We start from the raw sequence: 57,671 nt of genomic DNA on the forward strand, positions 1-57,671 counted from the left end.
GGGTCATGGGTAATCAGGTTAGGATATGCGCTCTTATCAATAGAGAGATAGCGAAGAGAATAAATTTTGCAATAACCGATGACCAAATAACATTGGTAGAGTCAGCAGAAATAGATGGATTTAAAGAGCGTAATTTAGTTAGTTGTTTGACCAATCGCTTCGAAGGTTTCTTAGATAAAATAGGGTCTAAAAGGGAAATAATAAAAAATCACATAGAAATTTTAAAGCGAAATAATAATATTTCTGTTTTTTTATTAATTGACGATCTAGATGCAACATTTCAAAATACAGATGCAGAATGTTTATCCCTAAGCACATTTTTCTCTGCTTGCAGATATCTAACACAAGACGTTGAAGGCGTTTGTTTTAGAGTATCAATGCGCAGTGATGTCTGGCCGACGATACGCAGATATGATGAGTCTCTTGATAAACTAGAGCAGTATGTCACCGAGTTAGAATGGTCTGCTGATGAGTTTCAAACATTACTGTATAAACGGATTATTGCTCAATCGAAAGAAAATGGTTTTAACATCCCACCTAGATATGAAAATGAAATCCAGAATGACTATGAAAATAGAGTGCTTAGTATATTGTTTGTTGATAAAATTCAATGGGGGCATAAAAACGTTCATTCCTATAAAGTAATACATACCCTGTCTTATCAAAGGCCACGCTGGGCTGTTCAACTATGTAAACTTGCACAAAATAGTGCTTTAAATAGACGTAGAAACATTATTTCAAAGGATGATATTGATATTATATGGGGAGACTATGGCTCAAAGAGAATAGCCGATTTAATCGCAGAGCATAAGCATCAATGCAAGCAAATCCAGGAGTTAATCAGTGCTTTCCGTGGAGCAGAAAGACTCCTATCCAGAGATGAACTATTACTTTTCATAAAAAATAAGATTCTAAACCATATAACACCTTATATTGACTCAAAAAAAGTTAGCACTCAACTCGAAGTAGCTAACTTCTTATATAGAATAGGATTTCTTGTTGCTCGTTCTGATGAGCCTAGTGGGGATTATGAGCATTACACTGTAAGAGTAATGCCTGATTTGCTTAACTCTAGAACAAACAATGACTTCAACATGAAGTGGGAAATACATCCGTGCTATAGAGAAGCACTCAACATTAAAAAGATTAATGCAGCACAAAGGGCAAAAAGAGGCCTTTAAACCACATTAAAAATAGTGAAAGCAAAACTATGATATTTATAGAGATCACTTCTCACAAAAATCCCCCATTTCGGGGGATTTTTTTTGGCTTTGCCTTAATCCATCAGGAAAGCCCGCAACCGGGCAAACTCTGCCGGCAGGGTGTGGGAGAGCAGCGGCAGCTCGGCGTGCTTGGCCAGCGGCCCCGGCAGCGGTACGTCGAGGCCGAGGATCTCGTCCACGCTCTCTTTGAACTTGGCCGGGTGGGCGGTGCACAGGAACACCCCCACTTCGTCGGCGGCCAGCTCGCTTTGCAGCGCATCCCAGGCGATCGCCCCGTGCGGCTCGCACAGATACCCCTCGGCGTAGAGGCGCTTGAGGGCATCGACCGTCTGCTCGTCGCTGCGCATGGCCGAGCCCAGGGTCTCCAGTGCCCAGCCCATGCGGCGGCACAGCTCTTCCACCCGCGGCCAGTTGTTGGGGCGGCTCACGTCCATGGCATTCGACAACGTCGCCACCGTCTGGTGCGGCTCCCACACCCCGGTCTTGAGGTAACGGGGCACGGTGTCGTTGGCGTTGGTGGCGGCGATAAAGCGCTTCACCGGCAGCCCCAGCGCCTTGGCAATCAGGCCGGCGGTGAGGTTGCCGAAGTTGCCGGACGGCACGCTCACCACGGCGTTGGCGCGCTCGGCCTTGGGCAGCTGGGCGATGGCCTCGAAGTAGTAGCAGACCTGGGCCAGCAGGCGGCTGATGTTGATGGAGTTGGCCGAGTTGAGGCCGATGGTGGTTTTCAGCTCTTCGTCGTCAAAGGCCTGCTTGACCAGGGCCTGACAGGCGTCGAAGTCCCCTTCGATGGCGATGGTGCGGATGTTGCCGCCGAGGGTGCAGAAGAGTTTTTCCTGCAAGGGGCTGATCTTGCCCTTGGGATAGAGGATCACAACCTCGATGCCTTCCAGCCCATAGAAGGCGTGGGCCACGGCGGCACCGGTGTCGCCCGAGGTGGCGGTGAGGATGGTGATCTTGTCGTTGGTTCTGAAGGCGGCCAGACATTGGGCCATGAAGCGGCCACCGAAGTCCTTGAACGCCAGGGTCGGGCCGTGGAACAGCTCGAGGGCGTGGATGCGCTCACTCACCTTGGCCAGCGGCGCCGGGAAGGTGAAGGCGGCCTCAATCATGGTGCGCAGGGTGGCTTCGCTCACCTCGCCCCCCAGCAGGTGGCCGAGCAGGCGGATGGAGCGCTCGCGCAGCGGCAGCTCGAGCAGGGCGTCGACATCCGGCAGCGGGTCGATCGTCTCGGGGAAGAACAGCCCTTGATCGCGTCCCAGCCCTTGGCGCACCGCCTGGGCAAAACTCACCTGTTCACTCTTGTCCTTGATATTGTAAAGATTCATAGCTCGCTTCCTGTGATCCGGGCCCCTTGCAGGTCGAGTTTGCAGACCCGGGCAAAACCATCTTCATTCTTGACGAAATTCGCTTCCAGCCACGCCTTGAGGCGTTCGGCCTGGGTGGCATCTTTGAGCACCGAAAATACGGTGGGGCCGGAGCCGGAGATGCCGGTCGCCAGCGCCCCGTTCTGGGCGGCGTGCTCACGCACCTCGTGAAACCCCTCGATGAGGGCGGCGCGATACGGCTCGGCAATCACGTCCTTGAGCACGCTGGCGGCCAAGGGCTCCTGGCCGGTGTAGCTGGCATGCACGAAGGCGGCCAGCCGGCGGCCATAAGTGAGGCACTCCTGGCGGCGATACTGGGCCGGCAAGATGGCGCGCGCCGCTGCGGTCGACACCACGGTGCCGGGGTAGCAGACCACCCAGTACCACTGCTCGAAGGTCGGGATCCCCTGACTGATGATGCCCGCCTCTTCCACGATAAGTTGCAGGCCACCGAGATAGCAGGGGGCCACGTTGTCGTAGTGCACTCCACCTGAGATGCGCCCCTCCATCTCCCCCATCAGCAGCAGCAAGTCGTGCTCATCGAGCGGGGCGCCGTGAAAGGCGTTGAGCCCCTCGAGCGCGGCCACTACGCTACAGGCGCTTGAGCCAAGCCCAGAGCCCACCGGCAGGTTCTTCTCCAGCACCATGCGCAGGGGCTTGAGGGTCAGGCCGCGCTTTTCCAGCGCCTCACCATAAGCCACCCAGCAGTCATAGAGAATGTTCTTTTTCGGATCATCCGGCAGTTTGTGGGCATAACGGCCCACGGCGGCGAGGGCAAACGGCTGCTCGGCGGCCTCCACCAGCACTCGATCGCCGAGCAGCGAGCCGTCGATGGGGGCGAGCGCCGCCCCCAACACGTCAAAACCGACGCTCAAATTGGCACTGGATGCCGGGGCATAGGCCACCACGCTGCCACCCTGGCACATGTCAGCACTCATGCTCATACCTCCTGTTGCCAGTTTTGGGTGCGCAGGATGTCGGCAAACACCCCGGCGGCGGTCACCTCGGTGCCGGCGCCATAGCCGCGCAGCACCAGGGGGATCGGCTGGTAGTAGCTGGAGAAGAAGGCGAGCGCGTTCTCCCCATCCTTGACCTTGAACAGCGGCTCATCCGGCCCGACCGCCTTGATGGCGACCTTGCACTTGCCACCCTCGATGGAGCCCACGTAGCGCAGCACCTTGCCCTCTTTTTGCGCCAGCGCGAACTGATCGCGGAACCAGGCGTCGGCCTCGGGCAGGCGGGCCATGAAGGCCTCGACGTCACCGCTGGCGTCAAAGCCGGGCGGCAGGGCCTGCTCGACCTCCACATCGGAGAGCTCCAGCGGCATGCCGGCCTCACGGGCCAGGATCAGCAGCTTGCGCGCCACGTCCATGCCGCTTAAGTCATCGCGCGGGTCCGGCTCGGTGAAGCCGTTGCCGCGGGCCACCTTGGTCGCCTCGCTAAAGGCCATCCCCTCGTCGAGCTTGCCGAAGATAAACGAGAGCGAGCCCGACAGGATGCCGTCGAAGGCGCGCAGGCGATCGCCGGCCTTGATGAGGTTTTGCAGGTTCTCGATGACCGGCAGGCCCGCGCCCACGTTGGTCTCGTAGAGGAACTTGCGGCGGGTCTGCAAGGCGGTGCGGCGCAGGGCGCGGTAGTAGCCCATCGAGCTGGTGTTGGCCTTCTTGTTCGGGGTCACCACGTGGAAACCGGCGGCCAGGAAGTCGGCGTATTGGGCCGCGATATCCTCACTGGAGGTGCAGTCGACGATCACCGGGTTGATGATGTGGCTCTCGGCCACCAGCCGCTTGACCGACTCCAGGGTGAAGCTCTCGCGCCCCTCGGCCAGCAGCGCCTTCCAGTTGTCGAGTTTCAGGCCGTCGGGGCAGCTCACCATCTGGCGGCTGTTGGCCAGCGCCACCACGCGCAGGCCGATGCCCTGCTCGGCCAGCACCGGCTGCTGACGGCGGATCTGCTCGACCAGCGCCTCGCCGACGCCGCCCACACCGACCATGAACAGATCGATGAACTGCTGGCTGCCGAAGAAGTTCTGGTGGCACGCCTTGATAGCCTCGGCCACCTTGCCGGCACGCACCACCGCCGAGATGGAGCGCTCGCTCGAGCCCTGGGCGATGGCGACGATGTTGATGGAGGCCTGAGCCAGGGAGGTGAAGAAGCGGGCCGCCATCCCCTTCGCCGTGCGCATGCCGTCACCGATCAGCGAGATGATGGCCAGATCGCTCACCACCTCGAGCGGGTCGAGCAGCTGGTTTTTGAACTCCAGCGCGAACTCGCGCTCGATCACCTTGCGGGTCTTCTGCTCGTCGTAGCTGTGGATACAGAAGCTGACGCTGTATTCGCTCGATGACTGGGTGATGAGCACAATGCTCACCCCGGCGCGCGAGACGGCGGTGAAGATACGCCCGGCCATCCCCACCATGCCCTTCATGCCGGGGCCGGAGACGTTGAACATGCACATGCCAGCCAGATCCGAGATGGCCTTGACCTTGAGATCGTCATCGCCGCTCTCGGGGCCGATCAGGGTGCCGGGGCCCTGCGGGTTGAAGGTGTTCTTGATGAGGCAGGGGATCTGGAACTGGGCCACCGGGGCGACGGTTTTCGGGTGCAGCACCTTGGCGCCGAAATAGGAGAGCTCCATCGCCTCCTTGTAGGAGAGGGTTTTGAGCAGATAGGCATCCGGCACCAGGCGCGGATCGCAGCTGTAGCAGCCATCCACGTCGGTCCAGATCTCGCAGCACTCGGCATCGACGCAGGCGGCCAGCACGGCGGCGGAGTAGTCAGAGCCGTTGCGCCCCAGCAGCACGGTTTCGCCCTTCTCGTTGCCACCGGTGAAGCCCGGCATCAGGTAGAAGCGCTGGTTATCGAGAGGGGCGGCGGCAAAGCGCTCGCGTGAGGCCTCGATATTGACGTGAGCCTCGAGGAAATTGCCGTCGGTCACCAGCATCTGCTCGGGGCAGATAAAGCCGGTTTCGATGCCGCGCGCCTGCAACAGGGCGGTCATGAAGGCGATGGAGAGGTTCTCGCCACGGCTTAAGATACGCGCCTGCACGTTATCGGGGCACTGACCGAGCTGGCTGATGCCGCCGGCCAGACGCTCGACGGTGCCGAGCTCCTCGTCCAGGCGCGCCTTGAGGGCGACCTCATCGAGGGCGGGGCAGGCCTCTTTCAAACCGCTCAACACCCGCTCGAAGATGGCGCGGATATCGGCGAGGGTCTGATGGCCATCCATGCCACGGCTGGTTTGCTCGACCAGCGCAACCAGATGATTAGTGACCTTGGCCGGGGCCGACAGCACCAGGGCAACCTGGGACTGTCGGTGGGTGTTCATGACGATCTCGGCGGCCCGCAGAAAACGCTCCGGATCCGCCAGACTGGATCCACCAAACTTCATCACACGCATCTGTTTCTCTCCCTGTAAATTGCTTAACAAAAAGGCCCGTACTGGGTGGTACGGGCCTTTTCGTGATTTGTGAACCTGTTTCGTTCGCGTATCAGCCGACCCCAGCGCCACCTGTGGTGGTACCGGTAGTAATGGTGGTAATGATACGCGGGAACGGGGACATGGACGAAATCTCTAAATTTGAACTGTATTTAGCAATACCTCGCCGTACCTGATACTGTCAACTCAATCTTTCGCCCCAAGCCGGCGCAGCAAGTCTTTGTACAGCAAATGCAGCATGTTCAGATCGCGCTGCGGCAGCATAGGCACCCGATCCATCACCCATTGATGCAGTTTTTCATCCTGCGAAACGCCAAGTTCACCGAGCAATTGCGCCGATTTGTCTTTTAGCACCCTGACCTGGGCCTCGCTCACCGCCATTTCTGCTGGCGCGGCCGGGGCATCGAGCAACGGACTCAGCTCCCAGGCGTACAGCATGATCGCCTGACCGAGGTTGAGCGAAGGGTAACTGACCCGCAGCGGCAGGTAGCTGATGAGGTCACAATGACCCAACTGCTCGTTGGAGAGCCCCGACTCCTCGCAGCCAAACACGATGGCCACCTTTTGCAGGTGCTTCGCGGCAATCTGCTCGCGCGCCTCGGCCGGGGTCAGGTAGTGCTGGTAGCGGCCGCGCTGACGCGCCGTGGTGGCGACGGCCAAGTCCACGTCGGCCAGCGCCGCCTCCAGGGTATCGAACGATTCGGCCGACGCCAGCAGCTCCTGGGCGCCGTGGGCGACCCAGCCGGCCTGCTCCTGCTGATGGGCCTGGCTTGCCACGATGCGCATGGCGTCGAACCCCATGGTCTTGATGGCGCGGGCGGCAGCGCCGACATTCTCGGGGCGGGCCGGCGACACCAGCACGAAATAGAGCTTCATGGACGATTCCTCTCGGGCAAACAGGGGGCGAAATCTACCGTTTTCGGGCCGAAAATGCCACTTGAACAGCCGTTTGAAGCTTGCCATAGTGGCCCGACATTCACAGGGAAGGTGAACCATGAAGACATCGCTGGAGCAGGCGCTGGCTCAGACCATATTGCAGCGCTTCGAGGCCTTCTACAGCCGGTTTCTCGAGATAACCCGCGGCGCCAAGAGCCGCTTTGAGCACAGCGACTGGCTCGGCGTGCAGATAGCCGGGCGCGAGCGTATCCGCCTCTACGATCACCACGTCGGCGCCACGGCCGCACGCGTGCGCACCATGATGGGCGAGCACCACGTCAGCCAGGAGCTGCTCAAACGGGTCAAGAGCGCCTTTAGCGATCTGCTGCCGCGCTGCGAGAATTTCGAGGTGGCCGAGTCCTTCTTCAACTCGGTCTACCGGCGCATCTTCCGCCACCGCAATATCCGCAGCGAAAACCTCTACATCCACCGTTTTCTCTCCCGCGGTGAGCAGCCGGATCTCACCCCCCTCATCCGCCACTACTCGGCCGATGCCGCCACCCTGCCCCATGCCCTCGAGCGGCTCCTCGCCGACTACGCCTTCACCCTCCCCTATGAGGATGCCCGGCGTGACATCGCCGACATCTGCCGCCACCTGGCCGAGAGCGGCCCGCCCGAGCTGCGCCAGGGTTCCTTCGTCCTGGAGATGCTCAAAGAGGTGTTCTATCGCAACAAGGCAGCCTATTTGGTGGGGCTGATCCGCTGCGGGGATAAGGTGTTCCCCTTCCTGCTGCCGCTACTCAACAGCGGCGAGGCGATCGTGGTCGACACGGTGATCTTCGAGCACGATCTCGCCTCGATTATCTTCGGCTTCGCCCGCGCCTACTTCATGGTCTATGCCCCGGCACCGGCGCTCTATGTGGCCTTCTTGCGCCAGATCCTCCCCAACAAGGCCGACTACGAGCTCTACAACGCCATCGGCTGCCAGAAGCACGGCAAGACCGAGCTCTATCGCCACTACCTGCACCATCTGGCCCAGAGCCGCGATCAGTTCGTCATCGCCCCCGGCATCAAGGGGATGGTGATGAGCGTGTTCACCCTCCCCTCCTACGACGTGGTGTTCAAGGTGATCAAAGACGAGTTCACCCCCCCTAAGGAGGTGAGCCACGAGCAGGTAAAGGAGAAGTACCGGCTGGTCAAACAGCACGATCGGGTCGGCCGCATGGCCGACACCCAGGAGTTCACCAATTTCGAGTTCCCCCTCGAGCGCATCAGCCAGGCGCTGCTGGAAGAGCTCCAGCGCGTCGCCCCCTCGGCGCTCACCCTCAGCGCCGACAAGCTGGTCATCAAGCACCTCTACACCGAGCGCAAGATGATCCCGCTCAACCTCTATCTGGAGCAGGCCGACGAGCAGCAGACCCGCCATGCGCTGGAGGAGTACGGCAACGCCATCAAGCAGCTGGCCGCCGCCAACATCTTCCCCGGCGACATGCTGTTTAAAAACTTCGGCGTGACCCGCCACGGCCGGGTGGTCTTCTACGACTACGACGAGATCTGCTACATGACCGAGTGCAACTTCCGCCAGATCCCGCCGCCGCGCTACCCGGAAGATGAGTGGAGCGCCGAGCCCTGGTACTCGGTCGCCCCGAACGACATCTTCCCCGAGGAGTTCGCCACCTTCCTGCTGCAAAAGCCCCTGGTGCGCGAGATCATGCTGTCGCAGCACCACGAGATGTTCGAGGCAAGCTTCTGGCAGGCGCAGCAGGCACGCATCCAAGACGGCCACATCGAGGATGTCTTCCCCTACCGGCGCAAGAAGCGATTCAAGTATCAGAGGATGGGTTAAGGCCCTGTTACACTCCCACCGGGAGCAACGCGGCTCCTGCCACTCTGCCGGGGGAGCCTCATGAACACGCAGCCAACGCGCGCGCGCCAGCCACGGCGCCTCTCGTTTCCTCTTTTCATCGCACTCGCCATGAGTCTGGTGGTGCTGGTGGTGGCACTGGTGCTGGCCGGCCAGACCTACCGCGAGGCGATGGCCCAGAGCCTGGCGGAGCAAGAGCGCCAGCTCGACAACCTGACCCGGATGCTGCGCCTGCGGGTCACCGCCAACCGAAACCTGGTGACCGCCCAACTGCGACTGATGGCGCAGTCAAAGTTGCAGGAGGCCGCCAGCTGGCCCGAGCGTGAGCGTTTCTTTCCGCAACTGATGGAGCTGCTCCCGCGCAGCGGGGCCAACAGCAGCGTCTTCGCCCGCTTTGACAATGGCGACCAGCTGATGCTGACCCGCCAACCCGGTGGCGACGCGCGCTGGCAGGTGCGCCAGTTTGATGCCGCCAGCCAGCAAGAGCAGCTCATATTGCTGGATGAAGATGGCGCCCCTCGGCAACGCAGTCGCCGCGACGTGGCGCTGCCGGCTCACCTGGGTCAGGCCCAATTCGAGCAGGCCCTGGCCAGTGACCGCACCGTGCAGTTACCCCTCATGTCCCTCTGGCCAGGAGAGCCCCCGGTGATCGCGACCTTGCAGGCCGCCAGTAATCACCGCAGCGTGTTCGGGGTCGCCGCCGCCCTCACCGATATCCGGGAGGCCATTGCGCAGCAGATAGGCGCGCTTGAGGGCTATCTGCTGGTCATCGACCGCCACAGCCGCCGCCTGATCCACGCCGATCCTGCGCTGCTCGGCGCCAACCAAGAGTCTGCCCCCCTGCTGACGGATCTGCCCCACCCGCTGCTGCGGGCGCTCGCCCAGACCCTCTCACCCGCCCCTGAGCGCCACGATCCCCATGGCGTTACGCTGACCCTGCCAAAGGGCGAGCAGTGGCAGATCCGCCACCTCGACGAGGGCACGCGGCCCGATGTCGAGCTGCTCTACGCCGTGCCGGCCGACCTGCTACACCAACGCGCAGTGGCCAAGGCGCGCCAGTTCACCTTGTCACTGCTGCTCTGCTTTGCGCCGGCTATTCCTCTCATCGGGTGGATGACCCGGCGCATGAGCCGCCCCCTGCACCAACTGACCCAAGAGATAGGGCGCATCGGCGCCTTTCAGCTCGACGAGCGGCCACTGCCCGAGGCGCCGGTGAGCGAGTTCCATGCGCTGGTGCAAGCCATCAGGAGGATGCGCGACGCCCTACGCAATTTCGTCAACATAGGTGAGAGCCTGGTGGCAAAGCAGGATCTGCTGCCCCTGCTGCAAGGGATGCTGGAAGAGACGAACCTGGCCCTGCAGGCCGAAGGGGGGGCGATATTACTCAGGGAGGGGGACGCCTTTACCCTGGCCGCCGCCTGCTGGCATGGCCGCGAGCTGCCGGCCATGGCGACGCCGCTCTCATTGGAGCACCACGCGCTGTTTGCCCGGCCGCTGCAAGGTCACCCGCACTGGAGTGATCTCGACGATGCCCTGTGGCGCCCCCTCGCTTTTTTCGGGCAGCGCCCGTCCGGTGCCGGGGTGGCCATCGAGCCGCTTAAGGATCACGGGGGGCGGCTGGAGGGATTCATGCTGTTCGTGCTGCCCGCCATGGCGCCGACGCGCCGTGACGGCCATCTGGCGCTGCTGCGCGCCTGCTCCGGCAGCGCCGCCTCGGCGGTACTGACCCAGCGCCTGCTGCACGAGCAGAAGGCGCTGCTCGATGCCATGGTCAGGCTGCTGGCCGACACCATCGATGCCAAGAGCCCCCACACCGGTGGCCACTGCCGCCGGGTGCCTGAGCTGGCCCTGCAACTGGCCCGCGCCGCCAGCGCCAGCCAGGAGGGGGAGCTGGCCGGCTTTACGCCCGGCCCGGATCAGTGGGAGGCCATTGAGCTCGCCAGCTGGCTGCATGACTGCGGCAAGATAACGACCCCTGAGTTTGTGGTGGACAAGGCGACCAAGCTCGAGACCCCCTACAACCGCATCCACGAGATCCGCACCCGCTTCGAGGTGCTAAAACGGGACGCGCTGATCGCCGCGCTCGATGCGCGCCTCCCCTCAGATGAGCAAGCCGCCGCCCGCACGGCGATCGCCCCCCAGTGGCGCGAGCTGGATGAGGAGTTTGCCTTCGTGGCGCGCTGCAACCAGGGCAACGAATTCATGCGCGATGAGGATCAGGCGAGGGTGCGAGCCATCGGTAAACGCACCTGGCTGCGCACCCTCAGCCTGCGCCTTGGCCTCTCTCACGAGGAGCTGGCCCGCCTGCCCGCAGGGGCGGAGCAGCTGCCCGCCTGCGAGCCACTGCTCAGCGATCGCCCCGAGCAGCGCATTCCCCATGCGGCGCCTCCCCCCACGGATCCGCGCTTTACCCTGCAATCGCCCGAGTGTCTGTACGATCAGGGGGAGCTGCACAACCTGACGGTGAGCCGTGGCACCCTGACCCACGAGGAGCGCTACAAGATCAACGAGCACATCATCCAGACCATCCGCATGCTGGAGGCACTCCCCTTCCCCCGCCATCTGGCCGAGGTGCCGCTGATGGCGGGGGGCCATCATGAGCGGGCCGACGGCCAAGGCTACCCTGCGGGGCTGACGGGTGAGCAGACCCACCTGTGCGCCCGCATCATCGCCATCGCCGATGTGTTCGAGGCGCTCACTGCCAGTGATCGCCCCTACAAGAGCCCCAAGCGGCTCGGCGAGGCGCTCGCCATCATGCGCAAGATGACCGATGGCGGCCATTTCGACCCGGCCCTGTTTGCCCTGTTCGTCAGCAGCGGCATATGGCGCGACTATGGCCAGCAGCACCTCGCTTCCGACCAGTGCGACGAGGTGGACGAAGTGGCCTTGTTAGCCGGATTGTGACGGTGTAGCGACAAAAATGGTCGGGAAGCGCAGCCAATTGGCGCATAAAAAAGCAGGGCCGCCCCGAAAGGCGGCCCTGCTGCACGACTGACGAACCCGGTGAAATCAGTTGGCCGGGCCCTTGTCGTCCAGGGTCATCAGCACGCTGCCGGCCCCATCCTTGAGCTGCAACTGCTGGCCGCTGATGGCGTAGCCGCGCACCTGATCGAGCTGGCGGAAGAACTCGCTCTCACGCTCGGCCAGATCCCCTTCCATGCACATCATGCGGGTGGCACCGATCGCTCCCAGGGTCAGCTCCTGCGCGTCCAGGCTCTTGATGGCACCGAAGTAGCGGTTGCAGCCGCCCTTGCCGGAGACCCGATCCCCATTGACCTGCAGGGTGAAGGTGTCACCCGCAGCGCCACTGAGTTGCCATTGCTGGGACTTGAACTGTTCCAGGCTGTTGTCTGCGTTCATTGCACATCCTCCCAGGGCCAGCGCGGCCAGCAGCATCAAACGGTTTTTCATCGCTTTCCTCACAGTGTGAACGGATTGATGGGGCCCATTTAGACCGCCAGTGGCACAGAAGTCAAACCGGCAGAAACGAGCAAAAAACAGCCAGATATAGAGATTAGACCAGTAAAGTGCTGTGATTTTTCACGAAATCAATATAATTGCGAAATCTGTGTGCCCGGGCACACTCGCTCGAACAAAAAATGACTAGATTGCATCTTCACCGCAATGAAGCACGAAGATAGCAGCAATATCGTCGAGGATGACCGCAATATGGCGCAACAACACCGAATCCTGGTGCTCAATGGCCCAAACCTAAACCTGCTGGGTCAGCGGGAGCCGGGTATCTATGGCAGCCAGACCCTGGCCGACATCGTCGCCCGTCTTGAGCAACAGGCGGATGAGTTGGGGGTTGCGCTGGATCATCTGCAATCCAATGTCGAAGGCGAGCTCATCAAGCGCATCCATCAGGCCATGGGTCAGGTGGATTTCATCATCATCAACCCGGCCGCCTTCACCCACACCAGCGTCGCCATCCGTGATGCGCTGCTGGGGGTCGCCATTCCCTTTATCGAGGTGCACCTGTCCAACGTTCATGCACGGGAGCCCTTTCGCCACCACTCCTATCTCAGTGATGTCGCCAAGGGCGTCATCTGCGGGCTGGGAGCCGATGGCTACCACTTTGCCTTAACCGCGGCCGTGCGTCATTTGCGCGCCGCATAATCTTCACGCACAGACAAAAGAAGAAAGAGAATGCTAATGGATATCCGCAAGATCAAGAAACTGATTGAACTGGTTGAAGAGTCCGGCATCGCTGAACTGGAGATCTCCGAAGGTGAGGAGTCCGTGCGCATCAGCCGCAACTTCGCCGGTCAGGTGAGCGCCGCGCCGCAGATGGTCATGCCGCAGATAGCCGCGCCGGTCGCCGCCGCACCGGCTGCCGCCAGCACCGCAGCCGCGCCGGCCGCTGACGCCGTACCGAGTGGCCACCTGGTTCGCTCCCCCATGGTCGGCACCTTCTACCGCTCCTCCAGCCCGGAATCCAAGTCGTTCGTGGAAGTGGGCCAGCAGGTCAACGTCGGTGACACCCTGTGCATCGTCGAAGCCATGAAGATGATGAACCAGATCGAATCCGACAAGTCCGGCGTGATCAAGGCCATCTTGATCGAAAACGGCCAAGCCGTGGAGTTTGACGAACCGCTGTTCATCATCGAGTAAGGGGCGTCACATGCTGGATAAAGTAGTCATCGCCAACCGGGGTGAAATCGCCCTGCGCATCCTGCGCGCCTGCAAGGAGCTCGGTATCAAGACCGTGGCCGTCCACTCCACGGCCGACCGCGAGCTCAAGCACGTGCTGCTGGCGGACGAGTCGATCTGTATCGGCAAGCCGGCCAGTACCGACTCCTACCTGAACATTCCGGCCATCATCGCCGCCGCCGAAGTGACCGGCGCCGTGGCCATCCACCCCGGTTATGGCTTCCTCTCCGAGAACGCCGACTTTGCCGAGATGGTGGAGCAATCGGGTTTCATCTTCATCGGCCCGCGCGCCGAGACCATCCGCCTGATGGGCGACAAGGTCTCTGCCATCGAAGCGATGAAGAAGGCGGGCGTGCCCTGCGTACCGGGCTCCGACGGCCCGGTCGACAACGACGCCAAGCGTAACGCCGCCATCGCCAAGCGCATCGGCTATCCGGTGATCATCAAGGCCGCCGGTGGCGGTGGTGGTCGCGGCATGCGCGTGGTGCGCAGTGAAGCTGAGCTGGCAGGCGCCATCGCCCTGACCAAATCCGAGGCAGGCCAGTTCTTCAAAAACGACATGGTCTACATGGAGAAGTACCTGGAGAACCCGCGCCACATCGAGATCCAGGTGCTGGCTGACGGCCAGGGCAACGCCCTCTATCTGGGTGAGCGCGACTGCTCCATGCAGCGTCGCCACCAGAAGGTGGTCGAAGAGGCACCGGCCCCCGGCATCACCGAAGAGATGCGCCGCAACATCGGCGAGCGCTGCGTGCGCGCCTGTATCGAGATCGGCTACCGCGGCGCCGGTACCTTCGAGTTCCTCTATGAGAACGGCGAGTTCTACTTCATCGAGATGAACACCCGGATCCAGGTCGAGCACCCGGTGACCGAGCAGATCACCGGTGTCGATCTCATCAAGGAGCAGCTGCGCATCGCCGCCGGCCAGCCCCTTTCGATCACTCAGCAGGACATCCGCATCCGTGGCCACGCCATCGAGTGCCGGATCAACGCCGAAGATCCGGCCACCTTCCTGCCCTCACCGGGCCTCATCCAGCGCTTCCACGCGCCGGGCGGCCTGGGCGTGCGCTGGGACTCCCACATCTATGCGGGATACAAGGTGCCCCCCTACTACGATTCGATGATCGGCAAGCTGATTTGCTTTGGCGAGAACCGTGACGTCGCCATCTCCCGCATGCGCCAGGCGCTCGACGAGCTGGTGGTCGAGGGGATCAAGACCAACGTGCCGCTGCAAAAAGAGATCATGAAGGACGAGAACTTCCAGCACGGTGGCACCAACATCCACTACCTGCACAAGAAGCTCGGACTCTAAGCGATCCTTGCACCAAAAAAAGGGCCATGGCGACATGGCCCTTTTTTGTTATCCTTCTTCGCCTCGTTTTTCATGGAGGCCAAGGTGAACCGCTTTACCCTTGCCCGCAGGGAGGCCGTGCTCTGTCTCGCCCTGGCCCTGCTCTACTTCATCGCCTGGTACGCCAGCGCCTACTTCATCCCGCCCGAGGCCGAATGGGAGGGTATCCCCCTGTGGTTTCTGCAAAGCTGCATGGTGATGCCGCTGCTGTTTATCGTTCTGTGCGCCGCCATGCTGCGCTTCCTGTTCGTGCCTGTGCCGCTCGATGAGCGGGAGCCCCCCCATGAATCCTGAGCTGCTCATTCCCCTCTTCATCTATCTGGTGCTGGTGCTGGCGGTCGGCTTTTGGGCCAGTCGCCACCGCAGCGGCGGCGACTTCATGAACGAGTACTTCATCGGTAACCGCAGCATGGGCGGACTGGTGCTGGCCATGACCCTGGTGGCCACCTACACCTCGGCCTCGTCGTTCATCGGCGGCCCCGGCGCCGCCTACAAGGTGGGGCTCGGCTGGGTGCTGCTGGCGATGATCCAGCTGCCCACTGTCTGGCTGACCCTGGGGGTGCTTGGCAAGAAGTTCGCCATCATCGCCCGCCGGGTCAACGCGGTGACCATCAACGACATGCTGTGGGCCCGCTATCGCTCGCGTGGCGTGGTGATCGTCGGCTCGCTCACCATAGTGCTCGCCTTCATCGCCACCATGGTGGTGCAGTTCATCGGCGGGGCGCGCCTGCTCGAGACCGCCACCGGCCTTTCTTACCAGCAGGGCCTGTTCCTGTTTGCCGGCTGCGTGCTGCTCTACACGGTGATCGGCGGCTTTCGCGCCGTGGTGATGACCGATGCCTTGCAGGGGGTGATCATGGTGATCGGCACCGCCGCCCTGCTCGGCGGCATTCTGGTGGCCGGCGACGGCCTGCCCCAGCTCATCCACGAGCTGCGCGAGATCGATCCCAAGCTGGTCACCCCGAGCGGCGCCGGCGACATGCTGAGTCAGCCCTTCATGTTGAGCTTCTGGGTGCTGGTCTGCCTCGGGGTCATCGGCCTGCCCCACTCGGCGGTGCGCTGCTTCGGTTATCGTGACAGCAGGGCGCTGCACCGTGCCATCCTCATCGGCACCGTGGTCAGCGCGTTTCTCATGTTTGGCATGCACCTGGCCGGCGCCTTGGGGCGCGCCATCCTGCCCGGCATGGACAGTCCGGACAAGATCATGCCGGCCCTGATGATGCAGGTGCTGCCCCCCTGGCTCGCCGGCGTCTTCCTCGCCGCCCCCATGGCCGCCATCATGTCGACCATCGACTCCCAGCTCATTCAGGCCTCGGCCACCCTGGTCAAGGATCTGTGGCTCAACTATGTGCGTCCGAGCGAAGAGAAGATGGTGGTGCAGGTGCCGCGCCTGTCGCTCCTGTGCACCCTGATCCTCGGGACTTTGGTGCTCATCGCCGCCCTCAAGCCCCCCGAGATGATCATCTGGCTCAACCTGCTCGCCTTCGGCGGGTTGCAGGCGGTGTTCCTCTGGCCGCTGGTGCTCGGCCTCTACTGGCCGCGGGCCAACGGCGCCGGGGCGTTGGTCAGCATGGTGGGCGGCGCGCTCTGCTATGGCCTGCTCAGCCAGTTCAAGCTGTCACTGTGGGGAACCCATGCCATCGTGCCCAGCCTGCTGCTGGGACTGGTCTGTTTCGTGCTGACCAGCCTGTTGACCCCGCCACCCAGTGCAGAGGTGGCACGGCTGTTTGAGCAGGATTGATCTCCGTTCAGGAAAGGTTATCCCCAAATGGGCACCTATACGGTAAACTGTGCGCCAAATCACAGTTTCGATGTACCTATGCCCACGCCTTCCCTCACCAAGAGCCTGCAGCGGCTCGGTTATGCCCTGCTGCTGCCGGTCTCGCTGCTGCCGCTGGCCGCCCTGCTGAGCCGTCTTGGCGATCTCTATCTGCCTGCGCTGACCCTGATCGGCCAGGCCCTGTTCGGTCAGATGCCGCTGGTCTATGCGGCCGCCATCGCCTTTGGCCTGAGCCGGCGTGGTCATGGCTCCCAGGCGCTGGCGGGCGCCGTCGGTTATCTGCTGCTCTCGAGTGCCATCGCCACCTTGCAGCCCACCCTGCACGCCGACATGCTCTGCGGCCTGCTGGCCGGTATCACCACCGCCTACTGCTGGCCGCGCATCGGGGCGCTGCCGCTACCACGCTGGCTGCAACACCAGCCGCGTGAGGCGATCGCCACCCTGATGACCCCACTGCTCTGCCTGTTGCTGGTGCTGCCGCTGGCCGGTATCTGGCCCCTCATCGAGCAGGGCTTCGACCTGCTGCTTGACGAAGTGCTGACCAACCCGCTCGGCGCCTTTGCCTATGGCATGCTCAATCGCCTGCTGATCCCGCTTGGCCTGCATCAGGTGCTGGGCAGCCTGATTGGCATCGGCAGCGGCGATCTCGAGGAGCTGAGCCACACCCTGCCGCTCTACTCCGGATTCGTGGCGGGCCTCTATCCGGTCATCATGTTCGGCCTGCCCGGGGCCGCCTTCGCCATCTGGCTGCACCGTCTGCGCCGGGGCGAGCCGCGTCAAGGTGGCGCGCTGCTCGCCCTCTCGCTCACCTCGGCGCTGCTCGGCATCACTGAGCCCATCGAGTTCCTGTTTGCCTTCACCGCACCGCGCCTGTTCCTGGCCCACGCGCTGCTGGCCGGGACCTCGTTTGCCCTGTGCAACCAGATAGGCATCAAGCTCGGTAGCTACTTCTCAGCCGGCCTGCTCGATCTGCTGCTGTGCGCCCCGAGCGGCCTGCACGCCTTCTGGATCATCCCCATCGGCATCCTGTTCTTCGTCGCCTACGCCCTGGTCTTCACCCTGCTGCTGGGAGACCATACCCAGCTCTGCCAACGCAGTGGACTCGGCCATGCCACGGCGGCGTGCAGCCCGGCGGCCGACCCCCAGATGCTGGCCATCCAGTACCTCAAGGCCCTCGGGGGACTCGACAACTTGCAGGCCATCAGCGTCTGCCTGACCCGCCTCAGCCTGCGTGTCACCAGCATGTCGCTGGTGGATCAGCTGCAACTGCCCAAGCTCGGCTGCCTCTCCTGGATGGTGCTAAGCGAGCAGCAGCTGGTGCTGGTACTCGGCCCCAACGCCGGCCCGGTGGAGGCGCAGATCCGCATGCTGGCCGAGCGCCAATCTGTGCCCCTCGGCCAACCGGCCGAATCGGGCCTTGGCAGTTAAACCGAAGAAGAGACAAGCTGGTGCAAACCGGTAAACGAGCACGGTCACTGCACGAGGGGAGCGCAGCGCTGATCGGGCAAGGTGCAGTGGTCACGCACCACAGGGGGGCAAACAGGCACCACTTTGCACCACTAAAGGAGTAGCCCGTTCGCGCGAGCATAAAAAAACCGCCCCGAAGGGCGGTTGAAACAGAAGAAGGCGCCAAGATACGCCTCCCAAAATCGGGGCGTCATGCAGACGAGGGTTCCGCCCCAGGGAAAAAGAGAGGCTGGCTCATCCCGAGCCGGCCTCATACCTGAAACCTGGGTCAAGAACACACACATCCTGTAAACAGGACGAACAAGCTATTGCATCTGGCGTGCCAATTTCGCCAGAACCAGCCCTTTTTCATAAAAAAAGAGGCCACCTGTCGGTGGCCTGGAAAATGACGGAGCTTTACGAAAGACCCTGGAGGGGGTGCCTTCGCTGAAGAGCAAAGGAACGGATGGAGCGTGGTAGATAGCCCCCACCGTCGCCTTTTAAGCTATTCAGAATACGTGCCAACTTTTTTAGCCTCCCCACTACACCGGTAACCGGGGACGTAAGGCACAAGACTTGAGTTTTTCGCACAGGGGCGCAGAATGCCCCCCATCCGTTTCCAGACCGAATCGCCATGCAGACTCCCTACGTCGGCCGCTTCGCCCCCTCACCGTCCGGCCCGCTCCATTTCGGCTCGCTTATCGCCGCCCTCGGCAGTTACCTGCAAGCCCGCGCCCATGGCGGGCGCTGGCTGGTGCGCATCGAAGACATAGACCCGCCGCGCGAGATGGCGGGGGCGAGTGATCTCATCTTGCGCACCCTGGAGCACTATGGGCTGGAGTGGGATGGGGAGGTGATGTTCCAAAGCCGCCGCCACGCCCGCTACGACGAGGTGATCGACCAGCTCTACCGAAGCGGCGATCTCTACTGGTGCCGCTGCACCCGGCGCGACATCGCCGCTGCCGGTGGCTTCTATCCCGGCACTTGCCGTGAGCGGGGGCTGGGGCCGGCGGGCTGCGCCGCCCGTCTGCGCCAGCATCACGCCGTCTATCACTTCGACGATGCCCTGCAAGGGCGCATCGAGGTGGCACCGGCGCTGGCCGAAGAGGATTTTATCGTGCGCCGCCGTGACGGCCTGTATGCCTACAACCTGGCGGTGGTGGTGGACGATCTGGACAGCGGCGTGACCGAGGTGGTGCGCGGCGCCGATCTGCTGGAGCCGACGGTGCGCCAGATTGCCCTCTATCAGCGCCTCGGCGCGCCGGTGCCCGGCTGGGTGCACCTGCCGCTGGCGGTGCAGCCAGATGGCAGCAAGTTATCGAAGCAGAACCATGCCCGCGCCCTGCCCGGCGAGGTGCAGGCCCCGCTCTTGGCCGCACTGGCCTTTCTCGGCCATCCGGCCCCTGCCGAGCTGCACCAGGCCTCCCCGCAAGCGCTGCTGGCCTGGGCCATCTCGGCCTGGCAGCTGGCCCGGGTGCCTCACCGAGTGAGCCAGCCGTCACCGGTCGCAGACTAGATGGTTTTTCATTTGGCCGGCCCTGAGCTATCATAGGCCGCTATTTTTTTGGCCTCCCGTCAACCGAGTTATCGAGGTGTACCATTTTTTCCCAGATCGCAAACTTTTGCCGCAAGGTGCTAGGCAAGGAAGAGGGCGGCGTGCAGATGGATTCTGAACCACAAGCCCCCGTCATCCACGAACGCCGCATCCTCTCCCGCGACGAGCACTCCATCTCGCGCAAGGAGATCAGCGAGAATGCGCTCAAGGTGCTCTACCGCCTGAACAAGGCCGGCTACGAGGCCTATCTGGTCGGTGGTGGCGTCCGTGACCTGCTGCTCGGACAGACCCCGAAAGATTTCGATATCGCCACCGAAGCGACCCCGGAGCAGATCAAGGCGCTGTTCGGTAACTGCCGCCTGATCGGCCGCCGCTTCCGTCTGGCCCATATCGTGTTTGGCCGTGACGTCATCGAAGTGGCCACCTTCCGCGGTCACCACCATCAGGTCAACAACAGCCGCCATATCTCCGCCCAGAGCGAAGAGGGGATGCTGCTGCGCGACAACGTCTACGGCACCATCGAAGAGGATGCCGAGCGTCGCGACTTCACCGTCAACGCCCTCTACTACAGCGCCAAGGACTTCACCCTGCACGACTTTGCCGGTGGCCTTGAGGATCTGCACGCCCGCCGTCTCGAGCTCATCGGTGATCCCGAGACCCGCTATCGGGAAGATCCGGTGCGCATGCTGCGTGCCGTGCGCTTCGCGGTGAAGCTCGACATGAGCATCAGCCCGCGCACCGCCATGCCGATCCACGAACTGGCCCCCCTGTTGCAGGACATTCCGGCAGCCCGCCTGTTCGAGGAGACCCTCAAGCTGTTCCTGGCCGGCCACGCCCTCGGCACCTATCGCATGTTGCGCGAGTACAACCTGTTCCAGCAGTTGTTCCCGCAGCTCACCGCGCTGCTCACCCCGAACGGAGACTCGGTATACGAGCGCTTCATCGAGCAGGCGCTGATCGATACCGACGCCAGGGTGCACGACGACAAGCGCGTCACGCCCGCCTTCCTCTACGCCGCCCTGCTGTGGGGCTGCGTCGAACGCCGCGCCCGCGAGCTGGAAAACGAGAGCGGCCTGCCCTGGCACGACGCCTTCATGATGGCGGTCAACGAGGTGCTGGATAACCAGACCCGCGTCATCGCCGTGCCGCGCCGCTTCACTACCGACATCCGCGACATCTGGGCCCTGCAACTGCGCATGACCCGTCGCCAGGGGCGTCACCCCGAGCGCGCCATGGAGCACCCCAAGTTCCGCGCCGCCTACGACTTCCTGCTGCTGCGCAGCCGGGTCGAGCGCGGCATCGGCGAACTCTCGAGCTGGTGGGAGCGCTACGTGGAGTCCGCGCCCGAGTCGCGCATGCAGCTGCAAAAGAGCACCAGTCGCGATGAGCCGCGCGGCGAGAAGAAGCCGCGCAACAATCGTCGCCGCCGTCCGCGCCGGCGCAAACCCAGCGGCGCCCAGAACGCATGATCCGGGCTTTCGTCGCCATCGGCTCCAACCTGGGCGATCCCCTCGCCCAGGCTCGCCACGCCGTGACGGCCCTCGCCGCCCTGCCGGACTCCCGGCTGGTGCTCGCCTCCTCTTTCTATGCCAGCCGCCCCATGGGGCCACAGGATCAGCCCGACTACGTCAACGCCGTGGTGGCGCTCGATACCGGGCTGCCGCCCTTGGGGCTGCTGGATCATCTGCAACATATCGAACTGGAACAGGGACGTGTCCGCAAGGAAGAGCGCTGGGGGCCCCGCACCCTGGATCTCGACCTGCTGCTCTACGGTGATGCCGTCATCGAGCACGAACGCCTGACCGTGCCCCACTACGGCATGAAGTGCCGCGAGTTCGTGCTGCTGCCGCTGCACGAGATCGCCCCGGCACTGCAACTGCCGGATGGGGATACCCTGTCCGACCTGGTCGCCCGCTGTCCGCACAATGGCCTGTGCGCCATCGCGCCGGCCACGTTCCCGTAGGAGCCAAGCAATGAGCAAGACAACCATCTCGACCCTGCTGAAGATGAAGCAGGATGGACAGAAGTTCACCGCCATCACCGCCTATGACGCCAGCTTCGCCAAGCTGTTCGACGACGAGGGCGCCCAGGTGCTGCTGATCGGTGATTCCCTCGGCATGGTGCTGCAAGGGGGGGATGACACCCTCGCCGTCACCATGGACGACATGGTCTACCACACCCGCTGTGTGGCCCGTGGTGCCAGCCAGGCGCTGGTCATCGCCGATCTCCCCTTCATGAGCTACGCCACCCCAGATCAGGCCTGCCAGAACGCCGCGCGCCTGATGGCCGCCGGTGCCCGCATGGTCAAGCTCGAGGGGGGGGACTGGCTGTGCGACACGGTGCGCCAGTTGACCCGTAACGGCGTGCCGGTGTGCGGCCACATGGGGCTTACCCCCCAGTCGGTGCACGTCTTCGGCGGCTTCAAGGTGCAGGGACGCGACGAGTTCCAAGCCCAGGAGATCTACCGTCAGGCGCTGGCACTGCAAGAGGCTGGCATCCAGCTGCTGGTGCTCGAGTGCGTGCCGGTGGCCCTGGCTGAGCGCATCAGCAAGGCGCTGCGCATCCCGGTCATCGGCATCGGTGCCGGCCCGGTCACCGACGGTCAGGTGCTGGTGATGCACGACGCCTTCGGCATCACCTCCGGTTACACCCCCAAGTTCACCAAGAACTTCCTGGCCGAGACCGGCGAGCTGCGCGCCGCCATCCGCCTCTATATCAAGGAAGTGGCCGAGGGTACCTTCCCCGGCCCGGAGCACTGCTTCAACTGACCATCAGGGGGCCTTCGGCCCCCTTGCCTTAAGGAGTCATCATGCTGGTCGCCCAATCGATCCCGGAACTTCGTACCGCCATCACCGCCTGGCGCCGCGCCGGTGAGCGCATCGCCTTCGTGCCCACCATGGGCAACCTGCACCAGGGCCACCTGACCCTGGTCGCCGAGGCCCGAGCCCGCGCCGAGCGGGTGGTGGTGAGCATCTTCGTCAACCCGATGCAGTTCGACCGCGCCGAGGATCTGGCCAACTACCCGCGCACCCTGGAGCAGGACTGCGACGCCCTGCGCGCCGCCGGCGCCGATCTGGTGTTCACCCCGACCCCGGAGATCATCTATCCGCAGGGGGTGGCCAGCCACACCTTCGTCGAGGTGCCCGGCCTCTCCGAGCTGCTCGAGGGGGCCCTGCGCCCCGGTCACTTCCGCGGCGTCACCACTGTGGTGAGCAAGCTGTTTAATCTGGTGCAGCCCGATGTGGCCTGCTTCGGCCAGAAGGATTTCCAGCAGCTTGCCATCATCCGCAAGATGGTCGAGGACATGGCCATGCCCATCGAGATCGTGCCGGTGGCCACGGTTCGCGCCGCAGACGGGCTGGCCCTCTCATCGCGCAACGGCTACCTCAACGAGGCCGAGCGCGCCATCGCCCCGACCCTGGCCCGGGTGATGAATACCCTGGCCGGGCGCTTGGCGGGTGGAGAGCGGGATCTCTCCTTGCTGGTGCGTGAAGGCGCCGCTGAGCTGGATGGGGCGGGATTTAAGACCGATGCCATCGACATCGTCGATGCCCGCACCCTGCAACCGCTCGCGACCGAGAGCCGTGAGGCGGTGATCCTGATGGCCGCCTACCTCGGCAAGGCGCGCCTCATCGACAATCAGGTGGTGAGCCTGGCCTGAGCCCGGCTCAGATAAGAAAAGGCGCCCGTGGGCGCCTTTTTCGTCTCTTGCGTGGGCTTAGTGCCGCAGCCCGGTGCCCCGGGAGATGAGCCACCAGGCCAACCCATAGAGGGCCAGGATGAAGAGCCCGATGATGGCGTAGGCGGTGCCGAGCGACACGTCGGAGATGCCGAGAAAGCCGTAACGGAACGCGTTCACCATGTAGATGATGGGGTTCACCTGGGAGACCCCCTGCCAGAACGGCGGCAGCAGGCTGATGGAGTAGAAGACGCCACCCAGGTAGGTGAGCGGGGTCAGCACGAAGGTCGGGATGATGCTGATGTCATCGAAGCTCTTGGCGAACACTGCGTTGATGAGCCCCCCCAGCGAGAAGACGATGGAGGTGAGCAGCACGGTGACGCAGACGCTGAACAGATGGTGGATCTGCAGCGGCACGAAGAACAGCGACACCAGGGTGACGATGAAGCCGACAAACAGGCCGCGGGCCACCCCGCCACCGACGAAGCCGGCGATGATGATGTAGTTGGGCACCGGCGCCACCAGCAGCTCCTCCACGTTGCGCTGGAACTTGGCGCTGTAGAAGGAGGAGGCGACGTTGGCGTAGGAGTTGGTGATGACCGACATCATGATGAGGCCGGGCACGATGAACTCCATGTAGGTAAAGCCCCCCATCTCGCCGATGCGGCTGCCGATCAGGTTGCCGAAGATGACGAAGTAGAGGCTCATGGTGATCGCCGGCGGCACCAGGGTCTGGATCCAGATCCGCATGAAGCGGGTGATCTCTTTGGTCAGGATGCTCTGGAAGGCGATCCAGTAGGCGTGCGGATTCATGCTTTTCTCCCCTCTTCCACCAGACGGACAAACAGCTCCTCGAGACGGTTGGCCTTGTTGCGCATGCTGAGCACGGCGATCCCCTGCTCGCTCAGGGCGCTGAACAGCGCATTGAGCGACTGGCTCTTGTCGAGCTCGACCTCAAGGGTGCGCGCATCGAGCTGGCGGCTGACAAACTGGGGCAGCACGGGGGCCGGGCTGTCCGGCGCCAGGTCAAACAGGAAGGTCTCGCGGCCCAGCTTGCCGAGCAGCGTCTTCATGCTGGTGTTCTCGATGAGGCGCCCCTTGTCGATGATGCCGATGTTGCGACACAGCATCTCGGCCTCTTCCAGGTAGTGGGTGGTGAGGATGATGGTCACCCCCTCGCGGTTGAGCTCCTGCAGGAATTGCCACATGGAGCGGCGGATCTCGATGTCGACACCGGCGGTCGGCTCATCGAGGATCAGCAGCTTGGGCTGGTGCATCAGGGCGCGGGCGATCATCAGGCGGCGCTTCATGCCTCCTGACAGGGTGCGCGCCGGCATGTCGCGCTTCTCCCACAAGTCGAGCTGGCGCAGGTACTTCTCGGCCCGCACCTTGGCCTCGGCCCGCGGCACCCCGTAAAAACCGGCCTGGTGGGTGACAATCTGCCCCACCTTCTCGAACTGGCTGAAGTTGAACTCTTGGGGCACCAGGCCGAGCTGGGCCTTGGCCCGCTCCAGATCGCTGTCGATGTCATGGCCAAATACCTTGACCGAGCCTGAGCTCTTGTTGACCAGCGAGCTGATGATGCCGATGGTGGTCGACTTGCCCGCCCCGTTGGGGCCCAGCAGGGCGAAGAAGTCCCCCTGCTCGACGCTAAGATCGATGCCCTTGAGCGCCTCGACGCCGCCGGCATAGACCTTTTTCAATCCACTGATCTCCAGTGCTTTCATGAATTCCTCTGCAATTGTTCACGCCTGCTGTTGACTCAAGACGCGACAGGCGGCCCAAAGGCCGCCTGTATCCACGGGGCGGCCAGCACCGCCGACGCGCCCTTATTCTTGGGGCACCACCTTGCCGATAAAAGGCAGGTTGCGATAACGCTGGGCATAGTCGATGCCGCAGCCAACCACGAATTCATCCGGAATGGCGAAGCCGACCCACTCCACCGGCACGTTCACCTCGCGGCGCGACGGCTTGTCGAGCAGGGTGCTGATGGTGAGCGATTTTGGCTCACGTAGCGACAAAATCTCGCGCACTTTGCTCAAGGTGTAACCAGTATCGATGATGTCTTCGACGATCAAGACATCCTTACCCTTGATGTCGTCATCCAGGTCTTTGAGGATGCGCACGTCACGGGTGCTGCTCATGCCGGAGCCGTAACTGGAAGCGGTCATGAAGTCGAGGCAGACCGGCAGATCGATGTGGCGGCACAGGTCTGCAAGAAAGACGCAGGAGCCGCGCAACAGCCCCACCAACACCAGCTCTTCGGTGCCCTGATAGTGTTCGGTGATCGCCTTGCCGAGCACCGCGATGCGGGCCTGGACTTCGCTTTCAGGGATCATCACCTCAACGGTATGTTTCATGCTTAACTCCATCGTACCGTGCCTCGAGACGGTACCTCACGACTCGAAAGGCAGTGATTGTACCATCTGTAATGGCAATCGTCAGGGATACATCACTCTTTAACCAGTGCCGTTTAGTTGGTACAGTGCAAGCCGATCACAGGCTGTGTCGGCAACGACAGATTGACAAAAACATAATCAAAAAAGAACTCACAATATGGAACCACGCGCAGAAATAAGGCGGCGTACCCGGCTCTCGCCGGAGGCCCGTCGAACTCAGCTTATGGAATGTGCCATCGAAGTGTTTTCCCGCCGCGGCATCGGGCGGGCTGGACATGCCGAAATCGCCGAGCAGGCGAAGGTGTCGGTGGCCACTGTTTTTAACTACTTCAACACCCGCGAAGATCTGGTCGACGCCGTTCTCGGCGAAATCGAGCACTCCATCCGCCGGGTGATGACAGAGGCTTATACCCACCACCACCCCATCACTGAATGCATTCATCGCCATATCCAGTTGTTTGTCGATGAAGCGTACGACCGCCCCGATCATGCCAGTATCTGGCTGGAGTGGAGCTCGTCGGTACGTGAAGAGGTGTGGCCGCGCTATGTGCAACTGCTTGAGAGCACCCAGCAGCACATCACTGAATACCTGCAAGACGCCATCGACAAGGGCGAGATTGAGAGCACCCTGTGTGCCCGCGATCTGGCCTGGCTGATGACCAGCTTCGGCTACATGATGATGCAGATGATCAATGCGCCAGTCCGTCCGGAGCGCGAGAAGGTCGTCGAGATCCTGTTCCACTCGGTCACCGCACCGCTGCGGGCCAGTCGGAGCAACCTGCTCTCTTTTTCCTGAAAAAAGAGACGATGAATAAAAAGGGGCGGCCATTGGCCGCCCCTTTTGCATTCATTGTGGCTGGTAGCCCCAGCGCTGACACAACCCATGGTCGATACCGAGGTGATCGAGCAGGCGTGCCACCATGAAGTCCACCAGCTCGGCCACCGACTGCGGCGCGTGATAAAACCCCGGCGCCGCCGGCATGATGGTCACCCCGAGCCGGGCCAGACTCAGCATGTTCTCCAGATGGATGGCGGAAAACGGCGTCTCGCGCGGCACCAAAATCAGCTGGCCGCGCTCTTTGATAACGACGTCGGCCGCTCGCTCGATGAGGTTATCTGACGCGCCGTGGGCGATGGCCGACACAGTCCCCATCGAGCAGGGGCAGACCACCATCTGTTTCGGGGCCGCCGAGCCGGAAGCCACCGGCGAGAACCACTCCTCCTTGCCACAGGCGACGATCTGCCCCTCACGGGCGCCATACTCGGCGCACAGCTGCGCCGAGAGGGCCTGGGGTGAGGCCGGCCAGTCGATGCCTTGCTCGGTCTTAAGCACCACCCGCGCCGCGCTGCTGGCCAGCACGTAGACCTGATAGTCGGCCTGCACCAGGCACTCGAGCAGGCGCAGCGCATAAGGGGCGCCGGAGGCCCCGGTCAGGGCAAGGGTGAGTCGTTTCATGCCAGTCCGTGATACTCCTTGAGGCGGGCCAGCAGTTTGTCGTGGATACCGCCAAAGCCGCCGTTACTCATGATGAGCACGTGATCCCCATCGCGGCTCTCAGCCACCAGGCGATTGATGAGCGCCTCGAGATCGTTGAACACCTTGCCCGGTTTCTCCATGTGGGCCACCACTTCGCCCAGATCCCAGCCGATATTGGGCGGCTGGAAGAAAAACACCTCGTCGGCCCCATTGAAGCAGCTGGCCAGCTCCTCCTTGTGCACCCCGAGCTTCATGGTGTTGGAGCGCGGCTCCAGCACCGCCAGGATGCGCTCGCCGCCCACCTTGGCACGCAGGCCGCCAAGGGTGGTGGCGATCGCCGTGGGATGGTGGGCAAAGTCGTCGTAGACGTGAATGCCGGCCACTTCCCCTTTCAGCTCCATGCGCCGCTTGGGCGAACGGAACTGGCACAACCCCGCGATGGCATGCTCCACCATCACCCCGGCGTGGCGGGCGGCGGCAATGGCCATCAGGCCGTTGTTGACGTTGTGATCGCCGATGCACTCCCAGTGCACCTCGCCCTGCTTCTCCCCATCGAGCCACACCTCAAAGGCGGAGCCGTCACTCTCGAGTTTGGCGGCGCGCCAGGTGGCGTCTTCGCCCACCAGCTCCACCTCGCTCCAACAGCCCATCTTGTGCACTGCGGCCAGGTTTTGATCCGCCTTGGGATAGAGCACCCGGCCCGTCCCCGGCACGATGCGCAGCAGATGGTGGAACTGCCGCTGGATGGCGGCCAGATCCGGGAAGATGTCTGCGTGATCGAACTCCAGGTTGTTCATGATGAGGGTGCGCGGCCGGTAGTGGACAAACTTGGAGCGCTTGTCGAAGAAGGCGCAATCATATTCATCGGCCTCAATGACGAAGAAGGGGGCGGCCCCAAGGCGCGCCGAGACCGGGAAGTTGCCCGGTACGCCACCGATGAGGAAGCCGGGCTCGAGCTTGGCGTACTCCAGCACCCAGGCCAGCATGCTGGCGGTGGTGGTCTTGCCGTGAGTGCCGGCCACGGCCAGCACCCAGCGATCTTTGAGCACATGCTCGAGCAGCCACTGGGGGCCGGAGACATAGGGCAGGTTGCGGTCGAGCACATACTCCACGCAGGGATTGCCACGGCTCATGGCGTTGCCGATCACCACCAGATCCGGCGCCGGATCGAGCTGGGCGGGATCATATCCCTCGATAAGCCCGATCCCCTGCTCCATGAGCTGGGTGCTCATGGGGGGATAGACGTTGGCGTCCGACCCGGTGACCTGGTAACCGAGCTGCTTGGCCAGGACGGCCAAGCCACCCATAAAGGTGCCGCAGATCCCGAGGATGTGAATGTGCATACCGCTTCCTTTTCATGTCAGGTAGGGCGCCATTCTAGCAACCCCACCGCCGCATTGGCAGCGCCTCAGCCGACACGGCGTCGAATATGGTCATTTGAAGCGAGCTCGTTATAATGTGCCCCTGCACTTCTTTTATGCCTCAACCGTTTTAAGGAAACGTCATGAGCCTGAACCTGGTACCGGCCGGCAAGAGCCTGCCCGAAGACATCTACGTCGTCATCGAAATCCCGCAAAATGCCGACCCGATCAAGTACGAAGTCGACAAGGAAAGCGGCGCCATCTTCGTTGACCGCTTCATGGCCACCCCCATGTTCTATCCGTGCAACTACGGCTACGTGAACGGCACCCTCTCCCTGGATGGTGATCCGGTTGACGTGCTGGTGCCGACCCCGTACCCGCTGCTGGCCGGCTCGGTGATCCGCTGCCGCCCGGTCGGCGTGCTGAAGATGACCGACGAATCCGGTCAGGACGCCAAGGTGGTGGCCGTTCCCCACTCCAAGCTGACCAAGCAGTACGACCACATCAAGGATGTGAACGACCTGCCGGAGCTGCTCAAGGCCCAGATCCAGCACTTCTTCGAGCGCTACAAGGAGCTGGAAGCGGGCAAGTGGGTCAAGGTCGATGGCTGGGGCGACAAGGCCGAAGCCGAGGCTGAGATCCTCTCCTCCGTCGAGCGCGCCAAGCAGTAAGGTGCGATCGAAAAAGGGGCGCCCACGGGCGCCCCTTTTTTATTGCCACCGACGCTAGCGCGGCGCCTGTAGTTCGCTTGGCGTGATGCGCGGCGGCGCCGGCTCCTGCGGCTCCCCACGAATATAGAGAGACTGGCCGTTCTGGCGGTACTCCCGATACCAGTCGCCGCCACAGCGGTAACGGCCATCAGATTGGCTCACCAGCTCGCAGTTGACCGGCAACACCTCGAGCCAGCGCAGGGCCTCCTGATGGCGCAGCCACTCGCGCCACTCCTGCTCACGCGCCAGTTGATCGCGCAGGGCAAAGGCATCGATCTTCTGCTCACCCCGGGTGACGGTGACGCTCCCCGCCCAGGCAACCCCGTGCGCCAGCAACACGGCCACCCCCAGCAGAGCCCTTACGTTGGTGTCTATCTTCATCACCCGAGTCCCCCACGCCATTGAAAAGTGGCACGCCCGCCAGCCAAACCGCTGACTCTCACCTAGTAGTTAAAGGAGAGGTCACAGCAGTGAAGCACAGGGAGGCCATGATGAGAAGCATGACACTGATGGGGGCGCTGCTGTTTACCCCCCTGACACTGGCCGAGCCCCAGTCACTGCAATGGCAATGGCGCTCCCATGATGGGCAGGAGCACCACATTCGCTTCGATGCCACGGCGCGCGACGTGGCAACCAGCCATCGCGACATGCAGCGCCTCGATGCAGCCCTCAACGCCCCCCTCGAAACCCTGTTCGCCCAGATGGGGCAAAAACTGCAACATACCCTGACGGCCATCAACCAGAGCAGCCCGGCCAGTGCCCCCAAGTTCAGCACCCTGGATGAGGCCTTCTCCCGCCGTGACGACACACCGGAATCGCTCCAGTTCTGGCAGGCTTACCACCAGTATCAATCCGATGCCTTCTACGAGATGCGCATCGCCCCCTGCGTACACCCAAGCGATCGCAACCTGCCTTGTGTGCGTCCCAACTACTCCCAGCTCTTTTATGAGCTCAAAGGGGCGCTGCGGCCACTGGCGCAGCAGTTCAGCCAGGCCGACATGCCACGTTCGGTCGCACTGGCGCAGGAGTGGCTCGCCGCCATCCCGAGCTCCGGCGAGCAGATGGAGCACTTTGCGCCGCCGCTGCAAGCGCTGCAACGAAACCAGGCCGACAGCGACGAGCGGGCCCTGCTGATGGCCGCCCTGGTGGCCGAGCTGGCGCCCCAGTACCCGCTCTCCATCATCTACCCCGATATCAGCGTCGGCAGCGTGTCGCCGGCCTGGCTGGCCATCAGCGCCGACAGCGGGATCAAGGGCGAGACGGTGCTCATCAACCACCAATCTCACGTGCTGCTGACCGGCTCACCACTGCTGGTGCAGCAGATGATGCTGGGAAATATCCGTTTAATCAGCGAACCACTCTACTGAATTCCCCTATTCCCCACGGTGTCGGTTGCATTTGGTGACCGACGTGGCATGCTGCGCAGCCAAAGCAGGGCGGCGCACCAAGATTTAACACTTTTTAAACAGGTCGGATCAGCTTAGGATACGGCATGCCCGTTTTCTCACGCCGCAAAGCGTTATAACATCACCACAAGGAGTGTCATCAGGATGAAATCTCTGGCTCTTACTCTGGCGCTGCTGTCGCCGCTGGCCATGGCCCATAACTTCAAGGAGTCCGCTCCGGTTCCGCTGGTGAAGATCGGCGAGCAGGGTGAACTGGTGCTCAATGGCAACGAGGTCGGCTACCAGCCGTGGCAGAGCACCCAGCTCACCGGCAAGGTACACATGATCCAGCACATCGCCGGCCGCTCCAGCGCCAAGGAGCTCAACGCCCCGATGATCGAGGCCATCAAGGCCGCCAAGCTGCCCCATGACCAGTACCAGACCGTCACCATCATCAACAGTGATGACGCCATCTGGGGCACCTCGGGTTTCGTCAAGAGCAGCGCCGAGAAGAGCAAACAGGAGTTTCCCTGGTCGAGCATCGTGCTCGACGCCAAGGGCATGGCACGCAACGCCTGGGCATTGACCCCCGAGAGCTCGGCCATCGTGCTGCTCGGCAAGGATGGCAAGGTGCTGTTCGCCAAAGACGGTCAACTGGCCCAGGCCGATATCGACAAGGTGATGGGGCTCATCAAGACCCATCTGTAATCAGTGAGGATGCCGGGGCTGCGCCCCTCTTATGGTCACGTTTCGCGCACTGCTCTGGATATGGCTGGCGGGCTGGTTGTGGATGCAACCGGCCCTTGCTTTGCACCAGCTCGAGAGCCTGACCCCGGATCACTCCCACCTCTGCCAGGTGTGCGCCGCCCATCTCGATGGCAAGTCGCTGCCCGGCCCTACCCCACCGCTACGCGGCACGCCGGCGCCACCGCCGCTCCCCGATAGCGCCGCCCCCGAGGCCGGCCATGCCGATGTGCCCGGCCACTACACCATTCGCGCGCCCCCAGCTGATCTCAATCGTCTCTTTTGCCCGCAAAGCGGGCCTGTTTCCATTCACGATTGACTCAACAGGAGTGCTGATGAAAGCCCTCGTACTGATGATGGCGGCGGCGACCTTTGCCGTGTCCGCCAACCACGGATCCCATGACCACCACGACTCAGCCGGCCACGCCGCCCACGAGCACGGCCACGGCCAGCTCAACCTGGTGCTGGATGGCAACCTGCTGTTGCTGGAGCTAAGCGCCCCAGCCGCCGATCTGATCGGCTTCGAACATGCTGCGCAAAACGAGGATGAGAAGGCGCGCATGGCCCAGGCCATGGATCGCCTCAAGCAGGCTGAGAGCCTGTTTGTGCTGGCGCCCGGCGCTGGCTGTACCCTGGCCCAGCAGGAGATCAAGGCAGGCCACGATGAGCATGATCATGATGGTGACCACCACCATGATGAGGCCGATGACCATGCGGACGTCGCCGCCAGCTACAGCTTCACCTGCACCCAACCGGATGCACTCAAGGGGATGCGGGTCAACCTGTTCTCCCACTACCCAAGCCTCGGCAAGCTGACCGTGCAGGGCTTGATCCCCGGTGGCCAGCTGGCCGGTGAACTCACCCCGAGCAATCCAACCCTGGAGTGGTAACCCATGAGCCGTACCGTGGTTAACATCCATGATCTGCGCTTTGCCTGGCCCGGGCACGATCCCGTGCTGGATCTCCCGGCGTTGCAGATAGCGCAGGGGGAGCGGGTCTTTATCAAGGGGCCGTCCGGCTCGGGTAAATCCACCCTGCTGGGGCTGCTCGCCGGCATCCAGACCGTCAACCACGGCACGCTCGAAGTGCTGGGCCAGCCGTTGGCCCAGCTCTCTTCCCGCGACCGCGACGGCTTTCGCGCCGGCCAGCTCGGCTACATCTTCCAGCAGTTCAACCTGCTGCCCTATCTCTCGGTCATCGACAACGTCACCAGTGCGCTGACCTTCTCGCCGCAAAAGCGCGCGCGCCTCAATGCCGCCCCCGAGGCCGAGGCGCACCGTCTGCTCGGTGAGCTGCAACTGCCCGAGGCGGCCCTGAGCCGCCCGGTGCATGCCTTGAGCATCGGCCAGCAGCAGCGGGTGGCCGCCGCCCGCGCCCTGATCGGGGCGCCGCCTCTGGTGATCGCCGATGAGCCCACCTCGGCCCTCGACACCGACAACCGCGCCGCCTTCATCCGGCTCCTGTTCAAGGAGTGCGACCAGCAGGGCTCGACCCTGATTTTTGTCAGCCACGACCCCTTCCTCGAGCCGCTCTTCCCGCGCGTGGAGAACCTGCAACAACTGAACCGGAGGAGCCAATGCTAAGACTCGCCCTGCACAGCCTCTGGGCCCGCCGCCTCACCGCCAGCCTGACCCTGCTCGCCGTCGCCATCAGCGTCACCCTGCTGCTCGGGGTCGAGCGGGTGCGCAGCCAGGCCCGTGACAGCTTCGCCAACACCGTCTCGGGCACCGATCTCATCGTCGGCGCCCGCTCGGGCCAGGTGAACCTGCTGCTCTATTCGGTGTTTCGCATCGGCAACCCCACCAACAACGTGGGGTGGGATGCCTATCTGCAGGTCCGCGCCCTGCCCGGTATCGCCTGGACCATCCCCCTCTCCCTCGGCGACTCCCACAAGGGGTTTAGGGTGCTCGGCACCAACGGGGATTACTTCAACCACCTGCGCTATGGCCGTCAGCAGCCGCTGGTGATGGCCGAGGGACACCCCTTTGCCACCCCCTTCGAGGCAGTGCTCGGGGCCGAGGTGGCGCGCAAGCTCAGTTATCGCATCGGGCAAGCCATCGTCATCGCCCACGGGGCCGGCAGCACCTCGTTCAGTCAGCACGACAACCTGCCCTTCAAGGTGGTGGGGATCCTCGCCCCCACCGGCACCCCCATCGATCGCACCGTGCACGTGCCGCTCGCCGGCATCGAGGCGATCCACCTGGGATGGGACAGTGGCCGCCACAGCAAGGCGGTGACCGCCGATCAGGCGCTGGAGCAAGATCTCACCCCCAAGACCATCACCGCCTTCATGGTGGGCCTTGGCAACCGCATCATGGCCTTCCAGCTGCAACGCACCATCAACACCTGGCGCAGCGAGCCGCTGATGGCGATCCTGCCCGGCGCCGCCTTGCAGGAGCTGTGGGGGCTGTTGAGCGTCGCCGAGCGGGCGCTCGCCATCATCGCCGGTTTCGTGGTGGTGGCCGGGCTCATCGGCATGCTGACCACCCAGCTGGCCGGCCTCAACGAGCGGCGCCGTGAATTGGCGATCCTGCGCTCGCTCGGGGCCCGCCCGCTGCACCTGTTTACCCTGCTCACCCTGGAGTCGCTGGCCCTCACCAGCCTCGGCATCCTGGCCGGGCTGGCCCTGCTCTATGGCGCCCAGGCGCTGGCGGCGCCACTTTTGGCAAGCCAATACGGCCTGCTGTTCCCGCTCGCCATGCCAAGCGGCTACGAGTGGCAGCTGATCGGATTGGTGTGGCTCGCCGGCCTGCTGATCGGTCTGCTGCCCGCCTGGCGCGCCTACCGCTACTCCCTCAGCGACGGCATGAGCATCCGTTTATGACCATGACACAAGGAACATCGATGAAACGTCTGATCCTGGCCCTGCTGGCCACCCTCTGGGTGCTGCCGGCCATGGCCGCCGACTACAAGAGCCTGGAGTGGGACAACCTGATCCCGGAAGGGGAGCGGCTGGCGCCGCCGCCCCAGGTCAACTACGAAGGGGACCCCATGAGCACGCCGCAACCGGTCGGCGGCGTGGTGCCGACCCTCGATGGGCAGAGTGTGCGCCTGCCCGGCTTCGTGGTGCCGCTCGAGGGTGACAGCAAGACCATCACCGCCTTCCTGCTGGTGCCCTATTTCGGCGCCTGCATCCACGTGCCGCCCCCGCCCACCAATCAGGTGGTTTATGTGCGCTTCCCCAAGGGGGCGCCGGTGGACGATCTGTGGGACGCCATCTGGGTCAAGGGCACCATGAAGGTGGTCAGCTCCAACCATCAGATGGCCAACGCCTCCTACGCCATCGAGGCGGTCGACGTGGTTCCCTACGAGTAATCCCCCCTGTGCAACCACCGCCTGCGGGCGGTGGTTTTCCCGCCAGTGACAAGAGAGTAAGATCGGCCCATTCACCCCAGGGAACCGCCTCTCATGTCCGACTTGCCGCCCCCCAAACGTGATTCGAGCAGCATCCTCAGCAGCCAGGAGCTGACCCTGCGCCTGGCCCGCAGCCGCAACATCGACGGCATGCTGACCAAAAACAGCGACAGCACCTTCGAGCAGCGCGCCACCTTTCGCCTCGCCGCCGAGCAGGCCACCCGTCAGCGCAACCTCGAGACCATCATGGTGATGGCGGCCCGCCACGGTGGCGAGACCGTCGCCGGCGGCGAGCCGGACCCGGACTGGCTCACCCGTTTCCTGCAACTGGCCGAAGAGATTGGCTCGGTGCCGATGCAGCAGCTGTGGGGGCGGATCCTCGCCATTGAGCTGATCAGCCCTGGCAGCTTCTCGGTGCGCTCGCTCATCACCTTGCGGGAGATGACCCAGCGCGACGCCCAGCTGTTCCAGCGCCTGTGCGCCCTCGCGTGCAGCTATACCGGCAGTGACGAGCGGCGCCTGCTCACCGGCCTCTATAAGGGGGCTACCCTGCTCAGCCGCGCCAAGGCCAGCCACCTGGGGCTTGGCAAATACCGCCTGCCCTACAACGCCCTGTTGCAGCTGTTTGAGCTGGGGCTGCTCTACAAGGGGGAGCTGGAATCGGGCGAGCTGCCCGCCGAAGGGCTGGAGCTGGTCTTTAGCAACCAGCGCTGGCGCCTGCGCAGCCGCCAGAGCCACAACAAGCTGCTCTACTATCGCCTCACCCCAGTCGGTAACGAGCTGGCCCACCTGCTCGAGGAGCCGCCTCAGGAGGAGTACCTGCAAGATCTGCTGGTACTGCTGCATCAGGGGGTACACATCGAAATGGCGATGACCGCAGCCCCCGCCCAGCCCGAGGCCCAGGACGAGAAAGGGGGCTGATGCCCCCTTTCTTTGCCACCGCGCTCTCACCTAGCGCCTATCACCTGTCGCCTGTCGCCTGTCGCCTGTCGCCTGTCGCCTGTCGCCTGTCGCCTGTCGCGAGACGATGGGCTGCCAACCCTCTGGGGATGGCAAGAGACGCTCGCGCTCTTGGCGAATCATTAGACCCGCCGCGCAAGGAGGGGCCTAATGAGCGAGCCCCTCACCTCCTTGCGGCATCGCATCGCGATGACCGCCAGCTAACCACCGCAGTGCTCAGTGCCCCCATCATCCCTGTCATGCACATGCGATGAGTGACCGAAATAGGGCGATATAAGCCGTGAGGGAGAAAATATCATGCTTTTTCTTTATGACTTAACCACCCCATTGATTCAGAGCCTGACGGATAATTTTTTTCGCATCCTCCCCCGTCGGCAGATACGATAATTCAAAATAATCTTTCATAGCCTGTGCAAATTTTGCATATTCCTCATCTGTGGCAGACTTCAACGCATCGCCACATAATTTGTCATCAAAGGTTTTTAAAAGTAACTCATAACTGTCTTGATTACAGCACTCAATATCATCATCAAATTCATAAATTGCGTTCGATATCCCATCAGGGACTGAGTCATAAAAATAGTCATCATCGTCCATTATTGAGTCTCTCTATTTCCATACAACCATTTTATTTGCCATTTTCACATGCCATAACCGGCCTCAGGCCGGCAGAGTGAAATAACATTTTCGTTGTCACATCTTACTGGCCAAGGGGGGAGATAAAAGAAGAGAGAGGTTATATTGCGAACAAGATCAATGAATGACCTCAATTTAAATATCGGCAGAGACCTGAACCGGCTGTAATAACAACATGGAACCCTCAGCATGGATTCACCGGAGCCACCACCAAGGATGCAGCGGCCGCCTTACTCCGGCCGGCCATGAGCAAACCCGCCGGGGCCTCACGATCTGCCGATGCCGCATGCCCGCCCAGAGCGGGAGAAATCGATGCCCAGCACGGCCACACAAGAGAGGCGGAATGCGGTATGCGGCGCTGTGGCACTTTTCCTCTTGTCGCTTTATTAACCTCGATTAACTGGTATTACCTGTCAGGACGACTACAATGCAGCACCCCATTTTGCCAGGCTCATGACATGCCCGCCCCCGATCCCGTATTTGCCTCCTCGTTCGAGGCCCGTTTTCTGCATCCTCGTTACTGGTTGAGCTGGCTGGCCCTGGCGGCGCTGATGCTGCTGGCCTTCGTGCCGGTTCGGCTGCGGGACACACTCGCCGCCGCGCTGGCACCACTGGTGTTTCGCCTCTCGAAAAAACAGGTCTATATCGCCAGAACCAACCTGGCTATCTGTTTTCCGCACTTAAGCCCGGCCGAGCGCGATGCCATCGCCCTGACCTCGGTGCGCGTCGGCCTCAAGAGCCTGCTGGGGTTTGGCGAGTTCACCATGCGCAGCTCCCGCTACCTGATGCGCCGCTTCCAGGTGAGCGGCTGGGAGCACATCGAAGCCGAACAGGCCGCCGGACGCCCGGTGATCCTGGTGGTGCCGCACACCTGGCCGGTGGACGCGGCCGGCTACTACTTCACCCAGCGCGGCGTGCCCATGTGCACCATGATGAAGCGGGCGCGCAACCCGGTGTTTGACTGGCACCTCAATCGGGCGCGGGCCAGGAATGGCTGCCGCGTGTACGAGCGCAGCGTCGGGATCAAGGCGGTGCTGCGTACCCTGCACCGCGGCCGCAGCTTCTTCTACCTGCCGGATCAGGATCATGGCCGCGACAAGAGCCTGTTTGCCCCCTTCTTCGGCCACTCGAAGGCGACCCTGCCCGCCCTGTCCCGCCTGGTGGCGGTGAGCCGCGCCAAGGCGGTGCCGCTACTGGCCTGCTACGACGAGGCCAACCACTGCTACCGGCTGGAGATCGAAGCGCCCTTTGACAACTACCCCAGCCAGGATGTGATGGCGGACACCTGCCGGATGAACGACACGGTGCAGCAGCAGCTGACCCGCCATCCGGGCCAATACATGTGGTTTCTCAAGATCTTCAACACCCGTGAGGATCAGCTGGGGCCGGATGGCCTCTATGAAGCAGGGATCAAGCGGATCAGAAAGGGGCTCTCCCCGCACCCTGACGGGGTGTAGGCTCACGCTTTAGCGCGAAGGCGCTCGGTTGAGCTCCTTGCACCTTGATACGGCAGCCCGCTCGGAGGCACTCGGCCAAGCTCCTTGCCTACGGCCTGACCTTTGATGCGGCTGCGCCGCATGGGACACGAGGAGTTCCTCCTCAAAGGGGTTTCGCCCGCCCTGCGGGCTGTGGCGAGTGACTTCTTGCTGGCCCAAGACGTCACCAAGAAGACCTTCCCCCGCCAATCCGACCACTACGCGGTTTCCCTCGGGTCGGTCACAAGTTCGGGCGCAGCCGCAGATGGCGCTCCTGACCTTGCCCCTTTCCCTCGGCGGATTGCAGGGGGAGCCAATACCCTGCCCCTCTGGCGAACTTGCTGATACTGATGGCATCCGTAGGTTCGAATAGCGCAGCGTATTCGAACATTCGCGGTTCGGAGTAAAGGCGGCCTGTCAACCCCGTGATAACCCCCTATCCTCGGCGGTTTGCCGGGATAGGCAGGCATCGCTGCTCCTCTTGGTACCGCTCGGCAAGCGACAACCGCAGAGATCCCCATCAAGGCCATTCCCACCGTCCCGCTTTTAAAAAGTGAATCCTTCTACACTTTCTTGTCGTCATCAGCAGTAAGGCCATAAAAAGTGCATCATCGTACACTTTTAGTTAGTGGTTTCTCTTTCCATGGGTTAAGGTGTAATAACCTACACTTTTTATCGTGATAATGATGGCAAACGGATCGCTGCAAACCGGCCCACAAGAACTGGATCCCGCCTCGCTGGGCGTAGCGATACGGGAAAGACGCAAGGCCGCCAAGATGACCCAAGAAGTGACGGCCTCCCTGTGTGGCATCTCCAAGAAGACCCTGATCAAGATTGAAAAGGGGGGGGATGTCTACCTCTCGACCCTGTTGCAGGTGATGAAGGCGCTGGGGATGAGGTTGCAACTGGAGCAGGAAGCTGGCGCGCAGTTAGCAAGCGGCAACAACCGACCAGGGATCGATGATGATGAGTGGTTCTAAACACCATCGGCTCGAACTTCGGCTGGGTAACCGGCTGATCGGCCATCTTGAGTATGACTCCACTCAAGATACGTTTGGGCTCGGCTATCTGCCAGAGTGGCAAGCACGCGGGTTCCCGCTCTCACCGCCGCTGACGCTGGACGGCTCGGCCAGCAGCGCCCAGATCCGGGCGTATCTCGGTAACTTGCTACCAGAAAATCGCGGACTGGATCATCTGATTGAGGCGCTCAGCGTTTCGCGCAGCAATCTCTTTGCCCTGATCCACGGCATTGGTCGCGATGTCTCCGGGGCTGTCACCTTTACCCTGCCCACAGAGCAAGACGTCCCCACCCTGTTTCGCCCCATCACGCCAGAGGAGCTGTTGCTGCGACTTGACCAACCCGAGACCTGGCCATTGGAAATCTGGGATGGCCGCCCCCGACTCTCGGTTGCGGGGGTGCAGGCCAAGCTCAACGTGCTGCGACGAGAAGGATCCCTGGGATTTGGCGAGGGTGAACTCTGTTCAACCCACCTCCTCAAGTTCGAGCATCACCCTCATCTGGTGATCAATGAATTTGTGACCATGCGGCTGGCGGCGTTGCTGGGTATGTCGGTCGCCCAGGTCGAACTTCACACGGTTGGTCTGGGTGAAACATCTCACCGAGGCTTGCTGGTAGAGCGGTTCGATCGGCGTCTCGATGAGGATGGCCTGAGGGTACGCCGCCGTCACATGATCGATGCCTGTCAGGGGTTGGGGTTTCCCGTCACCCGGAAATATGAACGCAACTTCGGTGATGGGCGAGACGTGGCCCATATCCGGGAAGGGGTGAGCCTGCCACTGCTGTTCAGCCTCTGCGCCCTTTGCATCAATCCGGCGCAGGCCAGATTGAACATGCTGCAATGGCTGCTCTTTAACCTTTGCGTTAACAACCATGATGCCCACGGCAAAAACTACAGCTTCTTCGTCTCGCGGGCAGGGCTGACACCCACGCCTTGGTACGATCTGGTCAATGTGGGGCTCTACCCCGAGTTCAACCAGCACTTGGCCATGGCTATAGGTGACGAGTTTGCCCCCGAGGCGGTCAACGCATGGCAACTGCTGGAGATGGCTGAGGCGTGTGATCTGCCCAGACGCCTGTTACAGCAGACCCTGCACAAGATGGCCAGCGACATCCTCCACCATCTGGATGCCGCCATCGCCATGGTCGAAACAGACAACCCCGCCGAGCTGGCGTATCTGGCGCGCTACCGGAACAACGTCGAGCGCCGCTGCCGCCATTTTCAAGATCAGGCTGCGATATTGCCCGAGCTGCAACTGTAGCCACTCATCAGGAGTTGGAGGAGCTCGGCCAAGCTCCTTGCCTATGGCTGGCATCACAATCCCTACGGGATTGCTGCTACGCGAGATTTCGCCCGCCCTGCGGGCTGTGGCGAGCGGCTTTTCTTTGTGTGGCCAAACAAAAGTCACCCATCGAGCGGCCACCTGCGATTGTGCTGGCCGCGACAAAGCGCTAAGAAAGGTGGGCGCCCCATTTTTCCGCCATTTTTCGCGCGGTTGCCCTCGGGTCAGTCGCAAGCTCGCCGGATCGCCGAGCACGGCCCTTTGGTCTACGCCATCCATGGCTTCGGCCAAAGCCCGCGTCAAACCTCCCTGTTCTCGCGCCACATCGGGGTCGAGCAGTGCTCGCCCTGACCCGATTTGGCCCATGCCCCGCTGCGGCTGCGCCGTCCTCCCTGAGGGCGCTTGACCTTGCTCCTTCCCCTCAGCGGCTTGGAGGGGGAGCCAATACCGCGGCCCTGATGCGCTGGCTGACCGCTCACCCACCGTATCGATTGCCTACCCGTTGGGTAGCCCATCGCCACTCGTTACTGACTAATTTATTGATCGGCCTCAGAAAACCATCACCTCCCTCTTCCCTCCCCCACTTCGCTCGCTAATATCTCCGTTTGGCAACCTCTCGTCGGAGTCACCCATGAGTCATGGCCAGCATCACATCGCAGGTAAACCGCAGCAAACTGGAGTTGTTACCCAGTGCGGTAGCCTTGCCGGATGGAATGGATAAGCAAGAGTTACCCACTACGAGCCACTCAAAATGGCGGCTGTCCCAACTTCTCTGCTAAAAGCAAGCTGGTAACATTATGATTTAATGATAATTTTCATTTGGCGGCAATGAAGATGTTACGGAGTTATATGGAAGGCTCTACTAACGGATTAATACCGCCTTCCATCTAATTACTGTGAGAGCAATAATCGAATAGGAATCTGTATGAAAGCATTTGGGATTGGTTGCCTACACTTTTCCTTTAAGGGAGGGGAAAAGAAAGAAATTACGGTCAAAAAATATATTGATGAGGTCAAAGCTTCATTGGAGAAGCTATCCAATATAAGCGATGTCGAGATATTTTTTGATGAAGATATAAAAGACGAGAAGATCGACATCTCTGAAAGTACCCATATGAACGATGGCGACCCTTGTCATCCACATATTCCATTTTTCGAACTCTCATTTAGCCTCTATCTCCCCAGAAGAGTTCAAAGTGAAGTAATTAAAAGGGATCAAGTATATCTAGATACTGATAACTTTCACGTAATATTTAAACATGACTGGCATGGGCCATATACTGTTGTGGAATGTGTCGGGGCCGGTGAAGAATCCTCTCCTTCTACCGCGATCCAAATAGTAAGGGAGTACCTTAAGCGAGAAATCGATTCAAACAGCGGCATTCTAAAACTTGACTTTGTAGGCCCTTCTCCTTTTCATGCGAATTTTTTCTTAAGCCAGTGCGAACAGCAAGCATCTGAGAAATCTTCAACCTTCGAGTTAATTCATACAAAAGTACCTGGCTACGATAATATTAAATTTGAATATCATAAATCTAAATTTGAATCAGAAGAGATAGCATTTGAAACGTTGATTTCAGAATTTTCAAGCGAAATAGCATTTTTTTATCAACTCAAAATCATGAACTCAAGTCGTTCTTCTGATTGGGTTGGCATACAAAATAATTTACATAATCTTCTCGAGCTAGAAGACGAAAGCCATAAGAAAACCTTCAAAGACAGGTATTCTAAAAAGCCGAAACTACTGAAGAACCTTCACAGGGAAATAGGGTTATTTAAAGGCCAGGAAATATTTAATAAAAACATACGTGATCAGTATTACTTCAGTATATATAAAAGTGAAAAGCATAATATTTACTTGAAATCTTTTATTGATGCGACGCTAGATAACTGGCCAGCTTATCCTGTCAAAGAAACATCAGAAATTGTTAACTATTTTGATGGTAAAAGCAGTAAATCAGTGGAGTTAACGGTAGTATTCTTTGCGGCCGTTTTTGGGGGAGCGATTGGTGCGGCGATCACAGTACTATTCGGGTCCTAGCTCTAACAAGGCGCAGCAGCTCGCCACTGTGCGCGGCGTTGGGCGTCTTAACACCATGAGCACCACTCCGAGCATGGCTGCTCCCCTACAAAGAATCCTCGAAGCCGAGTTGGCGGCTGGGAATGAAGTCAAGGAGGTCTCATCTTGGCCACCGAAGTGCGCCCTGCTCGTAATTCTTCGCCGCCCATTTTCTCAGGCATACGCGCAAGACCCCGACGTTGAGTTCGCGACCATCAACGACACTCATTATTGGAAAGCTGAGTACCGCTACAAAGGCGGGATTCAAACGCTGACCTGTGACTTCCGATGAGCGCGCCTGATTGCGGGCAGAGCCACTCAACCCATCATTCCAGCGGACAGCCTCCGGCAGCCACTGAATTCAAACATCAAGCGCTTTAGATTTACTGAATCTATAGCAATTTGGGAAATATCTATGAAAGTGAAATCAATAGAAATTAATGGAATAGGCGGTATTGGAAGCCTTAAAGTTGATTTCAACGAGCGAATTAACTTTATTTGCGGTCCGAATGGAATTGGAAAAACAACATTACTTGAATGTGTTGCTCATTCGTTTTCCGCTAACCAGACCAATATTTTAAAGCGAAATGTATCAGCTCATCATGGAAGCTTCAAAGCTGTTATTGAGATTGACGAAGGTACAGCTGAATCAAATATAACCATTGCCGATTTTGACCCAAACAAGCCATCATATATAAATGGCTTATACCAACATGCCTCGAAGCTCTTTTCGCTGAAAGTAACTAGAACGTTTCAATATCAACCATTAAATGCTGTAGGCAAAGATGTTGATAAGGACACAAACACCTCATATCAAGAGGCAATGTTAGGGATCAATGTTAATGAGGTAAAGAACTGGTTTGTAAATAGATATTTATACTCTGCTCACGAAGGTGCCTTGACAGAACAACAGCTTAACAATCTAGAATTAGCTAAAAAAAGTTTTTCACTGTTAAATGAAGAGTTCTCATTTAGTAAAGTTTTGGCTTCTTCTAATGAAATAATGATTCATACACCGAATGGCGAAATATATTATGAATATTTATCTTCTGGTTTTAAGTCTTGTTTATCTATCATATTTGGTATCATTAAAGACATTGAATTGAGATTTAAAGAGCCTTGCATTAATGCTGACGAGTTTGATGGAATTATCTTGATTGATGAATTAGAGCTTCACTTGCATCCTGAATGGCAAGGAAAAATTGCCAAGATATTGGTGCAGGTATTTCCAAAAGCACAATTTATCACCACAACGCATAGCCCTCACATACTACAGAGTGCCAACCCTAATGAAATCATTGCTTTAGCATCTGATAATGGGCAGGTCTATAGACGAGATTTGTCTGGAACAAAATATGGATACCAAGGGTGGACAGTAGAAGAAATACTTGTAGATGTTATGGGCATGTCAGATACGCGTACTGAAAACTATTATAAATTTATGTCAAACTTTGAATCGGCGATTGATAATGATGATTATCACACTGCTCAGACAGCTTTTCAAGAACTCGAACATTTACTGCACCCGGAAAACCACCTTAGAAAGCTGCTCAAGTTTCAATTGGCAGCAGTAAAGGGGGAATCATGATCAAGCTTGATAGAGCACCTAAGCCTGATTTTCTGACAGATGAAAAAGTTGATGAATTAGTCAATGAATTCAAAGAAAATTCAACGTCGGTATGGAATAATGAAAACATAAAAGAAGCTCTTCTTAATTCAAGTTATGGTAAATGCTCATATTGTGAGTGTGACCTAACGGAAGAAAGCAAGTATATGGAGGTCGAACACTTTGAGGATAAAAAGCATAACCCCGATAAAGTTGTATTGTGGGAAAATCTGCTGCCAGCATGTAAAAAATGCAATGGTGCTAAAAGTACTCATGATGTAATCGCACATCCAATATTGAACCCATATATCCAAGACCCAAAAGATCACTTATCCATCCGATTTTTTCGTATGCGAGGCTTAACAAAAATAGGAAAAGAAAGCATTGACGTTGTTGATCTAAATAACCAAGAAAGGCTTGTATTAAAGAGATTTGAGATAGGAAGTCAAATAGCCAATTCGATTGAAATTGCTTGGGAAAGACATGCTACTTATAGAACTAATGGCAGAACTCAATCAAAAAACAGACTTATCAGTCTTGTAGAAGGTATTCTTTTAGAGTGTCAGCCTAAAGCAATTTATGCTGCAACCACAGCAACTGTCGTACTAACTGACACAAGCTTTTCTGAATTGATTAAAGTTATGAAGGATGAAGAAACGTGGAATGAATACTTGGAAGAACTTTACAAAAATGCTCAATCGTTAGTTTTACAATGCGCTTAACAAGCCAAAGTACTCGGACACAGCAAAGCTGTGCCGGTGTTTTAGAGGTTCTGTAACTTAATGAACACTCAAACCCAATTCAGCGATTTATACAACGAATTCAGTGGTTATTTTCTCAAATCTAAAATTGAAGGGTACCCCCATTGTGAACTACGAAGTGCAGAAAACTTATTACACAAAAATGATTTGACCCAGCTAGCATGGAACGATCTTCAGCTCTTCATTGCTAATGACAATGGCAACACTTAGTGATGTAGACAATTTCAAATACTTTTTACCCCGTATCTTTGAGCTTTACATCACGGATTATTTGAACGCGCTATATGGTTTTGGATTGTATCTCTCAAAGCTCGGGTATGGTGGTTGGACTACGTGGCCTCAGAGTGAAAGAAAATCTATGTTAAGGCTGTAGATAGTTGGGTTATGCTATTAAAGTGATCTATCTTAGAGGAAGATAAAAGATTGCTAGAGGATATTATTACAGATATAAAATGCTATGATGTCGTATAATCAAACCTGCTAGGAGGATAAATTGGGACACCAACCTTTCTGAGCACAGTGTAGTAGCCAACTGAATCAAAATGATGACTGTCCCATTTTCACCTTATTCACTATTGGTGCCTTTTCTTTTTAATACTATTTATCTTTCAAGCGCTGACATTCATCTAAAGATATTGCGTAGACGTGATATGAGTTCCAGCGAGAGATCCGTTTCTGGTCTTTACACTCAACAAAACCATCTACTTTTTCATTTAATTTTAACTTAGTTACGAACGTTAAAGCTGGGGCTATTATCAATATCAAAAAAATAAAACTTAGCCTAAAGAATTTGTCAGGTTTTCCAATTTTACATAACGACATTATCACGTGGGCAACTAGGACAAAACCAAAGAGGGGGGCACAAAAAGATGCCCAAATGTTTGCAATACCACTAACCCTGAATGAATCTAGGTCATTTGAAAATGCAGCATGTAAGTTATCTGATACTTGCCATATACCACCCAAAATAAAAGCTGCTGCAATGATCAGTCTAATAATATGTATCACTCAACTAGCCTCTTCATCGCGTTTCCAATCTCTTTGGAGAATCCATAACGTTCGTCTAAATCATCTAATACTGTTCCCATATAGAACGACCCAAACGCAAAGAGAGTTCCAGTTATAAGAATGCCAGATACCGGTATTGTCGCAACGACTAGAGACATAGTTACAAGCGTTGTCATACCTTTGATTATGTCGCCAGAACTATTACCAATAAACTCGGCTAAAGTCGCTTCATCGCGCAAGATGTAATCAGCAGCATTCACTCCGACAGCAAAGGCTACTTCGATCCCCGCATTTACCTTGACCCATCGAGCAGCCCCTTTTACATCATTCAAACCGATACCAATTTGAACAACTCTAGGATTACTCGCTTTCCATTTGTTCCCTTTCATCAAGGTTTGAGCATGACGGCGATAGTTCTTGATGATCACATAATCGATGCCCTTGATGTTCTTTGTGTAAGAGATAACACCAATTCCACCTAATCCACGTGCTGTCTGAGTCGCGGTTTTAATGCCGTCTACTAAATCGTGGTAGTTCTTGGTCGTCCCCAAAGCATCCTTGCCGCCCATCTCAGAGTAAAGCGTCTGTAGCAGCTCTTTAGCCTCTTCTAGTGACAATACAGCAATGTCAGTTGGTGCATCAGTGTAAACAACTTCGAGGTGCTTACCTTGGGCAAAATCATAGGGAGGCCAGTAACCGCTGTTAGCTGGGATCTCTACCGGTTCAGCGGGTTGTGGGACTGGGGCCGCTCTTGCTGCTGAGGCTTGATCTCCAATCACTACAGTTCCCGAGCCGATAATCACACCTCCACAATCAACCGCACTACCTGTTAGGGCAGCAGGCTTACCATTGATGAAGACAGTAGAAGAGCCTGATGCAATGGAGCGAGGATGCGGGGGATTTTTGGGTTTGTCATGAGGGGCCAGAGCGTCACCAACCCGAGCAGCGGGGATGCCATCAATGAATACATCTGATGAACCTTCGATGATGGCGGTAGGGTGAAAGCCATCATGATCCGTCCCAATATCCCCAACTTTAGCGGCCTTGCGCGACATTGAATGATATGTCCTTGATTAATCAAAAATTAATACAAAGTAACATCAAGCACTATTCGAACCCATCAGAAACCTCTGTTTATGGGACACCGTCAGTCGCACAGATGATCTAAAAGTGTGTGAAATTTATACCAGCACAGAGGTGTTCAGCCGGGCTCAGAATCCATGGAAGGAGTGCAACACTCGACACTATGGAGCAAAACGACATCACTTTAGTGCGGCACTGCCGTACTAAATCACAGCGAACCAATAGGGAAAGAAAGAGAGGGCCCTAGCGCCCTCTCTTATCAACGAAATTTGGGACACCTACCGTTCTGAGCGCCGCGTAGCGGCCAACAAAACAGAGCCCCCTCAGTCACAGCTGGGCACGGTGTTGACTCCCCCTCTGATTCGCCGAGACGAGGCCACAGCACTAGGTCGCGAGACAGGGATGTCGAGCGAGCGGCGGCGGGCCATGGAGGGCCCGTCGGCGCGTACCGTCGGTGCTGTGGCTGAGGTGAGGGGACTCGACGAAGGAGAGCGAATCAGCGGGGGGGCTTTCTTTTGGTGACTTTTCTTTGGCCACGCAAAGAAAAGTCACTCGCCACAGCCCGCAGGGCGGGAGAAACGCCGCGTAGCGGCAATCCCGCAGGGATTGTGATTCTTGTCGTGGGTCAGGAGCTCGGCCGAGCTCCTCCAAGTGGGCGGGCGAAATCCCTTCGAGGAGGAACTCCTCGCGTCCTATGCGGCAACGCCGCATTCTACTCACCCGGTGCAATGTGCTGCGCTTATTGCCCCCTACTCCCTAGTCCCCCCTCACATCGCATGTGGCGCAGCCACATCCATCCCCCCTCAGCTGAGGAAATGAAAAGGGGGCCTTGGCCCCCTCGCTTATTGATAAACCCCATTGGTGCGGGCTTTCCCGCGACAAGCTCACAAGTCGCCCCTAGTCGATCAACCCCCGCTGCCTCAAGGCCGCCAGCAAGGTCTCCACCAGTACCGGCACCGGCGCGCCGTCGTTGTGCAGATGTACCTCGGGGTTGAGCGGCGCCTCATAAGCGGAGTCGATGCCGGTGAAATTACGAATTTCGCCGGCGCGCGCCTTCTTGTAGAGCCCCTTGGGGTCGCGCTCTTCGCACAGGCTCAGGGGCGCGTCGACAAACACCTCGACAAACTCCCCCTCCCCCAAGAGATTGCGCACCAAGTCGCGCTCCTCCCGGTAGGGGGAGATAAAGGCGGTGAGCACGATGAGGCCGGCGTCCACCATGAGTTTTGCCACCTCCCCCACCCGGCGGATGTTCTCGCGCCGCGCCGCTTCGTCAAAGCCGAGATCGCCGCACAGGCCGTGGCGCACGTTGTCCCCATCGAGCAGATAGGTGTGCTTGCCAAGCCCCGCCAGCGCCTCTTCCAGGGCGCCGGCCAGGGTGGACTTACCCGCCCCCGAGAGGCCGGTGAACCAGATCACCAAGGGGCGCTGCTCCTTGGCCCTGCTTCTCTCCTGCTTGGTCACCGCATGGGGGTGCCAGACGATGTGATTCATCCCTGCCCCCGAGAGATATCGAGCGCCTGCCAGTGCGGGAAGTGCTTGCGAATGAGGGCGTTGAGCTCGAGCTCAAACTCGCTGACGCTCGTCTTGGCCGCCACCTCGTCCAGCGCCTGCACTATCATGCCGGCCCCGACCGTGACGTTGGAGAGGCGATCGATGAGGATGAAGCTGCCGGTATCGCGGATGTCGCGATAGGGGTCGAACGCCACCGGCTCGGTCAGGCTCAGCTCGCACAGGCCGATCTCGTTGAGCCTGAGCGCATCGGCGGCGTGCTCTTCGAGGTTGTTGATGTCGATGCGGTGGCGAATGGCCGCCACCTCGCCACGGCTCTTCTTGGTGGCGAGCTTGATGGCGTAGCTGCGGCCCGCTTGCAGGGGCTGCTCCCCCATCCAGACGATGTGGGCCAGCAGGCGGCGCGACACCACGGGCGGGTGCTCGGCGGCCACCAGCAGATCGCCACGGCTGATGTCGATCTCATCGGCCAGGGTGATGGTGATGGCTTGGCCCGGCAGGGCGCGCTCGAGATCCCCATCGAAGGTGACGATGCGCTTGACCGTGCTCTGCTTGCCCGACGGCAGCACCGCCAGCCGGTCGCCGACCTTCAATACCCCCGACGCCAGGGTGCCGGCAAAGCCGCGAAAATCGAGGTTGGGGCGATTGACGTACTGCACCGGCAGACGCACCGGGTGGCGCTCGAGATCGTGCTCCACGTCGGCGCTCTCGAGCAGGGAGAGCAGCGGCTCGCCCTGATACCAGGGCATCTGGGCGCTCTGGTTGACCACGTTGTCGCCGTCCAGAGCCGAGACCGGCACCAGGTGGATGGTCTCCACATCGAGCTGGCTGGCAAAGGCGCGGTAGTCGCGGCTGATCTCATCGAAGCGAGCCTCGCTGAACTCAACCAGATCCATCTTGTTGACCGCCACCACAAACTGCTTGATGCCGAGCAGGCTGGCGATAAAGCTGTGGCGGCGGGTCTGATCGAGCACCCCCTTGCGGGCGTCGATCAGGATGATCGCCAGATCGCAGGTGGAGGCGCCGGTCGCCATGTTACGGGTGTACTGCTCGTGGCCCGGGGTGTCGGCGATGATGAACTTGCGCTTGGCGGTCGAGAAGTAGCGATAAGCCACGTCGATGGTGATCCCCTGCTCGCGCTCGGCCTGCAAGCCGTCGACCAAGAGCGCCAGATCCAGCTTCTCACCGGTAGTGCCGAGCTTCTGGCTGTCAGATTCGAGCGCCTTTAACTGATCTTCATAGATCTGCTGGGAGTCGTGCAGCAGGCGCCCGATGAGGGTGCTCTTGCCATCGTCCACGCTGCCGCAGGTGAGAAAACGCAGCAGGCTCTTGTTCTCCTGGGCCTTGAGGTAGGCCTCGATCCCTTCGCTCTCGAGGGCGGTCTTGACGTAAGAATTCATGGCAACTCCTTAGAAATATCCCTGGCGCTTCTTCTGCTCCATCGAGCCCGACTGGTCGTGGTCGATGAGGCGTCCCTGCCGCTCGCTCGAGGTGGTCAGCAGCATCTCCTCGATGATCTCGGTGAGGGTGGTGGCATTCGACTCGATGGCCCCGGTCAGGGGGTAGCAGCCGAGGGTACGAAAACGCACCAGCTCCTGGCGCACCTCATCGTCGGGGCCGATGGGCATGCGTTCGTCGTCCACCATGATCTTGATGCCGCCGCGCTCCACCACAGGGCGCTTGGCCGCGAAGTAGAGGGGCACGATGTCGATGTTCTCGAGGTAGATGTATTGCCAGATGTCGAGCTCGGTCCAGTTGGAGAGGGGGAAGACGCGGATGCTCTCGCCCTTGTTCACCTGGCCGTTGTAGGTGCGCCACAGCTCGGGACGCTGGTTCTTCGGGTCCCAGCGGTGGTGGGCGTCACGGAACGAATAGACCCGCTCCTTGGCACGGGACTTCTCCTCGTCGCGGCGCGCCCCGCCGAAGGCGGCGTCGAAACCGTAGTGGTTGAGCGCCTGCTTGAGCCCCTCGGTCTTCATGATGTCGGTGTGCTTGGCGCTGCCGTGCACGAAGGGGTTGATGCCCATGGCCAGCCCCTCCGGGTTCTTGTGCACGATGAGATCCAGCCCGTACTTCTTGGCGGTCTCGTCGCGAAAGCGGATCATCTCCTTGAACTTCCAGTCGGTGTCAACGTGCAGCAAGGGGAAGGGGATCTTGCCCGGATAGAAGGCCTTGCGGGCCAGGTGCAGCATGACGGAGGAGTCCTTGCCGATGGAGTAGAGCATGACGGGGTTGTCAAACTCGGCAGCCACCTCGCGGATGATGTGGATGCTCTCCGCTTCCAGCTGCTGCAAGTGGGTCAATCTTTCGCGGTCCATGTCGACTCCTCGGTCATTCATCACGTCGTTGCTTACGGGTTCGGGATCAGGCCAGCTTGACCAGCCCGAGGGGGGCCGGCTCGGCGCGCTCGCCAAACCAGGCCAGTTGTTCATGCAATCTCACCACCTGCCCCACCACGATGAGCGCAGGGCTCTCGGCCTCGGCGGCCAGGGTGGCCAGTTGCTCAAGGCGCCCCACCAGGGTACGCTGACGCGCCGTGGTGCCGCGCTCGATGATGGCGATCGGCGTCTCGGCGGCGCGGCCGTGGGCAATCAGCTGCTGCTGGATAAGTTCGCTTTTCATCAGCCCCATGTAGATGACCAGGGTCTGGTTGCCGGCGGCCAGCGCCGGCCAGTCGGGCTGGCTGCCCTCGGCCTGGCAGTGACCGGTGATGAAGGTGGCGCTCTGGGCAAAGTCGCGGTGGGTGAGCGGAATGCCGGCGTAGGCGGTAGCCCCGGCGGCGGCCGTGATGCCGGGCACCACGGAGAAGGGGATGCCCGCCTCGGCCAGCACCTGCAACTCCTCGCCGCCACGACCAAACATGAAGGGATCGCCCCCTTTCAGACGCACCACCCGCTGGCCCGCCTTGGCGTACTCCACCAGCAGGCGGTTGGTCTCCTCCTGCGGCACGCTGTGGGCGCCGGCCTTCTTGCCGACCGACACCAAGGTGGCGTCGCGGCGCACCAGATTGAGGATCTCGGGCGAAACCAGCTGGTCATAGAGCACCACCTCGGCCTGCTGGATCTGTTGCAGCCCCTTGAGGGTCAGCAGACCCGCGTCCCCTGGGCCGGCGCCGACCAGCACCACCTCGCCCGCCGTCCGGCCGGATTGGGTCAGTTCGTCATCGAGCCAGGCCTCGGCCTGCTCCCACTCCCCCTTCTCGATGAGGCCACCGAGGGTGTTGGAGGCGTAGGCCCGCTCCCAGAAGCGGCGACGGGCCACTAGGGTGGTGAGCGCCCGCTTGGCGCGCTCGCGGATGCGCCCGGAGAGGGTGGCAAGGCCGCCGAGGTGGGCCGGCAGCAGGCTCTCGAGCCGCTCGCGCAAGAGGCGCACCAGCACCGGCGCCTTGCCGCCGCTGGAGACCGCCACCATGATGGGGCTGCGATCGATGATGGAGGGGAAGATGAAGCTGGAGCGGGCCGGATCGTCGACCACGTTGACAAACAGGCCGCGCTGGTTGGCGCTCTGATAGACTAGGGCGTTAACCGCCAAGCTGTCGGTGGCGGCCACCGCCAGCAGCTGGCCGTCGAGGTGCTCGGGGCGAAACGCCTCGGGAATGTGGGTAAAGCGCCCGGCGACGTCGGCAAAACCGGCATCGAGTTCGGGGGCGATCAGGGTGAGGCGGCTGCCTGCGGCCAGCAACAGGCGCGCCTTGCGCAGGGCCACATCGCCCCCGCCCACCAGCAGCACCTTGCGACCATCCAACTTGGCAAACATCGGCAGATAATCCATCTTGCACCTCTCCATACCTGATGAGCGCACTCTAGTGGGTTAAGTGAGTGCGATAAAATAATAAAGAACGTTCATTTATATCTTTCGGGAATATGCTTTGCCGCGAGATGGCAAACGGGGGAAGCGGCCCCCGCGAACGCGGGGACCGAAAAGAGGCTAGCGCGCCGGGACGGCCAGCCAGACCCGCTCGCCGTCGACCTTCACCGGCCAGGGGCGCAGCCCCAGCGCCGGGTTGTCAAGGCAGCGGCCATCGCGCAGCGAGTAGCGCTGCTTGTAGAGGGGGGACGCCACCATGGGCTCCCCCTGGCAGTCTCCCACCAGCCCCAGCGCCATCACCGCCACGCCCGAGACCGGGTCAACCCCGTCGATGGCATAGACGGCGCCGCCGCAACGAAACAGGGCCACCACCTCGCCGCCGTGCAGCAGGCTGCGCCCCAGCCCCTCTTCCAGCGCCGCCAGCTCGCACGCCGGCAGCCATTGCATCGCTTGTGTCGTCATACCACCTCCTTGATGTCGATCGCCGGCACCCACTGGCCGCGCGCGGCGCGCCGTGGCGGGGTGGGCTCCTCGGGGGCGTTGAGGTGCGCCTCAAACAGGCGCAGCTTGTCCGGGTCGGCCAGGGTCGCCTTCCACTCGCACTCCCAGCTGCCCACCACCGAGGCCATGGCGGCCTCCAGCTCGGCGCCGATGCCGAGCCGATCGTCGATGATGACCCCCTTCAGGTAGTCGAGTCCCCCTTCCATCCCCTCGAGCCAGACCGAGGTGCGTTGCAGGCGATCGCCGGTGCGCACGTAGAACATCAGCAGCCGGTCGATGTAGCGGATCAGGGTCTGATCATCGAGATCGGTGGCAAACAGATCGGCGTGGCGCGGACGCATGCCACCGTTGCCGCAGACATAGAGGTTCCAGCCGCGCTCGGTGGCGATGACGCCGATGTCCTTGCTCTGGGCCTCGGCGCATTCGCGGGTGCAGCCGGAGACGGCGAACTTGAGCTTGTGCGGGGCGCGCAGCCCCTTGTAACGGTGCTCCAGCTGCTGGGTCATGGCCAGCGAGTCCTGTACCCCGTAGCGGCACCAGGTGGAGCCGACGCAAGACTTCACCGTGCGCACCGACTTGCCGTAGGCCTGGCCGGTCTCAAACCCCGCCGCCACCAGCTCGCCCCAGATGGCCGGCAGCTGATCCCGACGCGCCCCCAGCATGTCGATGCGCTGGCCGCCGGTGATCTTGGTAAACAGGCCGTAGCGCTCGGCAATCTCGCCGAGGATGATGAGGCCGCGCGGGGTGATCTCGCCGCCGGCGATGCGCGGCACCACCGAATAGGTACCGTCGCGCTGCACGTTGGCAAGGAAGCGGTCATTGGTGTCTTGCAGCGCCCGGTGCGGCTTGGCCAGCACGTGCTCGTTCCAGAGCGAGGCGAGGATGGAAGCGATCGCCGGCTTGCACACCTCGCAGCCGAGCCCCTGGCCGTGGCGCGCCAGCAGGCTGTCAAAATCGCGGATCTGCTCGACCCGGATCAGGTGGCACAGCTCCTGCCGGCTGAAGGCGAAGTGCTCGCACAGGTGGTGGTTGGTCTCAAGCCCGAGCTCGCTCAGGGTCTGATCCAGCACCTGCTTGAGCAGGTTGCTGCAACCGCCGCAGCCAGTGCCGGCGCGGGTCACCCCCTTGATCTGGCCCAGCTCGTGATGCCCCTCGCGCACCGCCGCCACCACGGCGGCCTTGCTCACGTTGTGGCACGAGCAGAGGGTCGCACTGTCCGGCAGGGTGAGCGGGGCGGCGGCCGCCTCCCCTTCTCCGGTGAGCAGGGCCAGCACCGGGGTGGGCAGCGCCATCCCCTGCTGGTAGTAGGCGAGCAGCCGATCGTAGTCGCTGCCGTCCCCCACCAGGATGGCGCCGAGCAGCCGCTCACCGCGCTCGTCCACCACCAGCTTCTTGTAGACGCCGCCGCTGCGATCGAGCAGCAGCAGGGTCTGGGCCCCCGGCGTGGCCCCGTGACCATCGCCGATGGCCCCCACGTCCACCCCCATCAGCTTGAGCTTGGTCGACATGTCGGCCCCGCCAAAGCGGCTCTCACCGCCACACAGGGTGGCCACCGCGGCGCGCGCCATCTGGTAGCCGGGGGCCACCAGGCCGAAAATGCGCCCCTGCCACAGGGCGCACTCGCCGATGGCGAGGATGGCGGGATCGGAGCTCTGGCACTGCTCGTCGATGACGATGCCGCCGCGCTCCCCCACCGCCAGCCCGGCGCCGCGCGCCAGGGCATCGGCGGGGCGGATCCCGGCCGAGAAGAGCAGCACGTCGCACTCGAGGTGGCTGCCGTCGGCAAACTCCAGCCGATGGCGCGCCTGCTCGCCGTCGACAATGCACTCGGTGGCCTTGCCAAGGTGTACCGCCACCCCCAGCTCGCCAATCTTGCTGGCCAACAGCTCGCCGCCCAGCTCGTCGAGCTGCACCGGCATCAGGCGCGGAGCAAACTCCACCACGTGGGTCTTGAGCCCGAGCAGGCGCAGGGCGTTGGCCGCCTCCAGCCCGAGCAGGCCGCCGCCAATCACCACGCCGCTGCGGGCATGGGCACACGCCTCGCGGATGGCGGCCAGATCGCCGAGGGTGCGATAGACGAAGCAATGGCTGCGCTCACGCCCCGGCACGGGCGGCACGAAGGGCACCGAGCCGGTGGCCAGCACCAGCCGGTCATAGTCGATGGCCTCGCCGTTGCCGAGGATCACCTGCTGCCGCCCCCGGTCGATGGCCTCCACCGCGGCGCCGAGGCGCAAGTCGATGTCGTGGCCGGCGTACCAGGCCGGATCGGCCAGCCGCAGCGCCTCGGGGGCGCGCCCGCCAAACACCTCGGAGAGGTGCACCCTGTCATAGGCCGGATCGGCCTCGGCGCCGAGCACGGTCAGCTCGAACTGCGCCAACGCGCCAGCGGCCACCAGTTGCTCCACGAAGTGGTGGCCGACCATGCCGTTGCCCACCACCACCAGTCGCTGTTTGTTCATCCCTGTTCTCCTCGCTTGCTCAGGCCCGCAATTTGCCGGTCTGTGTCTTGTTCTCTTCCCCCTTGAGCGGGGTCACCTTGCGCTGTTTCTCGTACAAAAAGCGCAGCACCTGCTGGCGCAGCCTGTGGTAGTGGTGATCGTCGGCCAGCGCCACCCGATCCCGTGGCCGCGCCAGCGGCACCGCCAGCACCTCGCCGATGGTGGCGCTCGGGCCGTTGCTGAGCATGACGATGCGATCCGACAGCAGCACCGCCTCGTCCACGTCGTGGGTCACCATGATGACGGTGGTGCCAAGCCGGGCCTGAATCGCCATCAGGGCGTCTTGCAGGTGGGCGCGGGTCAGGGCGTCGAGCGCCCCGAACGGCTCGTCCATCAGCAGCACCTTGGGGCTGAGCGAGAGGGCCCGCGCTATGCCGACCCGCTGCTTCATCCCCCCCGAGATCTCGTGGGGCATCTTGTGGGCCGCGTGATCCATCTGCACCAGGGTGAGAAACTCCATCACCCGCTCGCTGACCCTGGCGCGGCCAGACTCCACCTGGCGCACCGCCAGCGCCACGTTCTCGAACACCGAGAGCCAGGGCAGCAGGGCGTGGTGCTGGAACACCATGGCCCGCTCCGGGCCGGGGCCGCGCACCTCGCGCCCCTCTAAGATGACGCCGCCACGGGTCGGATCGCACAGCCCCGCCACCAGGTTGAGCAGGGTGCTCTTGCCACAGCCGGAGTGGCCGATGAGGGAGATAAACTCGCCGCGCTCGATGCGCAGGTTGACCTGGGTCAACGCCTCGAAGTAGCCGCGCTCGGTGGCAAAGCCCACCCCCAGATCGCTCATCTGCAAAAATGTGTTCATCCATCGCCTCCTGATTCAGCGCAGCGCCGCGCGCTTGTCCCACGACCAGCGCTGCTGCAACGCCAGCATCAGGCGGTCGAGACCGCAGCCGATGAGGCCGATGGTCAGCACCGCCACCATGATGCGGGCCAGCGAGCTGGCGCCGCCGCTTTGAAACTCGTCCCACACGAACTTGCCGAGCCCTGGGTTCTGGGCCAGCATCTCGGCCGCGATCAGCACCATCCAGGCCACCCCGAGGGAGAGGCGCAGGCCGGTGAAGATCATCGGCAACGCCCCCGGCAGCACGATGCGGCGCACATGGGTCGGCCAAGAGAGGCGCAGCACCCGGCTGACGTTGCCCAGATCCGGATCGATCCCGCTCACCCCCACCGCCGTGTTGATCAGGGTCGGCCAGAGCGAGCACAGGGCCACGGTCGCCGCCGAGATGAGAAACGACTTGGAGAAGGCCGGATCGCCACTGGCGTAGAGGGCGCTCACCACCAGGGTGATGAGCGGCAGCCAGGCGAGCGGCGAGATGGGCTTGAGCACCTGCACCAGCGGATTGACCGCCTGATAGAGGCGCGGATTCATGCCCAGCAGGATGCCGAGCGGCACCGCGATCAGGGTCGCCAGACCAAAGCCGAGCAGCACGGTGCGCAGGCTAGTGAGCACCTGGCTGACGAAGGTGGGGCGTCCTGTGTAGGGCACCAGACGCACCGTAGCAGCCGGATCGGCGGCCAGCCGCTCGGCGTTGCGCTTGGCCTGGCGCGCCATGAAGGCCTGTTCGCGCTCGCGCTCGGCCAGAAACTCCTCGCCAAGCTGGCCGGCCTGGCTCAGGGTGGCGAGCGGGCCGGGCAGGGCGCCGAGCGAGGTGTTGACCTGGCCCGCCCCCCACTGCCACAGCAGCAGGAACAGGGCGCCGCCCAATAGGGGCCAGAGCAGGCCTTTGCAGAAGTTGAGGGTCATGTTGCGCTCCTTGTTCATTGCACCCGCTCATCGCCCTTGAGGCCGATGGGGAACTGGCTGAGGTAGTCGTTGGGGCGGCGGCCATCGAAGCGGTGGCCGTCGATAAAGCCCGCATCCGGCGCCCGATAGCCGCTCTCGTTGGCAAAGTCGACAAACTCGTCGGCCTTGAACTTGCCCTCGGCCACCAGCGCCTCGGCGGCCTGGCGGTAGACATCGGGGCGGTAGACGGCGCGGGCCACCTCGTCATACCAGGCGTCGCTCTGGCCGGTCGGGATCTGGCCCCAGCGGCGCATCTGGGTCAGCAGCCAGACCGCGTCCGAGTAGTAGGGGTAGCTCGCCTGATGGCGGAAAAAGAGGGTGAAGTCGGGAGCCGGGCGCTCGTCTCCCTTGCCGTAGCGGAAGGTGCCGGTCATGGAGGCGCGCAGCACCTGCTCGTCGGCCCCCACGTAGTCGGGGCGGGCCAGCAGCTTGGCCGCCTCGGCCCGGTTGCGGTTCTCCCCCTCGTCGAGCCAGCGGGCGGCGCGCAGCAGCGCCTTGATCAGCCGCACATGGGTGTTGGGGTAGCGCTCGGCGAACGCCCGGGTCACCCCCAGCACCTTCTCCGGGTTGGAGTGCCAGATCTCGGCATCGGTGATGACCGGCACCCCCAGCCCCTTGGCCAGCGCCTGCTGGTTCCACGGCTCGCCGACGCTGTACCCCATGATGGTGCCCGCCTCCAGGGTGGCCGGCATCTGCGGCGGCGGCGTGACCGAGAGCAGCACGTCGGCCTGGATCTGGCCCGCGTTGTCGCCGCGCGCCGGGGCGTAGAAGCCCGGATGCAGGCCGCCGGCCGCCAGCCAATAGCGCAGCTCGTAGTTGTGGGGGGAGACAGGGAACACCATGCCCATGTTGAACGGCTTACCCTGGCTGCGGTACTGCGCCACCACCGGCTTGAGGGCCGCCGAGCTCACCGCGCCTGTCTGGCCGGCCAGCGCCGGCTGCATCTGCTGCCAGACCGCGTTTGCCACCGTGATGGCGTTGCCGTTGCGATCGAGGGAGAGCGCGGTGACCA

General features: G+C 61.0%; 51 protein-coding genes and 1 pseudogene (1 of these 52 running past the window's edge). 30 read left to right on the forward strand and 22 right to left on the reverse strand.

The annotated features are described in order from the left end of the window. A partial coding sequence (locus BN1134_RS20070) for a P-loop ATPase, Sll1717 family (RefSeq protein WP_198133198.1) occupies positions 1–1,181 on the forward strand: 1,181 nt, incomplete at its 5' end. Positions 1,182–1,276: 95 nt separating this feature from the next. Here the strand turns inward: BN1134_RS20070 and thrC are convergent. The 4 genes from thrC to BN1134_RS15140 form a co-directional block, all read right to left on the reverse strand. Beyond that, a complete protein-coding gene (gene thrC, locus BN1134_RS15125) occupies positions 1,277–2,551 on the reverse strand; it encodes a threonine synthase (RefSeq protein WP_042048235.1) in 1,275 nt (424 codons plus the stop codon). Further along, a complete protein-coding gene (thrB, locus tag BN1134_RS15130; protein WP_042048236.1) occupies positions 2,548–3,528 on the reverse strand; it encodes a homoserine kinase in 981 nt (326 codons plus the stop codon). Before thrB ends, thrC begins: the two co-directional genes overlap by 4 nt. Before the next feature lie 2 nt (positions 3,529–3,530). Then, positions 3,531–5,990: a bifunctional aspartate kinase/homoserine dehydrogenase I gene (thrA, locus tag BN1134_RS15135; RefSeq protein WP_042048237.1), complete on the reverse strand. Its 2,460-nt coding sequence runs from the start codon at positions 5,988–5,990 to the stop codon at positions 3,531–3,533. A gap of 225 nt (positions 5,991–6,215) precedes the next feature. Continuing rightward, positions 6,216–6,905, reverse strand: coding sequence for a tRNA/rRNA methyltransferase (locus BN1134_RS15140; protein ID WP_042048238.1), 690 nt, complete (start codon positions 6,903–6,905; stop codon positions 6,216–6,218). A gap of 118 nt (positions 6,906–7,023) precedes the next feature. On the opposite strand from BN1134_RS15140, the gene aceK reads away from it, so the two are divergent. Together aceK and BN1134_RS15150 are read left to right on the forward strand one after the other, a co-directional pair. Continuing rightward, positions 7,024–8,751, forward strand: a complete 1,728-nt coding sequence (gene aceK, locus BN1134_RS15145) for a bifunctional isocitrate dehydrogenase kinase/phosphatase (RefSeq protein WP_042048240.1) — start codon at positions 7,024–7,026, stop codon at positions 8,749–8,751. A 60-nt stretch (positions 8,752–8,811) separates the two neighbouring features. Then, the gene (locus tag BN1134_RS15150; protein WP_084214830.1) at positions 8,812–11,673 is read left to right on the forward strand and encodes an HD domain-containing phosphohydrolase; all 2,862 of its coding nucleotides are present in this window, start codon (positions 8,812–8,814) and stop codon (positions 11,671–11,673) included. A 105-nt stretch (positions 11,674–11,778) separates the two neighbouring features. On the opposite strand, the gene BN1134_RS15155 is transcribed toward BN1134_RS15150, so the two are convergent. Further along, positions 11,779–12,180 carry an META domain-containing protein gene (locus BN1134_RS15155; protein ID WP_042048242.1) on the reverse strand — a complete coding sequence of 134 codons (402 nt, stop codon included), beginning with the start codon at positions 12,178–12,180 and terminating at the stop codon, positions 11,779–11,781. Between the two features lie 258 nt (positions 12,181–12,438). On the opposite strand from BN1134_RS15155, the gene aroQ reads away from it, so the two are divergent. The 11 genes from aroQ to panC all read left to right on the forward strand — a co-directional run bounded on the left by aroQ (position 12,439) and on the right by panC (position 23,215). After that, a complete protein-coding gene (gene aroQ / locus BN1134_RS15160) occupies positions 12,439–12,888 on the forward strand; it encodes a type II 3-dehydroquinate dehydratase (protein WP_042048299.1) in 450 nt (149 codons plus the stop codon). Between the two features lie 36 nt (positions 12,889–12,924). Continuing rightward, a complete protein-coding gene (gene accB, locus BN1134_RS15165) occupies positions 12,925–13,383 on the forward strand; it encodes an acetyl-CoA carboxylase biotin carboxyl carrier protein (protein ID WP_042048243.1) in 459 nt (152 codons plus the stop codon). Positions 13,384–13,393: 10 nt separating this feature from the next. Continuing rightward, complete coding sequence (gene accC / locus BN1134_RS15170) at positions 13,394–14,734, forward strand: acetyl-CoA carboxylase biotin carboxylase subunit (RefSeq protein WP_042048244.1); 1,341 nt, start codon at positions 13,394–13,396, stop codon at positions 14,732–14,734. An 84-nt stretch (positions 14,735–14,818) separates the two neighbouring features. Next, complete coding sequence (locus BN1134_RS15175; protein ID WP_042048300.1) at positions 14,819–15,067, forward strand: DUF997 family protein; 249 nt, start codon at positions 14,819–14,821, stop codon at positions 15,065–15,067. Beyond that, positions 15,057–16,514, forward strand: coding sequence for a sodium/pantothenate symporter (panF, locus tag BN1134_RS15180; protein ID WP_042048245.1), 1,458 nt, complete (start codon positions 15,057–15,059; stop codon positions 16,512–16,514). Before BN1134_RS15175 ends, panF begins: the two co-directional genes overlap by 11 nt. Positions 16,515–16,592: 78 nt before the next feature. Then, on the forward strand, positions 16,593–17,981 hold the full coding sequence (locus BN1134_RS15185; RefSeq protein WP_042048246.1) for a PTS transporter subunit EIIC: 1,389 nt from the start codon (positions 16,593–16,595) through the stop codon (positions 17,979–17,981). Between the two features lie 652 nt (positions 17,982–18,633). Beyond that, positions 18,634–19,515, forward strand: a complete 882-nt coding sequence (gluQRS, locus tag BN1134_RS15190) for a tRNA glutamyl-Q(34) synthetase GluQRS (protein ID WP_042048247.1) — start codon at positions 18,634–18,636, stop codon at positions 19,513–19,515. 116 nt (positions 19,516–19,631) lie between these two features. After that, a complete protein-coding gene (pcnB, locus tag BN1134_RS15195) occupies positions 19,632–21,023 on the forward strand; it encodes a polynucleotide adenylyltransferase PcnB (protein ID WP_232300661.1) in 1,392 nt (463 codons plus the stop codon). Continuing rightward, the gene (gene folK, locus BN1134_RS15200; protein WP_042048249.1) at positions 21,020–21,517 is read left to right on the forward strand and encodes a 2-amino-4-hydroxy-6-hydroxymethyldihydropteridine diphosphokinase; all 498 of its coding nucleotides are present in this window, start codon (positions 21,020–21,022) and stop codon (positions 21,515–21,517) included. Before pcnB ends, folK begins: the two co-directional genes overlap by 4 nt. A 10-nt stretch (positions 21,518–21,527) precedes the next feature. Continuing rightward, positions 21,528–22,322, forward strand: coding sequence for a 3-methyl-2-oxobutanoate hydroxymethyltransferase (gene panB / locus BN1134_RS15205; RefSeq protein WP_042048250.1), 795 nt, complete (start codon positions 21,528–21,530; stop codon positions 22,320–22,322). 41 nt (positions 22,323–22,363) lie between these two features. Next, positions 22,364–23,215 (forward strand): pantoate--beta-alanine ligase, encoded by an 852-nt coding sequence (panC, locus tag BN1134_RS15210; protein ID WP_042048252.1) that lies wholly within the window; start codon positions 22,364–22,366, stop codon positions 23,213–23,215. Between the two features lie 57 nt (positions 23,216–23,272). On the opposite strand, the gene BN1134_RS15215 is transcribed toward panC, so the two are convergent. The 3 genes from BN1134_RS15215 to hpt all read right to left on the reverse strand — a co-directional run bounded on the left by BN1134_RS15215 (position 23,273) and on the right by hpt (position 25,593). Continuing rightward, a complete protein-coding gene (locus tag BN1134_RS15215; RefSeq protein WP_042048253.1) occupies positions 23,273–24,046 on the reverse strand; it encodes an ABC transporter permease in 774 nt (257 codons plus the stop codon). Further along, positions 24,043–24,960 (reverse strand): ABC transporter ATP-binding protein, encoded by a 918-nt coding sequence (locus tag BN1134_RS15220; protein ID WP_042048254.1) that lies wholly within the window; start codon positions 24,958–24,960, stop codon positions 24,043–24,045. Before BN1134_RS15220 ends, BN1134_RS15215 begins: the two co-directional genes overlap by 4 nt. Before the next feature lie 102 nt (positions 24,961–25,062). After that, positions 25,063–25,593 (reverse strand): hypoxanthine phosphoribosyltransferase, encoded by a 531-nt coding sequence (hpt, locus tag BN1134_RS15225; RefSeq protein ID WP_042048255.1) that lies wholly within the window; start codon positions 25,591–25,593, stop codon positions 25,063–25,065. Positions 25,594–25,789: 196 nt separating this feature from the next. On the opposite strand from hpt, the gene BN1134_RS15230 reads away from it, so the two are divergent. Beyond that, entirely contained in the window at positions 25,790–26,428 is a 639-nt protein-coding gene (locus tag BN1134_RS15230) for a TetR/AcrR family transcriptional regulator (protein ID WP_042048256.1), read from the forward strand. 51 nt (positions 26,429–26,479) lie between these two features. Here BN1134_RS15230 and BN1134_RS15235 read toward each other — a convergent pair whose 3' ends face one another. Together BN1134_RS15235 and mpl are read right to left on the reverse strand one after the other, a co-directional pair. Further along, the gene (locus tag BN1134_RS15235; RefSeq protein WP_042048257.1) at positions 26,480–27,088 is read right to left on the reverse strand and encodes a flavin prenyltransferase UbiX; all 609 of its coding nucleotides are present in this window, start codon (positions 27,086–27,088) and stop codon (positions 26,480–26,482) included. Next, a complete protein-coding gene (gene mpl / locus BN1134_RS15240) occupies positions 27,085–28,452 on the reverse strand; it encodes a UDP-N-acetylmuramate:L-alanyl-gamma-D-glutamyl-meso-diaminopimelate ligase (protein ID WP_042048258.1) in 1,368 nt (455 codons plus the stop codon). Before mpl ends, BN1134_RS15235 begins: the two co-directional genes overlap by 4 nt. Before the next feature lie 161 nt (positions 28,453–28,613). Here mpl and ppa point away from each other — a divergent pair, with 161 nt between their 5' ends. Then, positions 28,614–29,141: an inorganic diphosphatase gene (gene ppa, locus BN1134_RS15245; protein WP_042048259.1), complete on the forward strand. Its 528-nt coding sequence runs from the start codon at positions 28,614–28,616 to the stop codon at positions 29,139–29,141. Positions 29,142–29,195: 54 nt separating this feature from the next. On the opposite strand, the gene BN1134_RS15250 is transcribed toward ppa, so the two are convergent. Continuing rightward, complete coding sequence (locus BN1134_RS15250; RefSeq protein WP_042048260.1) at positions 29,196–29,561, reverse strand: hypothetical protein; 366 nt, start codon at positions 29,559–29,561, stop codon at positions 29,196–29,198. Positions 29,562–29,668: 107 nt separating this feature from the next. Between BN1134_RS15250 and BN1134_RS15255 the strand changes: the two genes are divergently transcribed. From BN1134_RS15255 to BN1134_RS15290, 8 genes are all read left to right on the forward strand, one after another. Then, positions 29,669–30,547 carry a hypothetical protein gene (locus tag BN1134_RS15255; protein WP_042048261.1) on the forward strand — a complete coding sequence of 293 codons (879 nt, stop codon included), beginning with the start codon at positions 29,669–29,671 and terminating at the stop codon, positions 30,545–30,547. A gap of 183 nt (positions 30,548–30,730) precedes the next feature. After that, entirely contained in the window at positions 30,731–31,273 is a 543-nt protein-coding gene (locus tag BN1134_RS15260; protein ID WP_042048262.1) for a YtfJ family protein, read from the forward strand. A gap of 31 nt (positions 31,274–31,304) precedes the next feature. Continuing rightward, positions 31,305–31,628, forward strand: a complete 324-nt coding sequence (locus BN1134_RS15265; protein WP_042048263.1) for a hypothetical protein — start codon at positions 31,305–31,307, stop codon at positions 31,626–31,628. 16 nt (positions 31,629–31,644) lie between these two features. Beyond that, the gene (locus tag BN1134_RS15270) at positions 31,645–32,199 is read left to right on the forward strand and encodes a ZrgA family zinc uptake protein (protein WP_042048265.1); all 555 of its coding nucleotides are present in this window, start codon (positions 31,645–31,647) and stop codon (positions 32,197–32,199) included. 3 nt (positions 32,200–32,202) lie between these two features. Continuing rightward, complete coding sequence (locus BN1134_RS15275) at positions 32,203–32,892, forward strand: ABC transporter ATP-binding protein (protein ID WP_042048266.1); 690 nt, start codon at positions 32,203–32,205, stop codon at positions 32,890–32,892. Continuing rightward, entirely contained in the window at positions 32,886–34,133 is a 1,248-nt protein-coding gene (locus tag BN1134_RS15280) for an ABC transporter permease (RefSeq protein ID WP_042048267.1), read from the forward strand. Before BN1134_RS15275 ends, BN1134_RS15280 begins: the two co-directional genes overlap by 7 nt. 20 nt (positions 34,134–34,153) lie before the next feature. Further along, on the forward strand, positions 34,154–34,624 hold the full coding sequence (locus BN1134_RS15285; protein WP_042048268.1) for a DUF3299 domain-containing protein: 471 nt from the start codon (positions 34,154–34,156) through the stop codon (positions 34,622–34,624). Between the two features lie 93 nt (positions 34,625–34,717). After that, positions 34,718–35,584, forward strand: a complete 867-nt coding sequence (locus BN1134_RS15290; protein WP_042048269.1) for a TIGR03899 family protein — start codon at positions 34,718–34,720, stop codon at positions 35,582–35,584. Between the two features lie 354 nt (positions 35,585–35,938). Here the strand turns inward: BN1134_RS15290 and BN1134_RS15295 are convergent, their stop codons facing one another. Continuing rightward, positions 35,939–36,220, reverse strand: a complete 282-nt coding sequence (locus BN1134_RS15295) for a hypothetical protein (protein WP_042048270.1) — start codon at positions 36,218–36,220, stop codon at positions 35,939–35,941. 497 nt (positions 36,221–36,717) lie between these two features. Here BN1134_RS15295 and lpxM point away from each other — a divergent pair, with 497 nt between their 5' ends. The 6 genes from lpxM (at position 36,718) to BN1134_RS19410 (ending at position 44,422) form a co-directional block, all read left to right on the forward strand. Continuing rightward, positions 36,718–37,716: a lauroyl-Kdo(2)-lipid IV(A) myristoyltransferase gene (gene lpxM, locus BN1134_RS15300; RefSeq protein WP_042048271.1), complete on the forward strand. Its 999-nt coding sequence runs from the start codon at positions 36,718–36,720 to the stop codon at positions 37,714–37,716. 704 nt (positions 37,717–38,420) lie between these two features. After that, positions 38,421–38,714 carry a helix-turn-helix domain-containing protein gene (locus BN1134_RS15305; protein WP_269746976.1) on the forward strand — a complete coding sequence of 98 codons (294 nt, stop codon included), beginning with the start codon at positions 38,421–38,423 and terminating at the stop codon, positions 38,712–38,714. Next, a complete protein-coding gene (locus BN1134_RS15310) occupies positions 38,701–40,014 on the forward strand; it encodes a HipA domain-containing protein (RefSeq protein ID WP_042048301.1) in 1,314 nt (437 codons plus the stop codon). Before BN1134_RS15305 ends, BN1134_RS15310 begins: the two co-directional genes overlap by 14 nt. Before the next feature lie 946 nt (positions 40,015–40,960). Then, positions 40,961–42,076 carry a hypothetical protein gene (locus BN1134_RS15315; protein ID WP_042048273.1) on the forward strand — a complete coding sequence of 372 codons (1,116 nt, stop codon included), beginning with the start codon at positions 40,961–40,963 and terminating at the stop codon, positions 42,074–42,076. 433 nt (positions 42,077–42,509) lie between these two features. Continuing rightward, on the forward strand, positions 42,510–43,682 hold the full coding sequence (locus tag BN1134_RS19405) for an AAA family ATPase (protein ID WP_084214833.1): 1,173 nt from the start codon (positions 42,510–42,512) through the stop codon (positions 43,680–43,682). After that, positions 43,679–44,422, forward strand: a complete 744-nt coding sequence (locus BN1134_RS19410) for an HNH endonuclease (protein ID WP_084214834.1) — start codon at positions 43,679–43,681, stop codon at positions 44,420–44,422. Before BN1134_RS19405 ends, BN1134_RS19410 begins: the two co-directional genes overlap by 4 nt. Before the next feature lie 1,043 nt (positions 44,423–45,465). Here BN1134_RS19410 and BN1134_RS20365 read toward each other — a convergent pair. The 10 genes and pseudogenes from BN1134_RS20365 to BN1134_RS15375 form a co-directional block, all read right to left on the reverse strand. After that, positions 45,466–46,527: pseudogene (locus BN1134_RS20365) on the reverse strand (type VI secretion system PAAR protein); the annotation flags it as partial. A gap of 922 nt (positions 46,528–47,449) precedes the next feature. Continuing rightward, positions 47,450–48,043: an adenylyl-sulfate kinase gene (cysC, locus tag BN1134_RS15335; RefSeq protein WP_042048277.1), complete on the reverse strand. Its 594-nt coding sequence runs from the start codon at positions 48,041–48,043 to the stop codon at positions 47,450–47,452. Then, the gene (gene cysN / locus BN1134_RS15340) at positions 48,040–49,461 is read right to left on the reverse strand and encodes a sulfate adenylyltransferase subunit CysN (protein ID WP_042048278.1); all 1,422 of its coding nucleotides are present in this window, start codon (positions 49,459–49,461) and stop codon (positions 48,040–48,042) included. The genes cysC and cysN overlap by 4 nt, the downstream gene beginning before the upstream one ends. Positions 49,462–49,470: 9 nt before the next feature. Further along, positions 49,471–50,400 carry a sulfate adenylyltransferase subunit CysD gene (cysD, locus tag BN1134_RS15345; protein WP_269746977.1) on the reverse strand — a complete coding sequence of 310 codons (930 nt, stop codon included), beginning with the start codon at positions 50,398–50,400 and terminating at the stop codon, positions 49,471–49,473. 25 nt (positions 50,401–50,425) lie between these two features. Continuing rightward, the gene (gene cysG / locus BN1134_RS15350) at positions 50,426–51,832 is read right to left on the reverse strand and encodes a siroheme synthase CysG (protein WP_042048280.1); all 1,407 of its coding nucleotides are present in this window, start codon (positions 51,830–51,832) and stop codon (positions 50,426–50,428) included. Positions 51,833–51,988: 156 nt separating this feature from the next. Next, a complete protein-coding gene (gene nirD / locus BN1134_RS15355) occupies positions 51,989–52,330 on the reverse strand; it encodes a nitrite reductase small subunit NirD (protein WP_052449510.1) in 342 nt (113 codons plus the stop codon). Continuing rightward, positions 52,327–54,828 (reverse strand): nitrite reductase large subunit NirB, encoded by a 2,502-nt coding sequence (nirB, locus tag BN1134_RS15360; protein WP_042048281.1) that lies wholly within the window; start codon positions 54,826–54,828, stop codon positions 52,327–52,329. The genes nirD and nirB overlap by 4 nt, the downstream gene beginning before the upstream one ends. A 19-nt stretch (positions 54,829–54,847) precedes the next feature. After that, entirely contained in the window at positions 54,848–55,675 is an 828-nt protein-coding gene (locus BN1134_RS15365) for an ABC transporter ATP-binding protein (protein WP_042048283.1), read from the reverse strand. A 15-nt stretch (positions 55,676–55,690) separates the two neighbouring features. After that, positions 55,691–56,620, reverse strand: coding sequence for an ABC transporter permease (locus tag BN1134_RS15370; RefSeq protein ID WP_156991827.1), 930 nt, complete (start codon positions 56,618–56,620; stop codon positions 55,691–55,693). A gap of 14 nt (positions 56,621–56,634) precedes the next feature. Then, positions 56,635–57,671, reverse strand: partial view of a CmpA/NrtA family ABC transporter substrate-binding protein gene (locus tag BN1134_RS15375; protein ID WP_084214836.1) — the 3' portion only. 307 nt of this gene lie beyond the right edge of the window; 1,037 of the gene's 1,344 nt are visible here — the last part of the coding sequence; its start codon lies off the right edge, out of view; its stop codon occupies positions 56,635–56,637.

The sequence above is a fragment of the Aeromonas simiae genome, assembly GCF_000820125.1.
In the GTDB taxonomy this organism is placed as follows: Bacteria; Pseudomonadota; Gammaproteobacteria; order Enterobacterales; family Aeromonadaceae; genus Aeromonas; species Aeromonas simiae.

Excerpts from the sequence above, each read along its gene's own strand:
- thrC (WP_042048235.1), bottom strand. The coding sequence starts at position 2,551 with ATGAATCTTTACAATATCAAGGACAAGAGTGAACAGGTGAGTTTTGCC.
- thrB (WP_042048236.1), bottom strand. The coding sequence starts at position 3,528 with ATGAGTGCTGACATGTGCCAGGGTGGCAGCGTGGTGGCCTATGCCCCG.
- thrA (WP_042048237.1), bottom strand. The coding sequence starts at position 5,990 with ATGCGTGTGATGAAGTTTGGTGGATCCAGTCTGGCGGATCCGGAGCGT.
- BN1134_RS15140 (WP_042048238.1), bottom strand. The coding sequence starts at position 6,905 with ATGAAGCTCTATTTCGTGCTGGTGTCGCCGGCCCGCCCCGAGAATGTC.
- aceK (WP_042048240.1), top strand. The coding sequence starts at position 7,024 with ATGAAGACATCGCTGGAGCAGGCGCTGGCTCAGACCATATTGCAGCGC.
- BN1134_RS15150 (WP_084214830.1), top strand. The coding sequence starts at position 8,812 with ATGAACACGCAGCCAACGCGCGCGCGCCAGCCACGGCGCCTCTCGTTT.
- BN1134_RS15155 (WP_042048242.1), bottom strand. The coding sequence starts at position 12,180 with ATGAAAAACCGTTTGATGCTGCTGGCCGCGCTGGCCCTGGGAGGATGT.
- aroQ (WP_042048299.1), top strand. The coding sequence starts at position 12,439 with ATGGCGCAACAACACCGAATCCTGGTGCTCAATGGCCCAAACCTAAAC.
- accB (WP_042048243.1), top strand. The coding sequence starts at position 12,925 with ATGGATATCCGCAAGATCAAGAAACTGATTGAACTGGTTGAAGAGTCC.
- accC (WP_042048244.1), top strand. The coding sequence starts at position 13,394 with ATGCTGGATAAAGTAGTCATCGCCAACCGGGGTGAAATCGCCCTGCGC.
- panF (WP_042048245.1), top strand. The coding sequence starts at position 15,057 with ATGAATCCTGAGCTGCTCATTCCCCTCTTCATCTATCTGGTGCTGGTG.
- BN1134_RS15185 (WP_042048246.1), top strand. The coding sequence starts at position 16,593 with ATGCCCACGCCTTCCCTCACCAAGAGCCTGCAGCGGCTCGGTTATGCC.
- gluQRS (WP_042048247.1), top strand. The coding sequence starts at position 18,634 with ATGCAGACTCCCTACGTCGGCCGCTTCGCCCCCTCACCGTCCGGCCCG.
- folK (WP_042048249.1), top strand. The coding sequence starts at position 21,020 with ATGATCCGGGCTTTCGTCGCCATCGGCTCCAACCTGGGCGATCCCCTC.
- panB (WP_042048250.1), top strand. The coding sequence starts at position 21,528 with ATGAGCAAGACAACCATCTCGACCCTGCTGAAGATGAAGCAGGATGGA.
- panC (WP_042048252.1), top strand. The coding sequence starts at position 22,364 with ATGCTGGTCGCCCAATCGATCCCGGAACTTCGTACCGCCATCACCGCC.
- BN1134_RS15215 (WP_042048253.1), bottom strand. The coding sequence starts at position 24,046 with ATGAATCCGCACGCCTACTGGATCGCCTTCCAGAGCATCCTGACCAAA.
- BN1134_RS15220 (WP_042048254.1), bottom strand. The coding sequence starts at position 24,960 with ATGAAAGCACTGGAGATCAGTGGATTGAAAAAGGTCTATGCCGGCGGC.
- hpt (WP_042048255.1), bottom strand. The coding sequence starts at position 25,593 with ATGAAACATACCGTTGAGGTGATGATCCCTGAAAGCGAAGTCCAGGCC.
- BN1134_RS15230 (WP_042048256.1), top strand. The coding sequence starts at position 25,790 with ATGGAACCACGCGCAGAAATAAGGCGGCGTACCCGGCTCTCGCCGGAG.
- BN1134_RS15235 (WP_042048257.1), bottom strand. The coding sequence starts at position 27,088 with ATGAAACGACTCACCCTTGCCCTGACCGGGGCCTCCGGCGCCCCTTAT.
- mpl (WP_042048258.1), bottom strand. The coding sequence starts at position 28,452 with ATGCACATTCACATCCTCGGGATCTGCGGCACCTTTATGGGTGGCTTG.
- ppa (WP_042048259.1), top strand. The coding sequence starts at position 28,614 with ATGAGCCTGAACCTGGTACCGGCCGGCAAGAGCCTGCCCGAAGACATC.
- BN1134_RS15250 (WP_042048260.1), bottom strand. The coding sequence starts at position 29,561 with ATGAAGATAGACACCAACGTAAGGGCTCTGCTGGGGGTGGCCGTGTTG.
- BN1134_RS15255 (WP_042048261.1), top strand. The coding sequence starts at position 29,669 with ATGATGAGAAGCATGACACTGATGGGGGCGCTGCTGTTTACCCCCCTG.
- BN1134_RS15260 (WP_042048262.1), top strand. The coding sequence starts at position 30,731 with ATGAAATCTCTGGCTCTTACTCTGGCGCTGCTGTCGCCGCTGGCCATG.
- BN1134_RS15265 (WP_042048263.1), top strand. The coding sequence starts at position 31,305 with ATGGTCACGTTTCGCGCACTGCTCTGGATATGGCTGGCGGGCTGGTTG.
- BN1134_RS15270 (WP_042048265.1), top strand. The coding sequence starts at position 31,645 with ATGAAAGCCCTCGTACTGATGATGGCGGCGGCGACCTTTGCCGTGTCC.
- BN1134_RS15275 (WP_042048266.1), top strand. The coding sequence starts at position 32,203 with ATGAGCCGTACCGTGGTTAACATCCATGATCTGCGCTTTGCCTGGCCC.
- BN1134_RS15280 (WP_042048267.1), top strand. The coding sequence starts at position 32,886 with ATGCTAAGACTCGCCCTGCACAGCCTCTGGGCCCGCCGCCTCACCGCC.
- BN1134_RS15285 (WP_042048268.1), top strand. The coding sequence starts at position 34,154 with ATGAAACGTCTGATCCTGGCCCTGCTGGCCACCCTCTGGGTGCTGCCG.
- BN1134_RS15290 (WP_042048269.1), top strand. The coding sequence starts at position 34,718 with ATGTCCGACTTGCCGCCCCCCAAACGTGATTCGAGCAGCATCCTCAGC.
- BN1134_RS15295 (WP_042048270.1), bottom strand. The coding sequence starts at position 36,220 with ATGGACGATGATGACTATTTTTATGACTCAGTCCCTGATGGGATATCG.
- lpxM (WP_042048271.1), top strand. The coding sequence starts at position 36,718 with ATGCCCGCCCCCGATCCCGTATTTGCCTCCTCGTTCGAGGCCCGTTTT.
- BN1134_RS15305 (WP_269746976.1), top strand. The coding sequence starts at position 38,421 with ATGGCAAACGGATCGCTGCAAACCGGCCCACAAGAACTGGATCCCGCC.
- BN1134_RS15310 (WP_042048301.1), top strand. The coding sequence starts at position 38,701 with ATGAGTGGTTCTAAACACCATCGGCTCGAACTTCGGCTGGGTAACCGG.
- BN1134_RS15315 (WP_042048273.1), top strand. The coding sequence starts at position 40,961 with ATGAAAGCATTTGGGATTGGTTGCCTACACTTTTCCTTTAAGGGAGGG.
- BN1134_RS19405 (WP_084214833.1), top strand. The coding sequence starts at position 42,510 with ATGAAAGTGAAATCAATAGAAATTAATGGAATAGGCGGTATTGGAAGC.
- BN1134_RS19410 (WP_084214834.1), top strand. The coding sequence starts at position 43,679 with ATGATCAAGCTTGATAGAGCACCTAAGCCTGATTTTCTGACAGATGAA.
- cysC (WP_042048277.1), bottom strand. The coding sequence starts at position 48,043 with ATGAATCACATCGTCTGGCACCCCCATGCGGTGACCAAGCAGGAGAGA.
- cysN (WP_042048278.1), bottom strand. The coding sequence starts at position 49,461 with ATGAATTCTTACGTCAAGACCGCCCTCGAGAGCGAAGGGATCGAGGCC.
- cysD (WP_269746977.1), bottom strand. The coding sequence starts at position 50,400 with ATGAATGACCGAGGAGTCGACATGGACCGCGAAAGATTGACCCACTTG.
- cysG (WP_042048280.1), bottom strand. The coding sequence starts at position 51,832 with ATGGATTATCTGCCGATGTTTGCCAAGTTGGATGGTCGCAAGGTGCTG.
- nirD (WP_052449510.1), bottom strand. The coding sequence starts at position 52,330 with ATGACGACACAAGCGATGCAATGGCTGCCGGCGTGCGAGCTGGCGGCG.
- nirB (WP_042048281.1), bottom strand. The coding sequence starts at position 54,828 with ATGAACAAACAGCGACTGGTGGTGGTGGGCAACGGCATGGTCGGCCAC.
- BN1134_RS15365 (WP_042048283.1), bottom strand. The coding sequence starts at position 55,675 with ATGAACACATTTTTGCAGATGAGCGATCTGGGGGTGGGCTTTGCCACC.
- BN1134_RS15370 (WP_156991827.1), bottom strand. The coding sequence starts at position 56,620 with ATGACCCTCAACTTCTGCAAAGGCCTGCTCTGGCCCCTATTGGGCGGC.